At 67.0% G+C, this 57,386-nt stretch carries 52 protein-coding genes and 1 pseudogene (2 of these 53 running past the window's edge); 36 read left to right on the forward strand and 17 right to left on the reverse strand.

Annotated features, from left to right (window positions below; all coding sequences use genetic code 11):
* A protein-coding gene (locus P8R42_26085) for a VWA domain-containing protein (protein ID MDG2308061.1) crosses the window boundary here: on the forward strand, positions 1 to 227 show its final stretch. The gene continues 964 nt to the left of window position 1, outside the view; only the last 227 of its 1,191 coding nucleotides appear in the window; the start codon falls outside the window, past its left edge; the stop codon is at positions 225 to 227.
* Here the strand turns inward: P8R42_26085 and P8R42_26090 are convergent.
* The gene (locus P8R42_26090; GenBank protein MDG2308062.1) at positions 224 to 889 is read right to left on the reverse strand and encodes a helix-turn-helix transcriptional regulator; all 666 of its coding nucleotides are present in this window, start codon (positions 887 to 889) and stop codon (positions 224 to 226) included. The genes P8R42_26085 and P8R42_26090 overlap by 4 nt on opposite strands.
* A gap of 119 nt (positions 890 to 1,008) precedes the next feature.
* Between P8R42_26090 and P8R42_26095 the strand changes: the two genes are divergently transcribed.
* Positions 1,009 to 1,194, forward strand: a complete 186-nt coding sequence (locus P8R42_26095) for a hypothetical protein (GenBank protein ID MDG2308063.1) — start codon at positions 1,009 to 1,011, stop codon at positions 1,192 to 1,194.
* 1 nt (position 1,195) lies between these two features.
* Here the strand turns inward: P8R42_26095 and P8R42_26100 are convergent, their stop codons facing one another.
* The 4 genes from P8R42_26100 to P8R42_26115 form a co-directional block, all read right to left on the reverse strand.
* Positions 1,196 to 1,999, reverse strand: a complete 804-nt coding sequence (locus tag P8R42_26100; GenBank protein ID MDG2308064.1) for an enoyl-CoA hydratase/isomerase family protein — start codon at positions 1,997 to 1,999, stop codon at positions 1,196 to 1,198.
* Positions 2,000 to 2,052: 53 nt separating this feature from the next.
* Positions 2,053 to 2,688: a hypothetical protein gene (locus P8R42_26105; protein ID MDG2308065.1), complete on the reverse strand. Its 636-nt coding sequence runs from the start codon at positions 2,686 to 2,688 to the stop codon at positions 2,053 to 2,055.
* Complete coding sequence (locus tag P8R42_26110; protein ID MDG2308066.1) at positions 2,670 to 4,400, reverse strand: hypothetical protein; 1,731 nt, start codon at positions 4,398 to 4,400, stop codon at positions 2,670 to 2,672. The genes P8R42_26105 and P8R42_26110 overlap by 19 nt, the downstream gene beginning before the upstream one ends.
* Before the next feature lie 67 nt (positions 4,401 to 4,467).
* Positions 4,468 to 5,913 (reverse strand): amidase, encoded by a 1,446-nt coding sequence (locus P8R42_26115; GenBank protein ID MDG2308067.1) that lies wholly within the window; start codon positions 5,911 to 5,913, stop codon positions 4,468 to 4,470.
* Positions 5,914 to 6,127: 214 nt separating this feature from the next.
* Here P8R42_26115 and P8R42_26120 point away from each other — a divergent pair, with 214 nt between their 5' ends.
* From P8R42_26120 to P8R42_26145, 6 genes and pseudogenes are all read left to right on the forward strand, one after another.
* Positions 6,128 to 7,471, forward strand: coding sequence for a hypothetical protein (locus P8R42_26120; GenBank protein ID MDG2308068.1), 1,344 nt, complete (start codon positions 6,128 to 6,130; stop codon positions 7,469 to 7,471).
* A complete protein-coding gene (locus tag P8R42_26125; GenBank protein MDG2308069.1) occupies positions 7,468 to 8,484 on the forward strand; it encodes a MoxR family ATPase in 1,017 nt (338 codons plus the stop codon). Before P8R42_26120 ends, P8R42_26125 begins: the two co-directional genes overlap by 4 nt.
* Entirely contained in the window at positions 8,472 to 9,431 is a 960-nt protein-coding gene (locus P8R42_26130; GenBank protein MDG2308070.1) for a DUF58 domain-containing protein, read from the forward strand. The genes P8R42_26125 and P8R42_26130 overlap by 13 nt, the downstream gene beginning before the upstream one ends.
* 31 nt (positions 9,432 to 9,462) lie before the next feature.
* Positions 9,463 to 11,469: a BatA and WFA domain-containing protein gene (locus tag P8R42_26135; protein MDG2308071.1), complete on the forward strand. Its 2,007-nt coding sequence runs from the start codon at positions 9,463 to 9,465 to the stop codon at positions 11,467 to 11,469.
* Positions 11,469 to 14,126, forward strand: coding sequence for a VWA domain-containing protein (locus P8R42_26140; GenBank protein MDG2308072.1), 2,658 nt, complete (start codon positions 11,469 to 11,471; stop codon positions 14,124 to 14,126). The genes P8R42_26135 and P8R42_26140 overlap by 1 nt, the downstream gene beginning before the upstream one ends.
* A 96-nt stretch (positions 14,127 to 14,222) precedes the next feature.
* Positions 14,223 to 14,447 (forward strand): annotated as a pseudogene (locus P8R42_26145) (ferredoxin family protein).
* Between the two features lie 177 nt (positions 14,448 to 14,624).
* Here the strand turns inward: P8R42_26145 and P8R42_26150 are convergent.
* Positions 14,625 to 17,660 carry a hypothetical protein gene (locus P8R42_26150; protein ID MDG2308073.1) on the reverse strand — a complete coding sequence of 1,012 codons (3,036 nt, stop codon included), beginning with the start codon at positions 17,658 to 17,660 and terminating at the stop codon, positions 14,625 to 14,627.
* Positions 17,661 to 17,849: 189 nt separating this feature from the next.
* On the opposite strand from P8R42_26150, the gene P8R42_26155 reads away from it, so the two are divergent.
* A complete protein-coding gene (locus tag P8R42_26155; GenBank protein MDG2308074.1) occupies positions 17,850 to 18,389 on the forward strand; it encodes a hypothetical protein in 540 nt (179 codons plus the stop codon).
* A 45-nt stretch (positions 18,390 to 18,434) separates the two neighbouring features.
* Here P8R42_26155 and P8R42_26160 read toward each other — a convergent pair whose 3' ends face one another.
* Both P8R42_26160 and P8R42_26165 read right to left on the reverse strand, forming a co-directional pair.
* The gene (locus tag P8R42_26160; protein ID MDG2308075.1) at positions 18,435 to 19,265 is read right to left on the reverse strand and encodes a CbbQ/NirQ/NorQ/GpvN family protein; all 831 of its coding nucleotides are present in this window, start codon (positions 19,263 to 19,265) and stop codon (positions 18,435 to 18,437) included.
* Between the two features lie 25 nt (positions 19,266 to 19,290).
* Positions 19,291 to 19,857, reverse strand: a complete 567-nt coding sequence (locus P8R42_26165; protein ID MDG2308076.1) for a YqgE/AlgH family protein — start codon at positions 19,855 to 19,857, stop codon at positions 19,291 to 19,293.
* Positions 19,858 to 19,922: 65 nt separating this feature from the next.
* Between P8R42_26165 and P8R42_26170 the strand changes: the two genes are divergently transcribed.
* A complete protein-coding gene (locus P8R42_26170; GenBank protein ID MDG2308077.1) occupies positions 19,923 to 21,116 on the forward strand; it encodes an MFS transporter in 1,194 nt (397 codons plus the stop codon).
* A 24-nt stretch (positions 21,117 to 21,140) separates the two neighbouring features.
* Complete coding sequence (locus tag P8R42_26175; protein ID MDG2308078.1) at positions 21,141 to 22,238, forward strand: SGNH/GDSL hydrolase family protein; 1,098 nt, start codon at positions 21,141 to 21,143, stop codon at positions 22,236 to 22,238.
* A 200-nt stretch (positions 22,239 to 22,438) separates the two neighbouring features.
* On the opposite strand, the gene P8R42_26180 is transcribed toward P8R42_26175, so the two are convergent.
* Both P8R42_26180 and P8R42_26185 read right to left on the reverse strand, forming a co-directional pair.
* Entirely contained in the window at positions 22,439 to 22,846 is a 408-nt protein-coding gene (locus P8R42_26180; GenBank protein MDG2308079.1) for an OB-fold domain-containing protein, read from the reverse strand.
* Positions 22,847 to 24,019 (reverse strand): thiolase family protein, encoded by a 1,173-nt coding sequence (locus P8R42_26185; GenBank protein ID MDG2308080.1) that lies wholly within the window; start codon positions 24,017 to 24,019, stop codon positions 22,847 to 22,849.
* A 267-nt stretch (positions 24,020 to 24,286) separates the two neighbouring features.
* Between P8R42_26185 and P8R42_26190 the strand changes: the two genes are divergently transcribed.
* From P8R42_26190 to P8R42_26215, 6 genes are all read left to right on the forward strand, one after another.
* Complete coding sequence (locus tag P8R42_26190; protein MDG2308081.1) at positions 24,287 to 24,895, forward strand: RNA polymerase sigma factor; 609 nt, start codon at positions 24,287 to 24,289, stop codon at positions 24,893 to 24,895.
* On the forward strand, positions 24,892 to 25,389 hold the full coding sequence (locus P8R42_26195) for a hypothetical protein (GenBank protein ID MDG2308082.1): 498 nt from the start codon (positions 24,892 to 24,894) through the stop codon (positions 25,387 to 25,389). Before P8R42_26190 ends, P8R42_26195 begins: the two co-directional genes overlap by 4 nt.
* 40 nt (positions 25,390 to 25,429) lie before the next feature.
* Complete coding sequence (locus P8R42_26200; GenBank protein ID MDG2308083.1) at positions 25,430 to 25,963, forward strand: periplasmic heavy metal sensor; 534 nt, start codon at positions 25,430 to 25,432, stop codon at positions 25,961 to 25,963.
* 68 nt (positions 25,964 to 26,031) lie between these two features.
* Positions 26,032 to 27,993 (forward strand): PQQ-binding-like beta-propeller repeat protein, encoded by a 1,962-nt coding sequence (locus P8R42_26205; GenBank protein ID MDG2308084.1) that lies wholly within the window; start codon positions 26,032 to 26,034, stop codon positions 27,991 to 27,993.
* A gap of 17 nt (positions 27,994 to 28,010) precedes the next feature.
* Positions 28,011 to 28,874, forward strand: a complete 864-nt coding sequence (locus P8R42_26210; protein MDG2308085.1) for a rhomboid family intramembrane serine protease — start codon at positions 28,011 to 28,013, stop codon at positions 28,872 to 28,874.
* A gap of 41 nt (positions 28,875 to 28,915) precedes the next feature.
* Positions 28,916 to 30,931 carry a YfhO family protein gene (locus tag P8R42_26215; protein MDG2308086.1) on the forward strand — a complete coding sequence of 672 codons (2,016 nt, stop codon included), beginning with the start codon at positions 28,916 to 28,918 and terminating at the stop codon, positions 30,929 to 30,931.
* On the opposite strand, the gene P8R42_26220 is transcribed toward P8R42_26215, so the two are convergent.
* Positions 30,913 to 32,223, reverse strand: a complete 1,311-nt coding sequence (locus P8R42_26220; protein MDG2308087.1) for a D-alanyl-D-alanine carboxypeptidase — start codon at positions 32,221 to 32,223, stop codon at positions 30,913 to 30,915. The two genes, P8R42_26215 and P8R42_26220, sit on opposite strands and share 19 nt — an antisense overlap.
* A gap of 146 nt (positions 32,224 to 32,369) precedes the next feature.
* On the opposite strand from P8R42_26220, the gene P8R42_26225 reads away from it, so the two are divergent.
* Both P8R42_26225 and P8R42_26230 read left to right on the forward strand, forming a co-directional pair.
* Entirely contained in the window at positions 32,370 to 33,455 is a 1,086-nt protein-coding gene (locus P8R42_26225; GenBank protein ID MDG2308088.1) for a L,D-transpeptidase family protein, read from the forward strand.
* A complete protein-coding gene (locus tag P8R42_26230; protein ID MDG2308089.1) occupies positions 33,409 to 33,603 on the forward strand; it encodes a YjbQ family protein in 195 nt (64 codons plus the stop codon). Before P8R42_26225 ends, P8R42_26230 begins: the two co-directional genes overlap by 47 nt.
* Before the next feature lie 87 nt (positions 33,604 to 33,690).
* On the opposite strand, the gene P8R42_26235 is transcribed toward P8R42_26230, so the two are convergent.
* Positions 33,691 to 34,068 (reverse strand): hypothetical protein, encoded by a 378-nt coding sequence (locus P8R42_26235; GenBank protein ID MDG2308090.1) that lies wholly within the window; start codon positions 34,066 to 34,068, stop codon positions 33,691 to 33,693.
* Between the two features lie 371 nt (positions 34,069 to 34,439).
* On the opposite strand from P8R42_26235, the gene P8R42_26240 reads away from it, so the two are divergent.
* Positions 34,440 to 34,814, forward strand: a complete 375-nt coding sequence (locus P8R42_26240) for a hypothetical protein (protein ID MDG2308091.1) — start codon at positions 34,440 to 34,442, stop codon at positions 34,812 to 34,814.
* Positions 34,815 to 34,826: 12 nt separating this feature from the next.
* On the opposite strand, the gene P8R42_26245 is transcribed toward P8R42_26240, so the two are convergent.
* The gene (locus P8R42_26245; protein MDG2308092.1) at positions 34,827 to 36,215 is read right to left on the reverse strand and encodes a glutamate--cysteine ligase; all 1,389 of its coding nucleotides are present in this window, start codon (positions 36,213 to 36,215) and stop codon (positions 34,827 to 34,829) included.
* A 93-nt stretch (positions 36,216 to 36,308) separates the two neighbouring features.
* Positions 36,309 to 36,863, reverse strand: a complete 555-nt coding sequence (locus P8R42_26250) for a L,D-transpeptidase (protein MDG2308093.1) — start codon at positions 36,861 to 36,863, stop codon at positions 36,309 to 36,311.
* A 137-nt stretch (positions 36,864 to 37,000) separates the two neighbouring features.
* Here P8R42_26250 and P8R42_26255 point away from each other — a divergent pair, with 137 nt between their 5' ends.
* The 4 genes from P8R42_26255 (at position 37,001) to glmS (ending at position 41,806) form a co-directional block, all read left to right on the forward strand.
* On the forward strand, positions 37,001 to 37,480 hold the full coding sequence (locus P8R42_26255; GenBank protein MDG2308094.1) for a flavin reductase family protein: 480 nt from the start codon (positions 37,001 to 37,003) through the stop codon (positions 37,478 to 37,480).
* The gene (locus tag P8R42_26260; protein MDG2308095.1) at positions 37,477 to 38,460 is read left to right on the forward strand and encodes a BMP family protein; all 984 of its coding nucleotides are present in this window, start codon (positions 37,477 to 37,479) and stop codon (positions 38,458 to 38,460) included. Before P8R42_26255 ends, P8R42_26260 begins: the two co-directional genes overlap by 4 nt.
* A complete protein-coding gene (glmU, locus tag P8R42_26265; protein ID MDG2308096.1) occupies positions 38,457 to 39,863 on the forward strand; it encodes a bifunctional UDP-N-acetylglucosamine diphosphorylase/glucosamine-1-phosphate N-acetyltransferase GlmU in 1,407 nt (468 codons plus the stop codon). Before P8R42_26260 ends, glmU begins: the two co-directional genes overlap by 4 nt.
* 113 nt (positions 39,864 to 39,976) lie before the next feature.
* The gene (gene glmS, locus P8R42_26270; protein ID MDG2308097.1) at positions 39,977 to 41,806 is read left to right on the forward strand and encodes a glutamine--fructose-6-phosphate transaminase (isomerizing); all 1,830 of its coding nucleotides are present in this window, start codon (positions 39,977 to 39,979) and stop codon (positions 41,804 to 41,806) included.
* Positions 41,807 to 41,821: 15 nt separating this feature from the next.
* Here the strand turns inward: glmS and P8R42_26275 are convergent, their stop codons facing one another.
* Positions 41,822 to 43,030 (reverse strand): CoA transferase, encoded by a 1,209-nt coding sequence (locus tag P8R42_26275; GenBank protein ID MDG2308098.1) that lies wholly within the window; start codon positions 43,028 to 43,030, stop codon positions 41,822 to 41,824.
* A gap of 91 nt (positions 43,031 to 43,121) precedes the next feature.
* Between P8R42_26275 and ribB the strand changes: the two genes are divergently transcribed.
* Positions 43,122 to 44,303: a 3,4-dihydroxy-2-butanone-4-phosphate synthase gene (gene ribB / locus P8R42_26280; GenBank protein ID MDG2308099.1), complete on the forward strand. Its 1,182-nt coding sequence runs from the start codon at positions 43,122 to 43,124 to the stop codon at positions 44,301 to 44,303.
* A gap of 266 nt (positions 44,304 to 44,569) precedes the next feature.
* Here the strand turns inward: ribB and P8R42_26285 are convergent, their stop codons facing one another.
* Positions 44,570 to 45,151, reverse strand: coding sequence for an acyloxyacyl hydrolase (locus tag P8R42_26285; protein MDG2308100.1), 582 nt, complete (start codon positions 45,149 to 45,151; stop codon positions 44,570 to 44,572).
* 138 nt (positions 45,152 to 45,289) lie between these two features.
* Between P8R42_26285 and P8R42_26290 the strand changes: the two genes are divergently transcribed.
* Complete coding sequence (locus tag P8R42_26290) at positions 45,290 to 47,020, forward strand: cytochrome c biogenesis protein CcdA (GenBank protein ID MDG2308101.1); 1,731 nt, start codon at positions 45,290 to 45,292, stop codon at positions 47,018 to 47,020.
* A 123-nt stretch (positions 47,021 to 47,143) separates the two neighbouring features.
* On the opposite strand, the gene P8R42_26295 is transcribed toward P8R42_26290, so the two are convergent.
* The gene (locus P8R42_26295; protein MDG2308102.1) at positions 47,144 to 48,046 is read right to left on the reverse strand and encodes a GNAT family N-acetyltransferase; all 903 of its coding nucleotides are present in this window, start codon (positions 48,044 to 48,046) and stop codon (positions 47,144 to 47,146) included.
* Between the two features lie 118 nt (positions 48,047 to 48,164).
* Between P8R42_26295 and P8R42_26300 the strand changes: the two genes are divergently transcribed.
* The 10 genes from P8R42_26300 to rsmG all read left to right on the forward strand — a co-directional run.
* The gene (locus P8R42_26300; GenBank protein ID MDG2308103.1) at positions 48,165 to 49,778 is read left to right on the forward strand and encodes a hypothetical protein; all 1,614 of its coding nucleotides are present in this window, start codon (positions 48,165 to 48,167) and stop codon (positions 49,776 to 49,778) included.
* 32 nt (positions 49,779 to 49,810) lie between these two features.
* Complete coding sequence (locus P8R42_26305) at positions 49,811 to 50,806, forward strand: NAD(P)-dependent glycerol-3-phosphate dehydrogenase (protein ID MDG2308104.1); 996 nt, start codon at positions 49,811 to 49,813, stop codon at positions 50,804 to 50,806.
* 74 nt (positions 50,807 to 50,880) lie between these two features.
* On the forward strand, positions 50,881 to 51,333 hold the full coding sequence (locus tag P8R42_26310; GenBank protein MDG2308105.1) for a hypothetical protein: 453 nt from the start codon (positions 50,881 to 50,883) through the stop codon (positions 51,331 to 51,333).
* A gap of 114 nt (positions 51,334 to 51,447) precedes the next feature.
* On the forward strand, positions 51,448 to 51,606 hold the full coding sequence (gene rpmH / locus P8R42_26315) for a 50S ribosomal protein L34 (GenBank protein ID MDG2308106.1): 159 nt from the start codon (positions 51,448 to 51,450) through the stop codon (positions 51,604 to 51,606).
* Positions 51,607 to 51,623: 17 nt separating this feature from the next.
* Positions 51,624 to 51,998, forward strand: coding sequence for a ribonuclease P protein component (rnpA, locus tag P8R42_26320; GenBank protein MDG2308107.1), 375 nt, complete (start codon positions 51,624 to 51,626; stop codon positions 51,996 to 51,998).
* Positions 51,995 to 52,270, forward strand: coding sequence for a membrane protein insertion efficiency factor YidD (gene yidD, locus P8R42_26325; protein MDG2308108.1), 276 nt, complete (start codon positions 51,995 to 51,997; stop codon positions 52,268 to 52,270). Before rnpA ends, yidD begins: the two co-directional genes overlap by 4 nt.
* Positions 52,270 to 53,937, forward strand: a complete 1,668-nt coding sequence (gene yidC, locus P8R42_26330; GenBank protein ID MDG2308109.1) for a membrane protein insertase YidC — start codon at positions 52,270 to 52,272, stop codon at positions 53,935 to 53,937. Before yidD ends, yidC begins: the two co-directional genes overlap by 1 nt.
* 92 nt (positions 53,938 to 54,029) lie before the next feature.
* Positions 54,030 to 55,421 carry a tRNA uridine-5-carboxymethylaminomethyl(34) synthesis GTPase MnmE gene (gene mnmE / locus P8R42_26335; protein MDG2308110.1) on the forward strand — a complete coding sequence of 464 codons (1,392 nt, stop codon included), beginning with the start codon at positions 54,030 to 54,032 and terminating at the stop codon, positions 55,419 to 55,421.
* Positions 55,421 to 57,286 (forward strand): tRNA uridine-5-carboxymethylaminomethyl(34) synthesis enzyme MnmG, encoded by a 1,866-nt coding sequence (mnmG, locus tag P8R42_26340; GenBank protein ID MDG2308111.1) that lies wholly within the window; start codon positions 55,421 to 55,423, stop codon positions 57,284 to 57,286. Before mnmE ends, mnmG begins: the two co-directional genes overlap by 1 nt.
* Before the next feature lie 3 nt (positions 57,287 to 57,289).
* Positions 57,290 to 57,386 carry the start of a 16S rRNA (guanine(527)-N(7))-methyltransferase RsmG gene (gene rsmG, locus P8R42_26345; protein MDG2308112.1) on the forward strand. Its footprint extends 560 nt past the window's final position, so the window shows 97 of its 657 coding nt (coding positions 1–97); it begins with the start codon at positions 57,290 to 57,292; its stop codon lies off the right edge, out of view.

Genomic DNA, 57,386 nt, shown 5'->3' on the forward strand with positions numbered 1-57,386 from the left:
CCTTCGGCAACATCGACCCGCGCAACACCACACCGACGCCGGGCATCCAGTGGCTCAACAAGATCAACCACCACTTCGACCGCAGCGCCTGGATCAATCCCGAAGAGTCGAAGTACTGGGACAACTACCACACGACGCGAACCGTCCAGAAGATCTTCCCGATGTTCCACCTGAGCGTCGACGGCCTGGCCGAGGCGGTTAAGGCGCTGGTCGGCGCGCGCACCTAGTCTCCTGAGTCCTTCTCCTGTTTCTCGGCATCGACGGCGTAGTGCAGCGCCAGCGCGAACGCCGAGCGCGTGAGTTCGAGAACCCGCTGGAACCCCTCGTCCGACAGGGTCCGGGCGCGGTCGTCGCCGCGCAAGATGTTCACGAACTCTCGTTCCCGCTCGAACTGCAGCGGGACCTTCGTCGCACCGACGCCCTCGAACCGTCGCCAGAGATCCGGCGTGTAGGTCCGCGTGTACCGAATGAGAAACGGGGCGGGATCGTGCCGGGCGAGGATGGACGACAACCGGAGCACCAAGTCGAAGGAGAGCGCCGCGGTTCCGTTCTCGACGGCTTCCAGGAGCGTCTTGTCCTCCAGGTCGATCGCCGCCGACAGCTCCTCGATTGTAAGGCCGGCCAGTTCCCGAAGCTCTCGTAGGGAGTGGCCCGCCTCCTCGGCCAGACGGGCGCTGCCCGGCTGCGAGAAGAACGCGGCGCTCGCACTCGCGGACGCCGTTCCCGCGTCTACCGCGAGCTGGCGGATCCTCTCTCCGATGTCGCCGGCGAGCTCTTCGGCGATAACGCGCACCCACCCAGCGAGCGAGCGATCCTCCTCTCGCGAAACCTGGGCCTCCTCCGGATTCGCCGGAAGGTCGGTCGAACTTCTCTGCGCGTCGTCGCCCATGATCTCGTCCGCTGCACAAGGACTCTAACCCACGCAAGGCGTTGGCAGAAATCGCCGCCCAAATGTCATTGGCGCCGCCCGGGCCCAAGGTTAGGTTCGAACTCGAAAGGGGCGCACACATGCAAGTCCCATTTCTCGCGTACGAAGGACTCACCTGCCTGGACCTCATCGGGCCGTACGAAGTGTTCAACTCCACCCCCGGCGGAATCGAGTACGACCCGCAGCCCCCGTTCGACGCGGGCTCGCCGGACAAGGCGGGGCCCAAGCTCCAGGAGCTGGCGATGCAGGCGCTCTCCGGCGGCTGAGCTACTTCTTCGTGAAGTCTGGGCGGCGCTTCTCGCGGAGCGCCGCCGTGCCTTCCGCCGCATCCGGGCCGAAGAAGCCGAGCATCTCGAAACCGAGGCTCGCATCAAAGGCCGGGGCGGCCTGCTGCATCCACAAGTTGAGCGCGCGCTTCGTCCACCGGGCGGCCTCCTGCGGGCCGGTCGCGATCTTCGTAGCGACCTTCATCGCTTCGTCGCTCAGCTCGGCAAGCGGAACCGCCTTGCTGACGAGGCCGATCCGGTCGGCGGTCTCCCCGTCGACGAAATCCGACGTGAGTAGATAGTACTTGGCCTTCGCGAGGCCACACATGAGCGGCCAGCAGATCACGGCGTGATCTCCCGCGCCGACACCGAGCCGGAGATGCCCGTCGGTGAAGCGCGCCTCGTTTGCCATGAGGCTGATGTCGGCCATGAGGCCAACGGCGAGTCCGGCCCCAACCGCGACGCCGTTGATCGCGGAGATAATGATCTTCTGACAGCGCAGCATCCGGTACACGACATCGCCCGCCTCGCGCATGACCTCCTTCAGCGCGCCGTAGTCTCCTCGGAAGCTCTCGATCCACTCGAGATCGCCACCCGCCGAGAACGCTTCGCCCGCGCCTGTGATGACGACCACCCGCGTATCGTCGTCGTCGTCGATGTCGTCCCACACCCGGCTCAGGCCCCGGTGGAGGCGCGCGTCGGTCGCGTTCATCGCCTCGGGCCGATCGATCGTGACCCAGAGAATTCCATGGTCCCGCCGCTCGAAACGAAGGCCGGGGTACTCCAAAAAATACGCGTCAGACATGCGGATCCTGTAGACGCCCAACCGGCGCATTCCAAACCGCCGGGCCGGCGTGCTTACGAGTCGCCGAGGGCCCGGGAGAGCGCCAACCGGGCCGCGGGGTCGAGCTCGGGATCCTCGAGATCCTTGCGCAGAGCGGCGCGGGCGGCGGGACTGAGCCCCGGTTTGTGATGCGCCAATTCGGCCAGGTCGAGGGCGGCGAGGAGGCGAAGCTTCCGGTGGGGGAGTCGCAGGCCTCCGCGGAGTTGCAGACCGAGATCGCCGTCGGGTTCCGCCTCGTGCGTCGCCTTCCAGAGTGCGCTCACGTAGGCCAGTGTCGCGGCATCCGGCTCGCTCGGCGCCAAGACCAAGCCTTCCCCGGCGAGTTGGATCGCCTGCCATCGGTCGTTCTCGCGCGTGAGCACGACGATCGCCTTCTGACCGCCGGCGTAGCGCATCGGCGACAGCGCATTGCCAAGCGCGAACTCCTCTGGGGGGACGACCCCCCCGAGCGACCGGATGCGTCGCATCTGCGTCCGGGACGCCGGCGCATCCTCGGTCGCGGCCGTGACCTCGACCAGGACCACACCTTCGGACCGAGCGAGAAGATCCACGAGACTCCCACCAACCGCCCGAAGATGTGCACCCGCCGCTGCAGCACCGAGGAACACTGCACAGCAGACCCCCGCGCGGATCAGCGCAAGGCGTCGCACGCCGCGATCCCGTCGGTGGCGCCAGCGCCGGCAAGAAGCTCGACGGCGGTACACGTCACGTACGCACTGATCTCGACTCCCACCGACAACGTCTCGTGGTAGTGGTCGGGCACGCGACGACGCGGGTAGTCCGGGTCGTACGGCTGGTCCCGACACGGGTCCTCCGCCTCATCGAAGATGACCGCCGGGTAGTAGTCGTACTGCGGCACGATATACCCGATCTCGTCCGGGGACACTCCGATCACCATGCGGTACGGCGCCGTCATCGCGTCGCGGATCGAAGGCTCCGACGGCAGGCCCGTGTCGGCCTCGGGGCAGTCCGTCCGGCGGTGGCTCTCGACGCCGAGGTAGAGCTCGGGGAACACCTCGCCGGGGACGGTCACCATCTGGACCTGGGGGTCTCCGGCTCCGTTGCGAAGCGTGACCGCGTACTGCTCCGCCGGGCCGCAGAGGCCGTCGGCCCCTGGGCACAGAGCCGGGTCGTAGACGTCCGGATCCAGATCGAGGATGCCGAGCTCGCGGCCGAGCTCGAAGGTCATGTTCGACGCGGCGAACCGATACGTCGCGCCGACGATATCGATCTCCGCCACGTCGATGCTCTCGGCCGTGCCCAACTCCCGCGCGACGACCCCCCCCACGAGGCGACCGATCCGCTCGGTACGAGCGAACCCGAGATCGCTGCGATCGTCGAACTCGTTGCTGCCGTCGGGATTGCGGGCGGTCGCTCCACCGACACAGGTGTCGCCCACGATCTCGGTCGCACCCATGTCGGCAGTGACGTAAACCGCCGTTCCGCCGAGGGCGCCTTCTACTTCGTCGCGCAGGTAGTGCACAAAATCGGAGCTGACTTGCTCGTTGTCAGATTCGAGCGACTCAGGGTGCGTCGACCAATTGATGAAGGTCGCGATCACGTCCCCGCCCGGTGCTTCGAACGCCAAGGCGCGGATCTCGTCGTCGAAGATGAACGGCGGCCGACAGCCGGTGCGCACCTGCATCCCGACGAGGTCTGGGCTTCGCTCCGGATCGGTCGCCATCACCCGGACCCGGCCGACGTCCGTGAGCGACGCGACGGCTGCCGTGATCCCGCGCGCGACCTGCCTGTCGACGAAGCTCATGTACATCGGGAACTTCCCGTCGACCACGGTATCCGGGCCCCAGAGCCCCAGCGCATCGGGCCCCTCGTGGTTGTGGGTGCTGGAGTAGATGAAGTGCGTCACCCCGTGATCGGCGCCGAGCATCGCCTCGGCGTGAGCGAAGCCGTAGTAGCTGCCGAACTTGAGCTCGCCGATCAGGTCGACCGACACGAACGCAACGCGGGTCGCGCCGTCATCGAGAACGAGGACCCGCGCCCACAGATCGTCGTGACAGCCCTTCGCGACACGGTCGGCACCGAAGCCCGCCATGTAGATGCCGTCGTACTTCCCGGCCGAACCCGAATCGAGGGCTTCATTCCCGGGGTGATCGTCGAAGCTCTCGCCGGCGTCGAACCGACCGTTGCCGTTCGCATCGTCGTAGATCTCGCCCCACACGCCCGTACCGGTGACGGGCCCGGTCCAATCGGCGTTGTCGCCACACGGCGTGATCGGGATCGCCGCCACGCCCACGCGCAGGGACGAGGGCGAGGCAACGCTCGCAACCTCTGTGTCGGAACAACCGATCACGAGCAGCAGAACACCGGCCAGAACCAGGGGGATGACTCGTTGACACGCCATCCTCACGGATTAGACCCAGCGAGGACGTGGAAGCAAGGCGCACGTGCCACGTCGGGCCACGACTCCCTCAGGCACACACCGGCGGCAGCCGGTCTCTCCAGGGCTGCGCTTCCTCGAGCTGCGCGGCGACGCGGATCAGCACGTCCTCGCGCCCGAGCGCACCCACCAGCTGAACCCCCACCGGCAACCCGTCGCTCGTCCAGTGCAGCGGCAGGGACACCGCCGGCTGACCGGTGAGATTGAACGCCGGCGTATAGGGTAGCAAAGATAGAATTCGAGCCATCCCCTCCATGGGATTTTCGAGATCCGCACCACCGAGCCAGCCGATCTTCGGTGGCGGTATGGCGATCGTCGGCGTCACGAGGACATCGAAGTCGTTCCACCACTGCCCCGCCTCGCGAGTGTACATGCCGAGCCACTTCATGTGATTGACGTAGTCTCCCGCGGTCTGGGCTCGGCCGCCCTCCGCGAGGGCCCAGGTGATAGGCTCGACATCCTCTTCCCGGATCTCGGCGCCGGCGGCCGTGCCCCATTCGTTCAAAGCGGAGGCGACCCACGCGCCCACGATACCGCTGAACCCGCCCGCCTGTTCCGCGGACCGATCCAGCACCGCGGGATGCGACGCCTCCACGTGATGCCCCAGCTGCTCCAGGAGCTTCCCCGCACCGGCCACGGCCTGCACGCACTCCGAGTGCACCTCGGCGATCCCACCGGGGAAGTCAGACCACACGCCGATCCGCAGGCGGCCCGGCGACGCCCCGACCTCCTCTCCGAAGGGTCGCAGCTGCGGCGGCGCCGCGTAGGGATCGCCCGGCATCGGCCCGGCGACGCAATCGAGAATCTGGGCGGTGTCGCGGACGCTCACGCTGACGACGTGGTTCGCGACGAGCCCACTCCAGTACTCGCCGTACTGAGGTCCGACCGACACTCTGCCCCGCGACGGCTTGAGGCCGACCAGCCCGCACTCGCTGGCCGGGATACGAATGGATCCACCGCCGTCCGCAGCGTGAGCCGCGGGGACCAGGCGCGCCGCAACGGCGGCGCCGGATCCCCCACTCGAGCCCCCGGTGGAGTGCTCCGTGTTCCACGGGTTGCGCGCCGGGCCATATGCCTCGGGCTCCGTCGTCACCGTGAGCCCGAGCTCGGGCGTATTCGTCTTTCCGACAGGGACGAACCCGGCCGTCAGAATCTTGTCGACGTAGTACGCGTTCTGCGGGGCCACGTAGTTGCGCTCCTTGAGGAAACGCATCCCCGCGTGGAAAGGCGCCCCCGCGAGCGGCGCGTCGAGATCCTTCAGGAGGAAGGGCACGCCGCGAAACGGCCCGTCCGGAAGCTCCCCCCGGGCCGCGTCACGAGCACTGTCGAAGAGGCTGTGGATGACCGCGTTGAGGGCAGGATTCAGCTCCTCGATCCGGCCGATGGCCGCCTCGACGAGCTCCATAGGGGAAGCATGGCCGCGGCGGACGAGCTCCGCCTGCGCCACCGCGTCGAGGTGGGAAAATTGGTCGGCCATCGGATTCCTCGCTTTCGGGGACAAGAAGACGTCTGGATGGCTATATCGCAGCCTCCCGACGTCAGGTCCATCGGTCCGATGGGGGCTGCGCTCGGACCGTTCGGGCCATCGGAAGCAAGCGATCGAAGACTGTTGTTGACCGGCCGAAACAGCTTCCGTAGCTTCACTTTTACCGGGTCATCGTTCGCTCCGCCCACCGGGCCACCGAATCATCTTGGAACCTCTTTCGAATCTGGACCGCGTCGCGGGCAGGCTGAACCGCCTCGCCCTGCAGCGCGCGATCTACCGAACGCTGGGGCTCGCTCTCCTGTCGGCAGCTCTCCTTGCGCCCGCCGCACTCTGGCTCTCCGGCAGCACCTTCCTCGCCGTGTTCGCCGGCCTCGTCGCCCTTTGCCTGGGCGTCGCGACCGGTTCGTTCTGGACTCTCCGGTCCCACTGGGCGAAGCGCGCGGAAGCGGCCAGGTGGGTGGAGCACGAGGTCGATCTCGACGAGCGCCTTCTCACCCTCGTGAGTGCACCTGACGAGCTACGGAAAACACCGCTGTGGGCCGAGCTCGAAACGGACAACGCCCAGCATCTCGACGATTGGCAGAACGAGAAGCTCAACATCCCCGCCGTCCCGGCGAACGTGATCCTGCTGGCGGTCGGTCTGATCGTGGCGATCCTCGCGCTGGCGCCGGGAGGTGGCGACGCCGACTTGCCTCCACCGCCGCCCAGCTTCCTCGCGGACGCCGAGGAGCCCCCGCTTCGCTCGGGCGCGGTTCCGGTGCCGGGCACCGCCAAGGCCGCTGGCGAACTCTCCGGGGACGGGGTGACCGAAGAAGGCGACGCGCCCGGCATGGCCGCGAGCAACCTCACGGCGGTGAAGGCCCAACTCGGTGAGCGGTTCGCCAAGTCCTTCGTCGCTTCGCAGCTGGGCGGCGGTGGCCAGAAGGAAGAATCGGACGGCGAAGAAGCCACGGGGATGCGCGGCGACCTCCCGGAGTCCGACATGGGCGACTCGAACAACAACGAGGGCGGCATGACGCCGCCCGAAGGTCTCGGTCACATCGTTCAGGACGACGCCGACGACGGCGGACAGACCGTTCGCCGCTTCGAAGCCGAGGGCGGCGGAGGCACGACCGGCTCCTCCCAGGGCGGCGTTCGCAAGGGCGAGGCCCCCGAGCAGGGTGAGGCGAGCGGCTCTCCCTCCGAGAGCGACGGCGAAGAGAGCGAACGAGACCCCGACGCCCCCGTGATGGTGTCCGAGGACGACACCAAGATGGTCCCGGGCTCCGGCGGCTCCGGGCCAGGCGACATGCCGGGCACCGGTCCGCTCCTCGCGGGCTCCCCCCTCGACCTCAGTGGCGGTCGGCGCGTCGCGCGCTTCTCGCTCGCGCTCGGTGCCATGTCCGACACCGATCCGAACGGCGAGGGCGGAACCATCGACAGCGACGTATACAGCCACATCGCCGAAGGCGAGCGGGGCGAGCAGGAATCCGACGCCGGCGTTCGGCATGAATCCATCCCTCCCGAGTACGAGACCGTGATCAAACGCGTTTTTGAAAGGAACACATGACCGCACAAGCAGCCGACACCGGAGAGCTCCCGACCCCCGCCGAATTCGCGAAGGCCTTCGAGGCGGTCGAGAAAGAGATCGGCAAGATCATCGTCGGCCACACCGAAGCGCTTCGCCAGATCCTCGTCGCCTTCTTCGGCGGCGGGCACGTCCTGATCGAAGGTGTCCCCGGCATCGGCAAGACGTTGATCGTTCGCTGCCTGGGCGAGGCACTGGGCCTCAGCTTCTCGCGCGTGCAGTTCACGATCGACCTGATGCCCGCAGACGTCACGGGAACCCGGATCCTCGAGGAGTCCGCCGGCGGCGGGCGCACCATGAACTTCGTGAAGGGACCCTTGTTCGCGAACGTGATGCTCGCCGACGAGATCAACCGCGCCACGCCGAAGACCCAGTCGGCGCTGCTCGAGGCAATGGCCGAGTTGCAGGTCACCGTCGCGGGCACCACCCACCCGCTACCCTCACCGTTCTTCGTCCTCGCCACGCTGAACCCGATCGAGATGGAGGGCACCTATCCGTTGCCCGAGGCCCAGCTCGATCGCTTCCTGTTCAAGGTCCCCCTCGCGTACCCCAGCGTCGAAGAAATCCGGGAGATCGTCCGGGAGACCACCGGCGCCGTCGAGGAGAAGATCGAGCCGGTGTTCGACGTCGAACCCGACAAGCGGGTGAACCAGCTCCGCCGGCTCGTGCGCCAGGTCATCGTCGCACCGGAGGTCGAGAACTACGTCGCCCACCTCGTCCGCGAGACGGTCCCCGAAGTGACCGAGGACGATCGCGTGAAGCGCTACGTGAGCTTCGGCTCCTCGCCCCGAGGGGCGCAGTCACTCGTTCTCGGCGCCAAGGTGATGGCTCTGCTCGCCGGTCGGGTGAACGTCGCGTTCGCCGACGTCGAGTCGGTCGCGCCGGTCGCTCTGTCCCACCGCATGGTTCTGAACTTCGCCGCGGAGGCCGAGGGCATAACTCCTCGTTCCATCATCGAGCACCTGCTCGAGTTCGGGAAGAAGTGGCAGCGCTGAGTCCTCCTGGCACCGCGACGGGCGAGAGGCTCGTCGATCAGGTGCTCGCACCCGGAACGATGAACGCGCTCACCCGTGTTCGACTGCGGGTGTCGCATGCGAGTGGGGAGCGCCCGGGGCATACCCGCGTACGCAATCGCAGTGACGCGACCGGCAGCGAGTTGGACCGCCACGTCCCGTACTCGCCCGGCGACGATCTCCGGCGGATCGACTGGGCGACCTACGCCCGCCTCGGGGAGCTTCTCACGCGGAAGTTCGTGGCGGAGCGAGAAGTCCCTGTCTGGATCCTGATCGATACGAGTCCGTCGATGGGACCGGCCGGCGCCTCGACCAAGATCGACATGGCCGCCGCCGTCGCGGGCATGCTCTCGGTGGTCTCCCTCTCCGGGGGCGATCGACTCTACGTCGGAGCCCTTCCCGGACGTGCGGGTCGTCGCCAGGGGGGCCTCGAAACCCTCGGACCGCTTCGCGGGGGCCACGGCCTGAACCAGATTCGGGGGTTCCTCGAGACACTCGAGCCGTCCGACAGCGAAATCGACTTTGCCCCGGCCCTCGAGCAGGCGTTGCGCCACATCCACCACGGATTGGTCGTGCTGATCTCGGACTTTCTCGTTCCACCCGATCACATCACGCCCGCGCTCGACGTGATCCGCTCGCAGAAGTGTGAAGGCAAGATCGTCCAGGTCCTGTCTCGAGAGGATCTCGATCCGTCCTGGCTCCGCGGCCAGGACAAGATCATCGATCGCGAAACCGGCGAGGAGTACACGATCGAGCCCTCGGTCCAGACCTGGAAACGATACGAGGATGCCCTCGGGACACACCTCGAGGATCTGAAGCGCGCGGCTCTCGAGCGTGGAATGTCCACCGTCGTCACGCTGAGCGACACCGGGTTGGAGCGCTTCCTGCGTGAAGAGCTCCCCCGCCTCGGACTCCAGTTGGTGCGCTAGTGCATCGCCGTCGACTTAGGGTGAACTAGGCATGGGCTTCGAGAACCCCGCATGGCTGCTCGGTGTCGGCCTGATCGCACCGCTCGTCTGGTTGTACCTGCGGGTGCGGCCGAAGCCGCCGGCCATGGTGTCGAGTCTGCGGATCTGGCGACACGTGCCGTCGCCTGCGGCGCCACCGCGACGGCGGCCGAAGCTGCCTCCGGTGTTCTTTCTCCAGGCGCTCCTCATCGTCGTGAGTTCAGTCGCGCTCGCGAGTCCCTATCGGAAGGAGCCGCGACCGCCCGGTCCGCCGCGCGACGCGGTCCTCGTCGCGGACGTGTCCGCGAGCATGCAGAGCCGGCACGAGGGCTCCACCCGCTTCGAAGCTGCGATCGACAGCGCGCAGGCGCGGGCGGTCGAGCTTTCGGGCGAGGGCAGACGCATCACCGTCGTCCGCGCGGGCCCGCAGCCCGAGGCGCTGGGGTCCGGCCTCGACGGCGCCGCGGCGCGCGCGAAGCTCGAGGAGCTCGAACCCCTCGACACCTCGGCCAATCTGACAGCGGCCATCGAACTCGCAGCAACACTCGCCGGGCCCGACGGGTCGATCGACGTCTTCTCAGACACGGCCGCGAGCGGGATCGTGATGAGCCGCGACGCCCGCGCCATCGCGGACATCCACACCTTCGGTGCGAGCGGCGAAAACGTCGCGGTGACCGACGTCCGCGTTCAGACTAACCCGTTCGACGAAGAGAGCGCGGCGCGGCTCCTGGTCACCGTCCGGAACTATTCGACCGCAGCGCGAGAGGTCGGACTCGAAATTCTTCCCTTGGGAGACATCGAGAAGCCGGTCGCGGACGAGACCGACGCAACCGACGCCGAAAAAGCCGCCGGATCCGACGAAGCGGAGGCGCCCGCGGACGGCGGGGAAGCCGCCGAAACCGAGATCGGGCCTCAGCTCGTTCACACTCTCACCCTCGAGCCGCGCGGCCAGGAGATCGTGAGCGTCGACGGGGTCCGCTGGGCCGGCGCTTTCGAGGCTCGTCTTTCGGCCGACGACGATCTCGCACTCGACGACGTCGTGTTCGGCTACATCCCGCGCGGCCGATCGGTCGACATCCTCCTGGTCAGTGACGACACCAAGCTCGCGACGCGCCTGGTCTGGCTCGCCGAGCGCGCCGGATCATTCGCGGTCCGTACGACCACACCGCAGAACTACGATCCGCAGGACGTGGGCGAGATCACCGTGTTCGATCGGTTCGTCCCCGAGCTGCCGCCCCCATCGAACGTCGCCTACCTCGCTCCGTCGAGCGGCAACGCCGACGTCACGGTCGTCGAGCAGACCGGCGCGACGAAGGTTGCCGAGCGCCGCGAGCACTCGCTGCTTCGTGGCGTCACGACGACAGAAGGGTTGCTCGGCAAAAAGCCCGTCGGCCTCGCGCCCGGAGCGCTCCGCCCCGTGCTCCTTGGCCGTAGCGACGGCCGCGAGATCGCCCTCATCCAGGCCGGCGAAATCGGCGGACGCCAGATCGTCACGACCGCGTTCCGAATCGACCCCGCTAAACTCACGCGGGCGGACGATCTCCCGAGCCTCATCTTCACGCTGAACCTGCTCTCGTTCCTCTCCCCCGAGTCGATCGAGGCGCCGCTGCTCCGGACCACGGGCGAGCGACTCCGGGCAGGCTCCCGGCTGGCCGCTCCCATCGAGAAGGTCGAGGGTCCCGACGGCTCGCACCGGCTCGGCGCCGGCGCCGACCTGACTCTTGAGCGGGCCGGCGTCTACGAAGCTTCGAGCCGAACCGGAACCCGCCCAATGTACGTCAGCTTCATCGACGCCACGGAATCCGACATCCACAGGGAGCCCGACGCCACCGCAGCCGATGAGCCCACGACCGACTCGCCGACAAAGACGACGGCGGCCGACGGCGATGAGGCGAACTGGACCGAGATTCCCTACCTGCGCGAAGTCCTCCTGGTCGTCGCACTTCTTCTTCTCGCGGAGTGGCTCTTCGTAGCCGCCGTGGCACCGGGGCGAGCCCGCTCCGCCGGAACGAAAGCCTGATGCTCGAGCCCTGGCTACAACTCGGTGACGCGGCGCTGGCGTTTGCCTCTCCGAAGTACCTCCCGTTCGCGCTCGGCGCGATCGTCATCCTCGCCCTGGCCGTCGTGACGCATCTGCGACGCCGCAACGCGTATCGCGACGGGAGCCTGGCGAGCACGGACACCGCCCGACTGTGGATCGCCACGACCCTCCGGACGCTCTCGTACCTCGCCGTTGTCGCGGCGATCTCCGGCGCGACGCTGGTGGAGACCGAGCGAGAGGATCGCCTCGAGGTGGTGGCTCTCGTCGACGGGTCGGAGAGCATCCCCGCCACCGAGAACGCGTGGATCCAGGCTTGGCTCGCTGAACTCGCGGGCGGCATGCGCCAGGACGACGCTCTTTCCATCCTGCGATTCGGCAGTGCCCCCGTGCTGGAAGCCGGTCCCGGAGCGCCCTCGCGCGAGCCCCAGGCCGCGGTGGACGTCGAGCGGGGCGGGACCAACCTGATGGCCGCGATCGAGTCCGGCGCCAACTTCGCGACGCGCAGTGGCGGAAATGGTGTGGTCGTTCTGCTGACCGATGGAAACGAGACCGCCGGCGACGCCTCGGCGGCCGCCGAAAGCGCGCGGCGCCACGGAGTCCGCGTCCATCCGATCGTCCCACCCCGCTCGCAGGCTCCGCTCGGCATCGAGCACATCGGGGCTCCGAAGATGGTCCGCTCCGGCCAGGAGATCGACATGGCCGTGGCGATCACGAACCGGTCGCAGAACACGCACGAGGCCGACCTCGTCGTGCGCCACTTCGACAAGGAGCTCGGTCGGGTACCGCTGCGTGTCGGCCCGGGACGCTCCGTCGTCGACGCCGTGGTTCGCGCCGGGCCGCCGGGACACTACGGCATCTCGATAGACCTCGAAGGCGCGGGCAACGTGACGTCGCTGCAAGGTACGCGAACAGCCTCGCTGACGGTCCTTGGCCCCCCGCGGATCCTCCTCGTCTCCCCGTCGTCGGCGCTGACGCCGTTGCTGGAGAACGCGGGCTTCCTCGTAGAGCGACGGCCCGATCTACGGGACGTGGACGCGGCCGACCTCGCCCCGTTCCACGCCGTGGTCCTCGGCGACGTCGCAAGCGTGGACCTTCCGCAGGCGGGCCAGGTGGCGCTTGAACGCTACGTGCGCGATCTCGGAGGCGGGCTCATCCTGGCTGCCGCGAGCGGGCTCGTCGCGGACGAGAACCTTAAGGACACCCCGCTCGCGCGGCTCCTTCCAGTGAAGATCGAGAAGCAGGAGCCCCGCAAGCGGGTGCGCCAGCCTTTCGCCCTGTTCCTCATCATCGATCGCTCGTCGAGCATGACCTACGGGCTGCAGCTGAGCGAGCTCCAACCGACCCGAATCACCTACGCGCGCGACGCGGCGCTGACGCTGATCGATCAGCTCGAGGACCGCGACTGGGTCGGCGCCGCGGCGTTCGACACCGAGACCTCGCTGCTATCGGCCGTCGAGCCCCTCTCGAAGAATCGCGAGCAGCTCACCGACATGATCGCCCGGCTCGTGCCGAGCGGGGGCACCGATTTCAAGGAGGCTCTCGAGATCGCGACCCGCCAGCTCCTCGCGCAGAGCCTCCGCACAAAGCACATCATCCTGCTCACGGACGGCGCGAGCATCCGCCCGAAGGCCGAACACGACGCGCTGATCGAAGGGCTCGCCAAGTCGGACGTCACGGTCACGTCGATCCGGATCGGCGACGACAAGGACAGCTACGACCTCATCCGGAACATCGCTGAGGCGACCGGCGGGCACTTCTATCACGTGAAGGACTCGACCTCGCTTCCCGATCTCATGATCAGCGATACGCGGCGCCGCGCCGGCCGTGAAGACGACGGCCCGAAGGACGTAGCGTTCCGCCCGCGCATCCGCACAGGCGACGCCGAAGCTCTGGGCGGTCTCGTCACCAAGGACATGCCGCTGCTGCGGACATTCGCGAAGGTGCCGCTGAAAGACGGAGCGCAAGAGTGGATCGGCGCGGATCACGGCGAGAAGCCGGCCCCCATTCTCGCCGGTTGGCAGAACGGGCTCGGCCGCGTCGCCGTCTTCACCGCCAACCCGACGCGGGAGTGGCAGAGCTGGGGGGGCGTCCGTCGCTTCTGGTCCCAACTCATCCGGTGGGCCGCGCGCCCCGAGAGCGCCGAGGAGCTCAGGCTCGCGGTTCAGAATCAGCGCGGCCGGACCGTTCTGGAGATCGACACGTTCGACCGGGAAGAGGGAACCTCGCTCCTCGTCCGACTGTTCGGCCGGGACGGCGGAACCCACGAACTCCGGCCGACTCCGCTGCGACCGCGCCACTACGAGGTCGAGCTTCCTGCCGTCGAGACCATCGAGCCCCGGGTCGAGATCGCGATCGAGCGCAACGGCGAAGTCGTCTTCACCCGCGACGAGTGGCTGCCTCAGGCATCGGCAGCCGCCCAGGCCCGCCGCGAGGACCCCGAGGCGGAGGCCAACATGGCCCTGCTAAAGCAGATCGCCGAGGTCACCGGCGGCTCGGTCAACGCCCCGATCGACAAAATTCTGAAACGGGCCCCAGCCGACCGACAGATCACCTTCCCGCTGGCCTACTGGCTCGCCCTCGGCGCGTTCGGACTGGCCCTTATTGACATCGGAGTTCGGCACACTCGGTTCGAATGACCGCGCCGCCCGGTGCTTTGCATCGGGGAACGTGCTCGTTATACCTCCGATCGGCGGGCCGAATCCGGGGCCGCAGCACCACAATCAGGAGGAATCATGGCGTACATCATCACGAGGCTCTGCCGCGACTGTGTGGACACCGGCTGCGTCGCGGTTTGCCCCGTCGACTGCATTTACGAGCACACCGGCTCCGACAAGGAAACGTTCCCCAACCAGCTCTACATCCACCCGGATGAGTGCATCGACTGCGGTGCGTGCGAGCCCGAGTGCCCGTGGCAAGCCATCTTCGAAGAGGTCGCCGTGCCCGAAGTCTTCAAGGAAGACACACCCTTGAACTACAAGATGATGGACAACGCGGACGACTTCGCGGTGAAGACGCACGACAAGACCGAGCACCCGAGCTCGGACCAGATCGACGAGAACAAGAAGAAGTGGGGCCTCACTTCCTGATTCTGAACTCGGCCGGGTGATCGGTTCTGCGAACCCACCCGGCCGGCTTCACCCCCCTCGAGTCGCCTCCGAGTAGATCTTGGGCAGCTCGAGCGGAAGAGCGCCGATCTCGTCGATGACGAGGTAGCGCTTCTCTTCACACATCTCGCGCAGGTAATCGTTGCCGGCGCGATCGACTGTGATGCAGAAGGTCGAGATGCCGCTCTTCTGCGCCTCGCGCAGAGCCATCGCGGTGTCCTTCAGGCCGTAGACGTTCGAGCGACGATCGTCCCCGTAGTCGAAGTCCTGGGGGAACCCGTCCGAGAGCAGGATGAGATGCTTCGACCGCGCGACGATCGGTCGGAAGTACGTGAGCGCCTGGCGTAGGGCCGCTCCCATCCGCGTCGAACGCTGCGGCTCGATGCCACCGATCCGACTGCGCACCCCCATGGTCAGTGACTCGTCGAAAGACTTCACCGAGAAGAGCTCGACCTGCCGCCTGCCGTGGCCGGAGAACCCGTAGATCGCGTACAGATCGCCGATCTCCTCGAGCGCCTGGGACATGATGACGAGCGCTTCCTTCTGGATGTCGATGATTCGGCGCCGCTTCGGCTGGGGCGGGTGGATGGCGAAATCGAAATCGTCCTCGTCGGTGGGCTCGGCGGGAGGCGGCGGCTCGGTCTCCTCATCGGTCGACGCGGACATGTCGAGCAGGAACAGCGTCGCGACGTCGCGCTCCTCTCGCTTGCGGGCCGTGTAGAGCTTCGACGACGTGTCGTGTCGCGCCCGGAGGTCCGCGCGGGCTGTCACGACGGCGTTCAGGTCGAAGTCCTCCCCGTCGAGAAGGCCCCGCAGGACGCGGTAGCCCTCCGGCTTCACCCGCTGGAACTGACGGCGGACCTCGGGCAGCAGCTCCCGATGCTCGGATAGCGCGGCCGTGAAGAACGAACCGCTGTCCCCATCGACCTCCACGTCGTGCACGTGGCACCAGCCCACGCGGTAATCCTCGATCCGGTGATCCCACTCATCGTGAAGGTGCACGCCCTTGGCTTCCCGGGTTGGGCGTTGGACCGCGAACATCCGATCTGCGGATTCTCCGCTCCGATCAGCCTTGTCTCCATCCATGCCCGAACCGGTGAGACCTGCGACGAACAGGCCGGTGGGATCGATCGCCCCCTCGGACCGCTGCACGGTCAGGTCCGGGTTCTGCTCGAGGTAGGCCTTGAGGAGCTCGGGATCGAGCGGGACACTCGGCGAGGTTTCGTCCGACCGCTGGCCCTTGCCGTCGCGCGGTTCCTGCACGATCTCGGTCGGATCACCCGCGTCGCCGGGGGCGGCGGCCGTGTCGTCGTCCTCGAGGTCCAAGAGGTAGGCAAGGGCCGGATCCTCGGCCAGGAACTCCTCGAGCCCATAGACCTTCACGAGCTCTCCCTCGGAGAGCATCCGGCTGAACAGGGTGGTGCAACGGGCCGTGTCGTAGACCGTCGCTTCGCCCTCGTGGGCCGCGCGGGCGAACGTGCAGACTTCCGCACCCTTCACGTCGCCGAGGTTCACGCGCTCGACCGGTCCGCCCAAGGCCAAGTAGAGCATCGCCGCCGAGGGACCGTCCTCGGGTTGAATCTCGTCGGTCGGGAACACTCGCTTCCGGAGCTCCACGACATCGGCCGCCAGACCCGGGTAGCGCTCCGCCAGACGGGGCATGATCCGCGCCGCTTCGAGGTGCATGAAGAGCCCCGCGGCGGCCTCGGGCGATTCGAACCGACGGAAGAACTCGTCGAGCCCGCCCTCGTCCTCGGTCTCCACCCATTGCCGGATGTCGAAGTCGAAGGTCCCCTCGTATTTCCAGAGGGTGGCGAGCGTCGCCTGCAACTTCATGAGGGTGAAGTTCTCTTCCCAGATCGGGAACACGTTCACGCGCTCGCTCACGGGGACCGTCGCTCCGTCGGTCGCGATGGGAGCGAAGAGCCCGCGCGCCTCGACCGGCACCACCGGCAGCCGACCGCCCTCCAGCAACTGGAGGTAGCCTCGGAGCGTCGTGTCGATGTCCTCCAGTACGACCGCGGCATCGTGTCGGGTAAGGAACGCTCGGGCGCCGCGGGTCTCGAGGCCGAAGAAGGCCTCGGCGGCGACAGGCTGGATCTCGGCGAGAGCCAGACCCTCACGCACGAACGCTTCCAGATCGTGTCCGTACCCGACCGCGTCGCCGACACGCAGCACCGCCCGCAAGAAGCGCGGCGCCGCCGCCCGCGCCGGACCCGCGATCTCGTTGGCCAGATCCAGAACCATCCACCGAGCGGGTTGATCCAGACGACGCAGGACCGGCCCCACGACCTCGAGCGCGTCCAGGAGTTGCGTCGAGTCGCCGGCGAGCGAGCGAGCGAGGGTGACGACCGCGGAGCGGCTGTGGCGCGGCGTTCCCTCGAGGGCGGCAGGCGCCGCCTCGAACACCTTCCGTCCGCCGATCCGGTCCGCGGCCGAAGCGCGCGTTGCGAGATCCACCGCATCCGCCAGTTCCTCGTCGGAGAGGCCGGGCGCCGCGGGGAGCATGTCGAAGTGCCCCCCCGTTCGTCGGGATCCGAAGACCGCGGCCTCGCAGTACCGGGCCCAGGACTCGATCACGTCGCCGCCCCGGGTTGAGATCGCGGCGCCGGCAGCGGTAGCGAACCGCGGCACGAGGGGATCGGTCCGATGGCGCTCCGCGAGCCCGGCCACCGCAGTCGCGCATCCCGGGAGGCGAGCGGCGGCAGGCCGGTCCGCGAGCCCTTCGAGGGAAGCGACCCCGAACGCCTGTGCGGCGCGGACCGAGTGCGCCCCGATTTCCTCGATCCCGGTGCACCAGTCCCGGATGCTGGTCGGATCCAGCCCCTCGATCGCAGCGACAGGCAGAGCGACCAGGGCGAGCCCAGCATCGCGACCGGCGCCCTCGAGCTCGACGACACGCCCCAGTGACTCCGCGTAGGCCAGGGTCCGGTCGGCGCCCATCGATGCGCCGAAGTCCGCCGCGAGATCCCGGATCCGTCCCGCAAAGCCGGGGCTCCGTGCTTCGAGCGCTTCCGCGAGACGGAGCAGCGCCGAAGCCGGCGCACTGTCGTCCGCGTGGCTCATCCCACCTCGATTTCGCATTCCCCCGCGAAAACCGCCAGGAAGCACACCGAACGTCGAGGGCCGAGCTACCGGGTCCGCCCCAGGGAATGCGGCCGAAGAGCCTAGCCGGTTCCCGCTAAAGTTCCCGCCCTCACCACCCGATGTTCTCAGCAGGTCGGAGTGGGTCCGGCCGAATGTGGGAGGATAGCCATGCTTATCAGATCCAGTGTTCTCGCTCTCGTTGCGGCCCTGTCCCTGTCCGTCTCTGTTGATTCCGTTCAGGCACAGGAAATTCCGCAGCCGTTATTCGGAAACTGCTGTTCGTGCAGTGCTGCGATCAAGTTTCGTCCGGCTCTCGATCTGCTCAAGATCGGCGCCCGCGTCCTCCCTACGCCGACTGCGGTCATCGATCCGGTGGCCACGGGCATGACAATCGATCTGAGCAACGCCGACGGCGGTCTTCTCTCGACTACGATTCCGCCGGGCGCGTTCGTCGCAAAGAACGGCGGCCAGAAGTTCATCTACAAGAACAAGGCGGCTCGGCTGACGGGCGGCGTTGTGAGCGCCGTTGTCCAGGAACGGAACGACCAGCACGGTGGCTGGTTGATTAGCGTGAAGGCCTACGGAGACCTCTCCGGCGCCACCCTGGCGGAGATGTCGACCGACGTCGCCATCGGCACGTCATCGTTCTTCGACACCAGCGATTGGGATCAGCGATCCAAGGGTTGGCGTAAGAAGTTCCAGCAGTAGAAGCGACTGCGCTGCCTCCCTACCCGGTCGGGGCGCCGCAACGCTTCACTCTGCGAACAGCGCGGAAACCAGCTCCGACACCTGCCGGAGCATCTCGGGGTCGTCAGTGAGCGAGTTCGTCACCGCGACGGTGCAGGCCCGTCTGGGCGCGAGCCCCTTGGCGATCAGCTGGCCGGCGTACACGAGGAGCCGCGTACTCACGCCCTCGCCCAGGCCCGAGCCTCGCAAGTGCCGCACCTTCTCGCCCAGGGTCGCGAGACTGAGCGCGGTATCGGCATCGATACCCGTCTCGTGGCGGACGATCTCTGCCTCGCGGTCGCGCGGCGGGTAGTCGAAGTCGAGGCTGACGAAGCGCTGCCGCGTCGAGTGCTTCAAGTCCTTCAGGACGCTCTGGTAGCCCGGGTTGTAGGAGATCACGAGCAGGAAGCCGGGATCCGCCTCGACGATCTCACCGCGCTTGTCGATCGGCAGGATCCGCCGATGATCGGTGAGCGGATGGATGAGGACGATCGTGTCCTTCCGCGCCTCGACGACTTCGTCGAGGTAGCAGATCGACCCGGCGCGCACGGATTGCGTCAGCGGACCGTCGATCCATACCGTCTCGTCGCCTTGGATGAGGTACCGGCCGACGAGATCAGACCCGGTCAGATCTTCGTGGCAGGCGACGGTGATGAGAGACGGCGCGCCGCCCGGCCGCGGCTCGTCGCCCATGAGACGATGCGCCATGTACTCGACGAAGCGCGTCTTCCCGCAACCCGTCGGACCCTTGAGGAGAACCGGCAACCGGCACTCGTAGGCAGCGGTGAAGATCTCGATCTCGTCGTGGATCGAAAGATAGTAGGGCGCGCTAGAGGGCGCTTCGGCGGTAGTCGTCATGTGCGCTTTCGCTCGGACCGAGAGTTCAGTGGATGCCCGGCCCGGGCGAGATGGCACTCGGCTCGACGCCGAGGGAGCGAATCGCGCTCTCCCACACCTTCTCGGATGGCGTGTGGAAGATCAGATCCATGCTGACCGGTACGGTGAGCCAGGCCGACGCGGCCAGCTCGGTATCGAGTTGCCCCGGTCCCCATCCCGCGTAGCCCAAGAGCAGCCGTGCGCGATCGGGTTCGCAGTGGCGGGGGTCGCCGCCGAGCACGCTCGTGAGATGCGACTGGGAACTCGACATGAAGATTCCGTCGCACACGTTCAACGTCTCGCCTTCCGCCGGCTCGTCGCGACACAGGAGCCAGCCGCGCTCCTGATTGACGGGGCCCCCCTCCCAGACCGTGAGGGGGAGGTCGCCGACATCTTCGGACTCGAGCTCGAGGAGTTCGCTGGCGGGGATCTCGAGGGGACGGTTCACGATGAAGCCCAGGGCTCCGTCGTCGCCGTGGCGGCACAGGAGAACGACCGAACGATGAAAGTTCGGATCTTCGAGCTGTGGCATGGCCAGCAGCAAGCCTGGGGTGAGTCCGTCTGCGGTCGGCATTCCTCGTGCTCCCCGGTCAAGCGTATCCTGGCAGTAGGCCAGGAACAATGGTTTCAAATTGATGCGTGTCGCAGATCCCATCCCATGAGCGTGCCAATCTCTGGGTCGTCTGCGCAGCGCAGTTTCTATGCCTCGCGGGCATGACCGCCATCCTCCCGCTGCTCCCGCTCTACCTCGAGCAGATCGGGGTCGAGGGGCAGGACAACGTCCGCTACTGGACCGGCGCTCTGAGTGCCGCACCCTTCGTGATCGCGATCTTTGCTACGCCGATGTGGGGCGCCCTCGCCGACCGCATCGGGCACAAACCGATGGTCGTGCGCTCGGTAATTGGCATCGCGATCGTGAGCGCGGGCATGGGCTTCGCCACGGCGCCGATCGAACTGCTCGCATGGCGAGGCCTCCAGGGAGCCGTGAGCGGCGTGTTCCCCGCCGCGGTGGGCCTTCTCACGACGCTCACCCCGGAGGCGCGAATGGGTCGCTCCCTGGCGATCCTGCAGGCGACTCGGTCAGGCGGGGTGCTCTCCGGTCCCCTCATCGGGGGCGTGCTGGCCGACGTCGTCGGGATCCGACCGTTGTTCCTCGGCGTGGGAGCGATCGCGATCGTCACCGCCGGCGTCTGCATGCTCGTCCTCGAAGAACGGAGCGAGGCACCGCAGCCGCAGAACGCGCTCGGAACACCGCGGTGGCGCGACCTCATGGGCCAGCGCTCGGTGCTGGGGATGCTGGCGGTGGTTCTGATCTACCAGGTCGCCGTCATGTCCTCGTGGCCGACGATGGCTCTCTTCGTCGAACAGCTCGGCATCGAGAAGGACGCCGTCGCTACGATGACCGGCGTCGTGATCTTCGCGCAGGGTCTTCCGGCGATGCTCTTGGCGACGAGCTGGGTCCGCCTCGTTCCCCGGTTCGGCCTCGCGCGGGTCCTCGGAACGGCCGTCATTCTGTCCGGCGTGCTGAACTTCGCAGTGGGGCTCGCGCCGGGCATCGTGAGCGTCCTGGTCCTGCGCGCCCTCACCGGCGCGGCGATGGCCGGCTTCATCCCGCTCTCGTTCCAATGGTTGAACGGCTACGCGCCCGAAAACGCGCGTGGACGAATGGCCGGGATCAGCTCGACGTCCATGATGCTGGGCAACGTCATCGGTTCGTTCCTCGGAAGCTGGCTGTCGGTGGAGATCGGGCTGGGGGCCACGTTCTGGGTGCCCGGAATCGTCCTCACGATCACAGGCGTCACTTTCGCTATCGCATCGCGCTCGCGGCGCTGAGCCAGATTCCATAGGCTCTGTCGGATGACCCGATGTGCGCGCGCCCTCTCCATCATGGTCACCGCAATCGTCGTCGGGTTCGTCGGACTGGAGATCAACCTCCGTGTGTTCGGGGGACCCATCCAGATCTTCAACCCCCTGAACGGCTTCCACGACGGCGACTCGGTCCTGGGGTGGCGCGGCAAGAAGAACATCGCGCGGCGCTTCCACACCCCGGAGTTCGACGTGCTGGTCCGTCAGGATGCGGACGGCTTCCGCGCCCCCGAGCCTCCACGCCCCGATGGCGCGCCGGCAAACCTTCTGGTCCTGGGCGACTCCCTCGCGTGGGGTTGGGGCGTGGAACAAGGCGAGATCTTCACCGACCATCTCCAGCGTGCCCTCGCCCCCGACGTCGCCGTCTACAACCGAGCCGTGAACGGATTTTCGACCGGGCAGGAATACCTCCTGCTGCAGCAGGAACTCGACGAGCGGGACTACGCCGGCGTCCTCCTCATCGTGAGTCGCACAGACATCGGGGACAACGCGGATGACAAGAAACACCGGCCGGCCTTCGACCTAACCAGAGGCGAGCTCACGGACCGCAACCAACCACCGCCCGGCGCGCTGAAGAACCCCGTCGAGCGCTTGATCGACGACCACAGCTACGCGGTCAACTTCATCTCGTGGCAGTTCGCGGCTTTGAAGCGGTGGAAGCAGACATTCGAGAAACCGCGCGAGGAGATTCCTCGCCACGTGCCCGAACCCCACGAAGTCCCGACGCCACCGGTGGACGACGAGAGCCCCGGGGCCCGCGCGATGCCGGGGTACGGCGTCTCCGAGCGCTTGCTTCTGGAGATCGTTCGAACGTGTCGTGAGCGCGGCGTTCCGCTGCACCTCGCCTACTCCACCACGTACCTGCAACAACGACACACTCCGGTCGACGCCGGCTTCCGCGATCTCGTCGAGGAGATCGCCGCGCGCGAGGATACGAGCTTCGTCGACCTGAGCGACGCGCTCGAGGCGTTGTACACAGACGGCGTGCCGGCACTCATTCCGCGCGACGGGCACTGGAGCGCTGCGGGTCATCGCGCCGTGGCCGATGTGTTTCTCGCGAGCGGCGTGCTCTCCCCGCGGTCCCCGTGAAAAGGATGACCCAGGTGCGGGGGATTGCTTCGGGCCTACTCACATAAGTAGGTGGGTGCCGCTTGTTCGCGTCGGGCTTCCCGCAGCACCCGCGGGCTTGTCCTCTAACGACCAGAGGTAGCTCCCTATTCAACAGATGTAGGCAGAACGCTGACCCGCACCCGGGTCGACGCGAGCCTACCACCGTTGCCGCGCCGATCCTATGCCCTTCTCGGCCGAAACTGGGGCAAACAAACGTCCGTTCCGCGCGGCTCGAAAACGACCTCCACCGGAAGACCGACGCGCAGTTCTTCCTTCGGGCAATCGAGAATGTTCGTCATCATGCGAGGCCCTTCTTCGAGCCGGGTGACGACGACGGCGTACGGCACCTCGCCCGCGTATGCCGGGTGATACACCTGGTGCATCCAGAAGAAGCTGTACACTTCACCGCGGCCGGACACCGGCGTCCATTCGCTCTCGGTCCAAAGGCATTTCGCACAGAGGCCCCGCGCGGGGAACCGGAGTGTGCCGCACGACACACACCGCTGGACTTCGAGTCGGCCCTCCTTGGCGGCAGCGAAGAACGGTTCGAGTTCCGGAGGTACGGTTGGAATGATCGGTTCGGACATCTACGAAGCGCTCCTTCCGAAGATCATCGTCGAGTGCGTCGACAGGATGCCGCCGTTCCCGCTGACCAGTGCCAAGTCGTGCTTCGGAACCTGGCGCTCGCCCCCGTCGCCGCGGATTTGAATGACCGCCTCGGAAATCGGCGTCATCCCCCACATGTAGAACGAGGAGAGCTGACCGCCGCCGGTGTTCACGGGGAGTTCACCCTCGGGTCCGATGCGGCCGTTCTCGACGAAGGCACCGCCCTCACCCTTTTTGCAGAAGCCGTAGTCCTCGAGAGTCACCAGGACCGTGAACGTGTAGCAGTCGTAGAGTTCACAGAAGTCGATGTCGGAGAGGCCGACATCGGCCATGTCGAGTGCCGCCTTCCCGGCCAGGACGGCACCGGACGAGAGGGTCTCGAGGGGATCACCACCCGGGTGCCCCTGCGCAATGCCCCGCACGTGCACCGGGGGTCGCTTCAGGTCCTTCGCGCGGTCGGCGCTGGTGACGATCACCGCGACCCCACCGTTCGACACGAGACAGCAGTCGAGAAGGTGGAACGGCTCGGCCACCCAGCGAGACGCGTGGTAGTCCTCGATCGTCAGGGGCCTGCCACAGAACTGCGCGGACGGATTCCCCTGCGCGAAGGCGCGCTCGCTCACGGCGATCGCACCGAGCTGATCCTGCGTGGTCCCGTACTCGTGCATGTGGCGCTGGGCGACCAGCGCGTAGCGACCGTTCACGCCGAACATGCCGTACGCCGCCTCCAGGCCGCCGGAATGAGCGTACGCGCTCGCCGTTCCGCCGCTCTTCTTGCCCGACTGCGATTTCGGCGCCTTCAGAGGAGCGTCCGAGAAGACGCACGCGACGGTCGACGCCATCCCCGCCTCGATCGCGAGCGCGGCCTGCATGATCATGGCGCCGGCGCTGGCACCGCCCAGGCTGATCGATGCGCTGAGGCTCAGGTTCGAGAGTCCCATCGCCTGCTGGACGGCGAACGAGCCCATCGAACCGGAGAGGCCCCAGCTGAGGCCCGGGTTCACGAGGAGCCCGTCGAGGTCCACCGGTTCGAGACCCGCGTCGTCGAGGGCGAGCCGAATCGCGTCGACGGCGAATCCAACAGCGCTTTTGCCGTAGACCTTGCCCTGGTCGGTGACACCGAGCCCGGCGATGGCCGTGTGAGTCGGGAGCATGGTTCGAACTGTTAGGGGTGGACCCCGAAACCGACAAGGTGCGGGAATCTGGGATTTCTGCATCCCGCCGCGACGGGTCTTGGCGCGCCGGCGGTGGAAGCAGGGCGAACGGAACACCGATCATGACGCCCCCACCCTCATTCCCCCTCACACCTGGTCGGCCGCCAGAGGGCGGCCGGTAGGTAGGCGACCCGTTTGGTTGCCTGGAAACCTCTGGCGCTGGATCCCCCCTCCCGCGCCTGGGCACGGCACGTCCATGCGAGTGGTTTGCGTGGGCGCGCCGTCGCCTCCAAGGATGCCGCGGTGGCGGAGCAGCGCGATAGCAACGAGCAGCTCATGGTCCGTGTCGGTCGGGGAGACCGCGACGCGTGCCGGCTTCTCGTGGAGCGCCACCTCGGCCGAATCCACGCGTTCACCACCCGCGTTCTCGGGAATCGCAGCGAGGGCGAAGACGTCGCGCAGGAGGTGTTCCTGCGACTGTGGAAGCACGCTTCGCGCTGGCAACCGACCGGCGCCAAGCTCACGACCTGGCTCCACCGCATCGCACTCAATCTATGCTTGAACCTTAAGGAGCGCCGGCGTGAAATCCCGAGCGAGCACGTCCCCGATGCCGCCGATCCCGGCCCCGGGCCGGCGGAGGCCGTCCGCCGCAAAGAAATGGAGCGGCACGTGAACGATGCACTCGCCGAACTTCCGACGAACCAGCGCGCCGCAATCACTCTGTGCCACTACCAGGGCATGCGTCAGGCGGCGGCCGCGGAGATCCTGGGCTTGAGCGTCGAGGCCCTGGAGTCTCTCCTCGCGCGCGGGCGCCGTGGCATGCGCTCCCGCCTGGCGGGCGTGGCGAAAGAGCTTCTCGAAGGAGGGACTCCGTGAACGACCGACTGGAAAGACTACACGAAGTCCTGGCCGCCTACGGCGCCTCCGAGGACTGCTGGCCGGTCGAAGATCGCGCAGCGCTGCTCACCCTGCTCGAAGAGTCCGAGCCCGCGAGAGCCTTGCGGGACGAAGCGGCAGACCTGGATTCGCTACTCGACCTCGGCGGTGCGATCGACGCGCCGACCCGAGCACTCAAAGACCGCATCCTCGATGCCGCGCCGGGCGGGCCGGCTCCCAAGCGGACCTGGCGCTGGGCACCTCTGGTTCCCATTGCGGCCGCAGCCGCCCTGGCACTGTGGATCGCAGCGGAGCCACGCGCTCCACAGGTGGCCGAGGCCCCCATCGAAATCGCCATAGCCGATCTCGGAATCTACACCACACCAACAGACGTCCTTCTCGCAACCGACGGATTCGATCCGCTCGCGAGTGTACCTGCATACGACTGCGAGGGGTCCGGGCTCGGTTGCCCGGAGCTGGACCTCGACGCCTGAGAACGACGACCGATGCAGGGGGTTCAAGGAGAATGAAGACATGAGAACCAAATTCTGGCTCGCGCTCACCGTGACCGTACTTCTCGTTCCGATGACCGCGGATGCCCAACCTTACGGCGGCCGCTCGGGCGGCATGGGAAGGAGCGGTGGCGGCATGCGCGGCCAGCCGACCTTCATGGCCGAGCTGTACCCGCCCGAAATCATCATGCGGAATCAGTCCGAACTCGGCCTGAGTGACTCGCAGAAGACGGGCATCATGGCCGCCACGCGGGAAACGCGAGACGCGCTCGACCCAATCCAATGGGAGCTTCAGGAAAAACAACAAAGCCTTACGGCCCTCGTCTCCGCGCCCACGATCGACGAGGCGGCCCTCCTCGCGCAGGCCGAAGAGGTGATGGGCCTCGAGATGCAATTGAAGAAGCAGCACCTCCTCCTGCTGGTGAGGATCAAGAACCAGCTGACCCCCGAGCAACAGCAAAAGGCGAAGAGTCTGCGCGGGAGCGGGCGACGAGGCAGCTCCGGTGGTGGGCACGGCGGGCGGCCCCGCGGTGGTCCGCCGGGCGGGCGACCCTGATCAACCGGTCAGCATGGACGTCGCAAAGGACCTTGCCTCTGACGAGAGATTCCATCACCCAATGGTGAATGCCCCTCCTCCAAATCGCGAGCGCGGCTTTCGGCCTGGCCTTGGCCATCGTCGTGTCGGGCTGCTCCGACACGACGCTTGGGACGGACGCACAAGACGAGGCGACGCTGCAGCCGACCTCGACCGCGGAGTGGCGGACTTACGGCGGCAGTCTCGCGCGCACGTTCTTCCAGCCGGGTGACACGGGGATCACCGCCGAGAACGCCTCGCGTCTCGTGCCACTGTGGACGTTCACGACGGGCGCGGTCGTCACCGCATCCCCCATCGTCGCGAACGTCGAGCTTCCGGGCGAGGGCTCGGTCCAGACGGTCTTCACACCGTCGTGGGACGGCCACCTCTACGCACTGCGCGGAGCGGACGGCAGCCTCGTGTGGTCCTACGAGTTCAAGCCGCACGCGGGCGGCAGCTACCCGCAAGCGGGTTCCGCTTCCGTCGACGAGATCGACGGTCGGCTCACCGTGTTCATCGCGAGCGGGATGACCCTGTACGCCCTCGACGCGGCGACCGGTGAGTTCCTCTGGGAGTTCGACGCGGGAACGGGGTGTACGGACTGCGACTTCCTCACCGAGCGCAACGAAGTGATCTCCTCGCCGGGCGTGTTCGAGGGCGTGGTCTACTTCGGGATGGACGTGAACGACTTCGGAGACGGGAAGGGCGGCTTCTACGCGGTCGACGCCCGTGACGGGACGCTGGTCTGGTACTTCGACGTCGTGACGGGCTCGTCCTGTCGCCCCAACCCCGGCGACCAGATCCATCGCTTCGACGGCTACCACTCGGCTGAGGAGCTCGGCCTCGCGGACGACTTCTTCGCGACGCGCGAAGGCTGCAACCACGACCGCAGCGGCGTGCGCTGCGGAAGCGTCTGGTCCTCGGGGGCGATCGATCCCAAGCGCCGGCTGATCTACTCGGCGTCAAGCAACTGCGACACCGACGACGACCCCGAAACCCGCGAGCCCCCGCCCCCGATGCCCCCTTACGACGAGGCTCTCTTCGCTCTCCACCTGGACACGGGCGAGGCCGCCTGGGTTTGGCGTCCCCGCGAGGTCGACAACGACGATCTCGCCTTCGGCGCCGTCCCAAACCTCTTCGAGATCGAAGCCGGTGGCGCGGCGCGAGAGGTCGTCGGGATCGGCGGCAAGGACGGCGTGTACTACACGCTCGACCGCGACGGGGTGAACGAGATCACCGACCGCATCGAGCCCTACTGGCAGACCAAGGTCGTCCCGGGCGGCGATATCGGCGGAATCATCGCGAGCGCGGCCGTCGGGGGTGGACATGTGCACTTCAGCACGGCCATCGGCACCGATCTGTCGCAGATGCAGACCCCCGCCGCGTGGAGTCTCGACGCGACGACCGGCGGCGTGCGCTGGGCGAACGAGGACGCCCTGCCGAGCTTCGCGCCGACCAGTGCGATTCCCGGCGTGGTGTTCATGGGCTCGATCGGCGGCACCATCTTTGTCTACGACGCCGAGACCGGCGAGATCCTGAATCGCCTGAGTGTCGGCGGGCCGGCCTCTTCTCCGTCCACCGTCGTCGATGGGCGCGTCTTTGTGGGCGCGGGAACCGGAGCGCGCGGCGGCTCGCCCGCCGCGATCGCCTTCCAGACGTCCCTGCTACCGAGTCCGATCTCGGCGTTCTGCGTCGCCGGGACCGAGGGCTGCCCGGAGAACGGCACCTGCGACGACGGCAACGAGTGCACCGCCGACGTCCGCACGAGTGACGGCCTCTGCGTGAACGACCGGATCGACAACGGCACGGCGTGTACCGTGGGTGCCTTCGAAGGCAGCTGCATCGACGGCGTCTGCCTCCTGAATCAGGCGCTCTGCGACGATCAGAACCAGTGCACGGACGACCAGACGACCCGAGGCGGATGCCGGTTCGAACCGGTCCCCGACGATACGCCCTGCGTCGTCCGCGACGATGCAGGAACGTGCTCCCGCGGTGTGTGCGTTTCCCTCTAAGCGGGTAGAACCATCCAATGGACGAGGATCTCGACGATGGCCTCGTCGCCGTACTGCACGGCGTGCCCGAGAGCCGCCTCCTAGAGGTCCTGGCCCTTCTGGGCTCCGAGGGGATCGAGGCCGACTACCGTGCCCGCGACGGCGCGATCCTGGTTGCGCCGCTGGACGAGAACGCGGCCCGCCGCACGCTCGTCGACGTCGACCTCTCGCCGCCTGAACCCGAGCCCGACAAGGACAGGGAACCGACCGTGGTCTGGTCCCGGCGCGGGACGAACGCTCTGTTCGCGGTCGTCCTCGTCTGCGCGGCGGTGTTCTGGAGCACTCACCTCTCGGGCGAGGCGGTGACCCGCGCCCGGATGCTCGCCCACGGCGCGATCTCCTGGAGCCTGGTCGAGAGCGGCGAGCTCTGGCGGCTCCTCGCAGCCGTGTTCATCCACTTCGACGGCGCCCACATCCTCACGAACATGCTGACGCTAGCCCTGATCGGGCCGCCCCTCTCCCACCATCTCGGTGCGGGCCGCTTCCTCATCGTCTTTGTGGTGTCCGGGGTCGCGGGCAACGTGCTGAGCCACTTCATGGTACCGACCGTCGGCCTCAAGGCGGGCGCCTCCGGCGCGGTCGCCGGGGTCCTCGGGGCCCTCGCGGGGCAGACGCTTCGACCCGAATTCCGGGGCCCGTTCCGCCGCTGGCAGGTCTTGGGGGCCCTGGGCGCCGTCTACGCGCTCCTGGTCGGCGCGGGGCCAGGGAAAGACAACGCGGCCCACGCGGGTGGACTCCTCGCAGGGCTCCTCCTGGGGCGACTCCTGACGCCTCTGGAAGCACGCTCGGAAAAGCCGCCCCCTGAGGGCGACGATCCGGTCCTCACGGGCCCCCCGGGCTGAACCTTTCAGGACTCCGGGCCTCCGGCCGATGAACCCTCGTGGTGTCGGCGAGGGGAGAGGGGCGGACCAGGGTAGCGACGATCGCTGCGCTCGGCGCGGTGGTGGCTGTGGTCGCGTGGTTCCAAGCACCGTTCCTGCTCGACCGGGAGATCGTCGTCGAGCGTGACGCGCTCTCCTCCATCCTGCCGATCCGCGCCTTCCTCGCGCACGCGCTCCAGCAGGGCTCGTGGCCGATGTGGAATCCCGCGCCCGTCCTCGGCAAGCCGTTTCTTCCAGAATGGCAGACGGGGCTGTTCTACCCCCCGAGCCTGTTCCTGCTGGTCCCTCCGTTCTCGCGCGGGTTCAATCTGTTCTTTTCGTTCCACTACGTTTGGACGGCCGTGGGCGCCTTCCTGCTCCTCCGCGCGCTCGGCACGACCCGTCCGGCAGCGTGGCTCGGAGCTCTGGTCTGGACGCTCGGCGGTCCACTGGTTTCGCTCGGACATCTCTTGAACCACCTGATGGCGGTGTCGTGGTTGCCGTGGGTTTTGTGGGGATGGGCGCGCAGCGGCGACCTCCGGGCTCGAATCGTCACGTCGAGCGTCTTGCTCGCGATCGCGCTTCTGACGGGAAGCCCGGAGATGGCGCTGCTCATCGCAGGTCTCCTCCTAGTCCTCGCGCGCGATGTCCGGGCCCTCTGGGTACCGCCGATCGCAGCGATGCTCGCAGCCATGCAGCTCGTGCCTGTCTGGCTCTACCTGGAAACGACGCATCGAGGTGCCCACGGCCTCTCGACCGAGAACGTTCTCGCCTTCTCCACGCCGATCTGGCGACTGGCCGAACTCGTCTACCCGGGTGATCCCGGCCCAGGCGCGTTCTTGCCATCACTCTACGTCGGTCCGATTCCGGTCCTGCTCGCGCTGGTCGGGCTACTGTTCGTGCCGACGCTCACTCGCTTGCTGGCGACCCTGGTCGCGTTGGTACTCCTCGGAATCGCGTTCGGTTCCAACGCGGCGATCCTGCCGTTCCTGCACGAGCACGTCTCCGGCATCGATCTCCTTCGCTATCCCGAGAAGCTCCTCGTCGGCGTGCACGCCTTGCTCGCGCTCGGCGCGGCCTGGGGACTGTCCGGAATCGCGTCCCGGTGGCCCGGACGGATCGGGGTCGCCGCGGCGGCGGCTCTCGCCCTTGTGGCGGTGGCAGACCTCGCCCGCGTGAACCGAAACGTCCTGTTCACGATGACGCCGCAGGCCCTGTTCGCTCCGCCCGACGCCGCGCGCGCCATGGGCGCTGCCACGGCCCCGACCGAGATGGTCCGCTACTACGCAAACTCCCGCGGCGCGCCGACCCCGGAGACGCTCGCCGAGGCGACGGAGATCGACCGCGAGCTTCTGTACGCGGCAACCGGCGAGCTGTATGGGCTCGCGAACGTCAACACGCCCGCGTCCCTCAATCTGATTGAACACGAGCGTCTCAACCGAACACTCGAGAGCCTCCCGCAAGAGAAGGCTCTCGAGACGCTGCACGCTCTCGGCACTCGGTGGATCACGAGCTTCACTGAACTCCGGGGCGATCGGGTTCGTCCCATCTCCATCGGGGTGGACCGAGCCAAGCTCTACTCGCTCGGAAGCGACGCTCCCCGCGCCTTCGTCGCGCAACAGGTCGGCGTCGCCCTCGGCCCGGAGGCGGCGCTCGATCGATTCGCAAGGTCCGAAGTACCGCTCGGGATGGCCGTGGTCGAGGGCATCGGCGTCCACGACATTGCGTACCGTCCTCCGGACCGGTGGGAGGTCCAGTGGGTCGAAGCCGGGAACGACCGTCTCACCTTGGATGTCGCGGTCGACGCTCCCGGACTCCTCGTGGTGAACGACAGCTTCCTCGAGGGCTGGCGTGCGTCCGTCGACGGCGCGCCCGCGGCGCTCGAACGGGTGAACGGCCTGGTCCGGGGCGTATGGCTCGCCGCGGGCGAACATCGGGTGACGATGCGATACCGGCCGCCGGGCCTGGCGATCGGATGCGCACTCAGCCTCGCGACGCTCGTCGGCCTGTTGCTCGTCTCCTACCGCGGCGGAAAGTAGCGCACGCCGCGAGCACAGCCCGATCCGGTGCACCCGCGCCGGACGTTGCCCTCGGGCCGGAACGACCGGACGTAGGCGGGCGGCTCCGTACTGCGATGAAGCGCGGCGACTCTCTGCGGAGACGGCGGGCGCGCCGTGAGTGCGGCCGAACGGGCGCGCGGCTGCGATCCCGTGAGCGCGGCCGAGCGCGGCCGGGTTGAGGCCGCGAGCGCGGCGGAACGCGGCCGCGGCGGAGGCTCGAGCGCCGCCGAGCGTGGCCGGTTAGACCTGGCACCGTATGCCGACGCGGGCTTGGACACACTGGCCGTCACGGTCGGTTTCGCGACGGTCTTCGGCGCGGCCTTGGCGACCACCTTCGGGGCCAGCTTGGGCGCAGGCTTCGGTGCAGCTTTCGCGACGAACTTGGGTGCGGGCTTCGGTGCGTCCTTGGAAACGACCTTCGGCTTGGCCGCAGGCTTCGGCGCAGATTTGCTCTTCGCGCTGGCGACCTGCACGCGTGGCCACTCGGCCTTGCCGTCGCCCTTGTGAGCCCACTGGACGAGCTTCTTGCTGTCGCCCCAGAGGTCCTTTGCGCCGAGCACGACGATGATGGCCTCGCGGCCCTCGTACGTGGCCGCGCCGGCAAAGCAGCGCCCAGCCGCGCGCGTGTAGCCCGTCTTGCCGATCACCGAAGCGAAGTAGCCCTTCAGCAGCCTGTTCTTGTTGTGGAGGGAGACGGTCTTCACCTTCGACCCCCGCACCCGGATCTTACGCGTCTGGGTGCCCGCAACGCGTCGAAAGCCCGGCACGTCGAGTGCCGCCCGCAGGATCTTTCCGAGATCCCGGGCGGTCGTGAGGTGTTGGGAATGGCTCAAGCCGGACGGGTTGCGGAACGTCGTCTTCTTGGCGCCGGCCTTTCGCGCCCGCGCCTCCATCAACTTCGCGAACTTCTCGACACTGCCGCCTAGCCCCTCGGCGACGACAACCGCGCCATCGTTGGCCGACTTCAGCATCAGGGAATACGTCAGGTCGCGCAGGGTGACCTTCTGGCCGGACCGGAGATGGAGCTTCGACGGAACCTGCTTCTGGGCCCGCTTGCTGACCTTGAAGGACTCGTCGAGCCGACCGCTCTCGAGCGCGAGCACCGTGGTGACGATCTTCGTGGTGCTGGCCGGGGCGCGTTTCTGGTCCGGATTCTTCGACCACAGGACCTCTCCGGTCTTCGCATCCATCACCAGCGCCGCCCGCGCGGTGACCTTGGGCCCCGCCGCTTGCGCCGTCGTGATCCCGAGGACCACTCCTAGAGCCGCCACCGAGAGGACAACGCCCCTGGACCGGCGCTCCGCCGCTTTCCACACCTCCGTCACCACAACCCCCCTTAAGTTTTATACGACATTTGGAGGCGAGGAAAGTCGGCCGGCTTGTCTACCGAAAGTGGCGCCGATAGAACGGGAGCGCGGTGTGGCGGTGTAGGACACGGACGATCCTGCTGGGCCTGAGTCTCTTTCTCCTCTGCGCGTCGAGTTCGGCGGCGCGCGAATGGGTCGAAGAGGACTTCGGTCAGCTCCCCGTTGCCGTCTATAGTTTCGTGCCCCCCGGTGAGGCGCGTCCTGGCGAGGCACGGACGGTGATCGGCGAGCTCTCGCGCCACGAGCCCACGACGGGCGACACGTTCTACGACGTCGGCCGCTACTACGGCCTGGGGCACAACGAGATGGTCGGGGCGAACCCGGACGTCGACGAGTGGATTCCCGCCCAGGGCGACGAGGACATCGTTCTGCCGACCCGGTGGATCCTGCCCTGCTGCCGGTACGAGGGCCTCGTCATCAACATCCCCGAGATGCGGCTGTACTACTATCCACCGCACAAGAAGGGGGAGCCCCGCACGGTGATCACCCACGCTGTCGGCCTCGGCCGAACGCAGTGGCGGACGCCGCAGGGGGACTTCCGCATCACCGAGAAGACCGTCGACCCCACCTGGGTGATCCCCGAGTCGATCCGAAAAGAACGGATCGAGGAGAAGGGGCTGCACGACAAGATGATCAAGGGCGGCACCCCCGAGAACCCGCTCGGCCGCTACCGCATGCGGCTCTCGATCCCGCTCTACGCGATCCACGGCACCAACATTCCGTGGGGCGTGGGCATGTCCGTGAGTCACGGGTGCATCCGCATGTACCCCGAGGACATCGACCGGCTCTATCCGAAGACGCGGGTCGGGACGACCGGCGAGTTCGTCTACGAGACGGTGAAGGTCGGAGAGATGGGCGGCCGCATCTACGTCGAGGCCCACGAGGACATTTACGGCGAACAACCGGGGCGTTGGCGCCATGCGGTGTCCGTGCTCGAGGAGCGGGGTGTGCTGAACCTCGTCGACGAACAGAAGCTCCACACCGCCGTCACCGAAATGCGTGGGATCCCGATCGACGTCTCGCGGGACGACCTGGATCTCATCGATCCGCGGCCGGGAGCCTTCCGGCCCTTGGCCAGCAACGAGATCGATGCCGACGATTCATATCCGCACCCAAAACCCGTCGCAGGTAGTTGATGTCACCCACCAGGTCGCCGACCTGGTGGCAGACGGGGAGATCGAGGGCGGGCTCTGCCACGTCTTCGTACCGCATGCGACCGCCGCCATCATGCTCGTCGAACTCGATGGGCCACGGGATCGAACGATCCGCGTGACGCTGACTTAGAAGGCGCCTTGGGTCCCAAACGCAACGCGCCGGTCGCTCTTCCAGAGAGCGACCGGCGCGTCGAACATCATCGATTGGCAGACATGATCAGTGCGCGATGACCCCCTCCTGGGTCGGGCTCGGCGGCACCACAGCAGGTGCTTCTGCCGGCGCTTCCGCAGCTGTCACCGCCCTGTCATCGCGCCAGCGATGCAGCCCCTGGCGAATGTAGTCGGGATTCATGTCGACGATCTGGCAGATGTTCTCGAACGAGAACAGCCAGCGCGTATCCGGGGACATGATCCACTCATACGATTCGGCGAAGAGCTGCTTTCCGCGCAGATCATTCGTGTGCGCGTACTTTTGAAAACAATCGATGGCGTCCTCCAGCACCGCGAGCATCAAACGCCGCTCACGGTCGAAGCCCGCCTCCTTACGAAAGAACGAGAAGAACTGACCAGGCAGGAGAACGTCCGGTTCAAACAAACCACCCGACCTGTCCTGGATTGCGGCCCCACGAGTTCGCATCTTACCCCCTTGCAGTGAACTCCAAATCAGCACTCGAAGCAGGCACGTACACCCCCTGTTTACGGCTCCCCCGAGGTCGCGAAAGCTAACGCGGTCTTACTGGCGCGACAAAATGATTTCTCCTGATTTATAACATGATCTAAACTAATTCAAGATTCCAAAGGCCCTGATGGCGTTGGGATCGCCGGGTTCGTGCGCTATACGCGGCGGAAGGTGCGCCTTGGGGCGCCGGCGAGACGCTTAAAACCAAGAGAAGAGGCATTCCAATGGTCGATACCCCAGCACCGTCAAATCAAACTTCAACGAACGCAGGCAGCACGACCGGCGCGATGATCGGCTGGGGACTCATTGGCGTCGCCACCCTCGGTTTCATCTGGTTCGTCGTCACGCAGATCGGCGCCGGCTGGGAAGGCCGTGAGACCGAAGCTCGGGAGATCGTCCAGAACTACAAGAGCCCTGAGATGCAGTACACGCTGAAGGACCAGCTGATCGAGTTCGGCAACAAGGCTCGGGAGAAGGGTCGCTTCATCGGCACATTCGCGTGGAGCACCACGCAGGACGAAGGCCCCATGTATCGCGTCTCGCTCGTCTGGAAGGACGACAGCGCTACCAAGAAGGCCACCTGGCTCGTCAATCTTCAGGACGGCTCGATCGACCCCGAAGGCGACGAAGCCAAGCAGTTCATGAAGCCCCCCGAGGTCTGAGGCGGGGCCGGGCTATTCCGCCGGGTTTCGGTAGGCGGAAGAGTCCATCAACCAACGGACGTCGTCGGCTTCGGCGTTGCGCTCCCAGTCGGCAAGGAAGCCCTCGGCGATCGTGATGCCGGTGTCCACGCGATCCCGAACCGAGTCCAGGTAGATCTCTTCGGTGTCGCCCGCTGCGTTCTTGCGGCCCTGACGGCGAAGCCCCTCGGACGCGATGGCGACGAGCTCGCGGGCGAGGTCCCCGACCTTGTGATGTCCCGCCAAGGCGCGGAAGCCCTCGCGGTAGGTCCGGTGAAGGGTCTCGACCCGGTCCTCGAACGACCAGCCCTTCACCAGGTCCCAGGCGCCCTCCATGCAGTCGTCCTCGTAAAGGATCCCCTTGGAGAGGGCGGAGAGCGCCAGCATCGATTCGGGCGGCTGGCTATCGGCCATCCGCAGCTCGATGTACGTCTTGAGCCGCGTCTCCGGAAAGAGCGTGGAGAGGTGGAGGGCGAAGTCGCCCACTGTCGCGTGCAGGTCGCCCACGCCTTCCTTCCAGAACTGCCGGAACGGCACCCCGGTTAGGTCGTGGTAGTCACGCCCGCGCTTCACGAAGTACATCGGTGCGTCCAGGGCCCAATCGCAGTAGTCCTCAAAGCCCGCCTGCGGCGAAAAGAGGAAGGGCAGCATGCCGCATCGCGAAGCGTCCGTGTCCGTCCAAATCTGACCACGGAAGGACAGGAACCCGCTCGGGCGGCCGTCGCAGACCGGCGAGTTCGCGAAGATCGCGTTCATCACGGGCGCGAGCGCCGTCGAGATCCGCATCTTCTTCATGGCGTCCTGCTCGCTGTGGTAGTCGAGATTCACCTGGACGGTCGCCGTCTGCTTCATCATGCGCTGGCCGTAGCTCCCGACCTTCTGCATGTACGGCGCCATGATCCGGTAGCGCCTTTTCGGAACCCACTCGATCTCGTCCAACTTAGAGAAGGGCTGGATGCCGAGGCCGAGGAACGCGACTCCCAGGGGCTCGGCCACGACGGTGATCTCGTTCACGTGCTCGTCCAGCTCGGCCTGGGCCTCGTGGAGCGTCTCGCACTCTCGGCCGGACAGCTCGATCTGCCCGCCCGGCTCGAGGGTGATCTCGCCGCCTGGGCGCGAGAGACCGATCACCCGGCCCGCTTCTTCCTGTGGCTCCCAACCGAAGCGATCCGCCAGGTCGCGGAGAATCCGCTCGACGCCGCGGTCCCCGCTAAACGGGATGGCCGCGCCGGTCTCCCGATCGACGGCGACCTTCTCGTACTCGGTGCCGATCCGGAAATCTTCGCGGGGCCGTGCGCCCCTCTCAAAGTGCTCGATGAGCTGATCGAGGCTCTCGATCGGCGCAGCGTCGGGACCGCTCAGGTCGGCGATGTAATCACTCATGGGGACGGTTCGGGCCCAAGTCCCCGGAACCGGCGAACCTCGACTCCCGGAACCGTAGAGGCCACCTCGGCCGGTCGCAAATAAGGCCGATGCTCAGTCCTCGATGAGGACGAGCGTGCCCCGGGGGACGGTGGAGTAGATGTCGCGGACGTCTGCATCGAGCAGGGAGATGCAACCGTAGGTCCAATCCACTCCGCCCTCGTTCAGGATCGGCTCGTCGCTGCCGTGGATCCCGATCTGACTCCCGGGCCCGTTGGTCACCAGCCCCTTCGCGGCGGCTGCGCGGTGCACCTCGAGATCCCGCACGTTTGGATAGTCCAGCAGGATGAACCTCGACCACCGCGGATGCCGTCGCCGCCCGGCCATGCGGTAGAGCCCGAGCGGCGTCTTGCGGTCGCCCTCGTAGAGCTTGTCCCCGGCATTCCGGCCAAAGGACACGTGGTGATACGTCCGCACCCGCGCGCCGCGGCGGTAGACGGATACCGTGCGGCAGGTCCGCTTCACGAGAACGAACCAATCCTCCCCCCGGGCCCATTCGAGCGGCGCCCGCTCATCCGAGACGAGTGCCGGCTCGGGCACCGGCGTGGCGGACTTCACCGGCAAGTGGCACGCCGACACCAAGAAGAGAGCGACCGCTCCCAGGGCCACACCGACCCTCCATCCACCCCAAACCTCCGCCACGAAGACCGTTATCGGGCGCGGCAACGCGCGTTGCAACGGCATTGGACAAGCGTTCCGTCGCAGTTAAAGAGACCCCGTTCCAGCGAACCAGGGGAGACAGCGAGATGGCAGTCGATCAGCAAGAATTCCGCGGCGTCATGGGGCACTTCGCAACCGGAGTGACCGTGATCACCACCCACGACGGCAACGGCCAGATCTTCGGGCTGACGGCCAACGCAGTGAGCTCGGTCTCGCTGAACCCGCCGCTTCTACTGTGCTGCGTCGACAAGAAGGCCGAGAGCTACGGCGCCTTCGGCGCCTCGAAGGTCTTCGTCGTGAACATCCTGTCGAACGATCAGGAAGTTCTGTCGCGGAAGTTCTCAAAGTCTGGCGGCGACAAGTTCGAGGGCATCGGCTACAAGGTCGGCAAGACCGGGGCACCCGTCCTGAACGACGTTCTGGCGCACCTCGAGTGCGCGGTCCGATACGACTTCGACGCCGGCGACCACACGATCTACGTCGGCGAGCCCGTCGACATCGCCATGGACCAGGAGACCGACCCGCTCCTGTACTTCCGCGGAGGGTACCGGAACCTGCGCGCATGAAGCAGCCCCAACAAACCGGGCTCCTTACCCTACTCGGCGCACTGGCCCTCTTCGCGCTGAGCTGCGCCGAGGCCCCCAGCGGAGGCGGCAACGCTTTCAAGGTCGGCCTTCTCACCCCCGGCCCCGTCAGCGACGGCGGCTGGAACGCCGGCGCGTACGAGGCCCTGCAAGAGATCCACAAGCAGCTGGGCGCCGAGATCAGCAACCAGCAGGTCGCGACCCCGGCCGACTTCGAGCAGGGATTCCGCGGGTACGCCCAGCAGGGCTACGCGTTGGTCTTCGGGCACGGCTTCGAGTTCCAAGACCCGGCGATGCGCGCCGCGAAGGACTTCCCAGACACCGACTTCGTCGTAAGCTCGGGCAGCGTCTCGGCGAAGAACGTCGCATCCCTCCAGTTCGATCTCGACCAGGCGACCTATCTGGCCGGGATGCTCGCCGCGTCCTTGTCCAAGACCGGGCGGGCCGGATGCGTCGGGGGGATCGAGCTTCCGGTCATCAAGAAGACCTTCGATGGGTTCATCGCCGGTGCGAAGAGCGTCAATCCAGATTTCGTGGTTTCGACCGCCTATACCGGAAACTTCGAAGACGTCGCGGCCGCTCGGGCCGCCGCGAGCGCGATGATCGCGCAGGGCGCCGATTTCCTGCTGCACAACGCGGACGCCGCCGGTCTCGGGGTGTTCCAGGCCGCGAAGGATCACGGGGTCCTGGCGTTCGGATCGAACGGTGACCAGAGCAGCGCCGCCCCCGATACCGTCCTCGCGAGCGCCGTGATTTCGATCCCCGCCGCGTTCCTCCAAATGGCTCGCGAGGCCAAGGAGAAGCGCTTCGAGGGGCGCGTCGCCCAAGAGGGGCTCGACGGTGGCGTGATCCAGTTGGTGTACAATCCGCGCCTCGAAGACCGGGTTCCGCCGGAGGTAAAGGCCAAGGTGGCCGAGGCCGAAGAGAGGATCCGCGAGGGGAAACTGCAGGTAAAGCCATGAGCGAACCGCGAGATCTAGCCATCGTCATCCTCGCCGCCGGAAAGGGCACGCGGATGAAATCCGCGCACGCGAAGGTCCTTCACCCGCTCGGCGGCCGGGCCCTCGTGCGGCACGTGCTCGACACGTGCAGACCGCTCGGCGCCGGGCGCACAGTCGTGGTCGTGGGCCACCAGGCTGAGACCGTCGAGAAGGCCTGTGACGGCTACGGCGCGAAGTTCGCATTGCAGACTGAGCAGCGCGGTACGGGCCACGCGGTTCTGATCGCGCGAGACGCCGCCTTGGGCGCTTTTCGGGGCGACGTGGTCGTTCTCTACGGAGACGTGCCGCTCCTCACCGAGGGCACGATCCGACGACTGCTGGCGAAGCACCGCTCGACCGGGTCCGCCGTGAGCCTGCTCACGTCGGTGCTGGAGAACCCGTTCGGCTACGGCCGAATCATCCGCGACGACAGCGGTGCGCTCGTCCGGATCATCGAAGAAAAGGACGCAACGCCCGAGGAACGGCTGATCCAGGAGTCGAATCCGGGCATCTACTGCATCCAGTCCGAGTTCCTGTTCCAAGCGCTCGACCGTCTGAAGCCCAACAACGCTCAGGGCGAACTCTACCTCACCGACGTCATCGGACTCGCGGTGGACGACGGGAAGCCGGTCGCGACGGAACCGGTCGACGGCGACGAAGTCGTCGGGATCAACTCCCGCGCCGACCTCGCGGGTCTCGAAGGCGTGCTGCGCCAGATCACCGTCCGCCGCCATCTCGACGCCGGCGTGTCCTTCCTCGACCCGACCACGGTCTGGATCGAGGCCGATGTGACGATTGGGCCGGACACCGTGATCGGGCCCATGGTGCAGCTCCGCGGCCAGACGAAGATCGGCCGCGACTGCACGGTCGACGGAAACGCCTTCCTCGTCGACGCGGAAATCGACGACGAGGTCCACCTCCGCTCCAACGTCGTGCTCTCCGAGTGCAAAGTCGCCAAGCGCTCCGTCGTCGGGCCGTTCTCGCACCTGCGGCCCGGGGCCGACCTGGGGCAGGACGTCCACGTCGGGAACTTCGTCGAAGTGAAGAAGTCCGTCGTGGGCAACGGCACCAAGGCCAATCACCTCGCCTACATTGGGGACGCCACCATCGGGACCGAGACGAACATCGGCGCCGGCACAATCACCTGCAATTACGACGGGTTCGTAAAGCACCCGACGATCATCGGCGACCGGGTCCAGATCGGCAGCGACAGCCAATTGGTCGCCCCGGTGACGATCGCAGATGACGCCTACGTGGCTACCGGTACGACCGTCCGCCACGACGTCGAGGCGGGCGCGCTGGCCTTCAATCCCAAGCCAGATCAACGCCGGGCCGGGTGGGTCGCACCCTTCCGGGAGCGGAAAAAGCGCGAGAAGAACGGCTGAATCCCCGACGGACCCGTTCGCCTCCCGCTAAAGAACCGCATTGCCCCGGACGATTTATCCACGATACAGTTGCGGATTCGCTGCCAGGCAGGCGGCGTGCGGAGTCGAATCATATGTGCGGAATCATGGGTTACATCGGTGAGCAGGAAGCGAGCCGGATTCTGGTCGGCGGCCTACGCCTGCTCGAGTATCGCGGCTATGACTCCGCGGGCGTCGCGACCCTGGTAGACGGGAACATCGAGGTCCGTCGGTCCGTCGGAAAGCTCGTGAACCTCGAAGGTCTGCTCGCCGAGACGCCCCTCACCGGCAACATCGGGATCGGCCACACCCGCTGGGCGACCCACGGGCCGCCATCCGAAGAGAACGCCCACCCTCACCGCGCCGGGCAGGTCGTCGTGATCCACAACGGGATCATCGAGAACTACCTCGAGCTGAAGGAGGACCTCGTCAAAAAGGGCCGCACCTTCCAGTCCGAGACGGACACCGAGGTCATCTCCCAGCTCATCGACGAGCACATGACCCAGGGGATGGACTTCACGACCGCGGCCCGGACCGCCGTAAAGCAGCTCGAAGGCTCGTTTGCGATCGTCACGTTCTGCCAAGGTGACAAGAACCGCCTGCTGACGTTCAAGACCGCGACGCCCATCGTGATCGGCCTGGGAGAGGGCGAGAACTTCGTCGCGTCCGACGTGCCCGCAATCCTCGAGCACACCCGCAACGTCCTCTTCCTCGAGGACGGCGACATGGCCGAGGTCACCCGCGAAGGCGTGACCGTCACCACGTTCGACGGCGAACCCGTAAAGAGGGAGCCCAAGCGCATCACCTGGGACCCGATCACAGCGCAGAAGGGCGGCTACAAGCACTTCTTGCTCAAGGAGATCAACGAGCAGCCGCAAGCTCTCATCGACACGATGCTCGGCCGCATTCGCCAAGAGGAGGGCACCGTTTCCCTTCCGGAGCTCGACGAACTCGGAAGCGACTGGTCCAAGATCGACCGAATCTATCTCACGGCCTGCGGTACCGCGTGGCACTCGTGCCTGGTGGGCAAGTTCCTCTTGGAGGAGATGGCCCGCATCCCGGTCGACGTCGACTACGCGAGTGAGCTTCGATACCGAAAGCCGATCCTCGGCCCACGTTCCCTGCTGATAGCGGTCTCCCAGTCGGGCGAAACGGCGGACACGCTCGCCGCCGTCGAAGAAGCCGCGGCGTCGGGCTCCAAGGTACTGTCGATCTGCAACGTGGTCGACGCGTCGATTCCGAGGAAGGCCGACGCCGTCGTCTACACGCACGCCGGACCGGAAATCTCGGTCGCCAGCACCAAGGCGTTCACCACGCAGCTCACTTCGCTCTACCTCCTGTCGCTCCACGTCGGCCGCCAGCTCGGTCGGTTCGACGAAGGGAAAGGGCGCGCGCTCGTGCACGATCTCGTGAAGCTCCCGAGCCTCATCGAAGAGACCCTCACGCGCGGCAAACAAATCGAGAAGATCGCCAAGAAGTACGGCCACGCGAGCGACTTCCTGTTCCTCGGCCGCGGCATCAACTACCCGATCGCGCTCGAGGGCGCGCTCAAGTTGAAGGAGATTTCCTACATCCACGCCGAGGGGTATCCCGCCGGCGAGATGAAGCACGGCCCCATTGCGCTCATCGACGAGCAGCTTCCGGTCGTGGTGCTCCTGCCCCGTGACGAGATGTACTCCAAGACGCTGTCGAACCTCAAAGAGGTAGAGGCCCGCGGCGGGCGGATCATTGCGATCACCGACTCTCCGAGCCCGGAGCTCGAGGAGATCGCCTGGGAGGTCGTGACGATCCCCGAGGTGAACCACCTCCTCACGCCGATTCTATTGTCGATCCCGCTGCAGCTGCTCGCGTACTACGTCGCGATGTACCGCGGCACCGACGTCGACCAGCCGCGCAATCTCGCAAAGAGCGTCACGGTCGAGTAGCCCGGCGGCGCGAGGTCACGGGATCGTCCCGTCCTCCTTCATGCCACCGATCTTCTCCCAGTCGTAGCCGAGTTCGAGGAGGACCTCCTCGGTGTTCTGGCCGACCTCGGGCGCGGTGCGTCCGGGGGCTCCCGGGGTGCCGAGAAAGTCGACCGGTGTGGCGAGTTGCTCCGGCTCACCGGCCGCGCCATCGAACGGCACGACGCCCCCGCTCGCGCGAACCTGCGGATCGTCCGCGACCTCGTTCGCCGTCTGCACGGGGGCCCACCAGACGTTCTCACGCTCGAAGATATCCGCCCATTCGTCACGGGTCTTCGTGGCGAAGATCTCGTCGAGGAGCCCGACGAGCCATCGTCCGTTCGTCCGCCGGGTGACGATGTTCATCGTACGCTCGTCGGCGACAAGATCCGGGCGCTCGATCGCGCGGCAGACGTCGGGCCAGTGGCGATCGGCCTCGAGACAAATCAGCCAGAACCAGCGCCCGCAGGAGGCGCGATAGCCATTGGAGATCGGATTCGGCGCGGCTTCCCGCGGGCTGGGCGGCGCTACGTCTGCGCCGAAACGAAGCTTCGTCGCGACGTCCCAGCCAACGACGTACATCCCTGTCCGCAGAAGCGACGTGGCGACGTGCTGGCCCTCGCCCGTGCGCCCGCGCGCGACCAGGGCGGCGCAGATGGCCGAAGACGCCGAGATCGCCGTCGTATGATCGCCCATGCCCCCCCGCTGCATCGGCGGGGTGCCGCCGGGCAGCGTGAGCATCCCGGCAACGCCTGCCCGGGACCAGAACGCGCCGATGTCGTAGGCCGCCCGATCCCGATCGGGCCCCTCGATGCCGTAACCGGTGACCGAACAGTACACGAGCTTGTGGTTGCGGCCCGACAGCGTCGCGTAGTCCAGGCCCATTCGCTCGAGCGCACCGGGGCGCAGATTGGAGAGGAACACATCCGCGCCATCGCAGAGCTCCCGCGCGATCTCCCGGCCTTCCTCCCGCTTTAAATCCAGCGCGATGGAGCGCTTCCCCCGATTGTCGAGCTCGAACGGGGGATTGAAGGGAAGGTCGATCCCCACGGCGGTGACGAAGACCCCGCGCATGGGGTCGCCGCCTTTGGGCGGCTCGATCTTCACGACGTCGGCCCCCCAGTCCGCCAGAATGCCGCCCGTCGCCGGCCCGGCGACCCAGAATCCCAGTTCTACGACTTTAATGCCCTCGAGTGGCCCTGCCATGGCGGATTGGTCCGGCAACTCGGGCCACAACGCAAGCCGCTGGGAGGCGGGTTGCGCCGCCGAGAGCCCCGGCGCTACGTTTTCCTTCGAAATGTCCAGTATTTCCCCAAACGACGGCAGCCCCCAGGAAACCGAGTCCGGCTCGATCGCCACGATCGAAGAGGCGATCGCCGAGTACCGCGCCGGCCGGATGGTCATCGTGCTCGACGACGAGGATCGAGAGAACGAGGGCGATCTCTGCATGGCCGCGGAGAAGGTCACGCCCGAGGCGATCAACTTCATGGCGAAGGAGGGCCGCGGGCTGATCTGCCTGCCGGTCACCGGCCAAAAGCTCGCGGAGCTCGGCCTGCCGATGATGGTGTCCGAGAATACGGCGCCGCTGGGCACCGCCTTCACGGTCTCGATCGACGCCCGGCACGGCGTCGGCGCCGGCATTTCGGCGGCCGACCGCTCACAAACGATCCTCACGGCCATCCGCGACGGCGCCCTTCCGTCCGACATCCGCACGCCCGGGCACATCTTCCCGCTGCGCGCCCGCGATGGCGGGGTCCTGGTGAGGACCGGCCAGACCGAGGCCGCCGTCGACCTCGCCCGCCTAGCCGGCCTCAAGCCGGCCGGGGTGATCTGCGAGATCATGAAGACCGACGGCACGATGGCCCGCCTCCCCGATCTCAAGATCTTCGCGAAGAAACACAACCTGAAGCTCGTCACGATCGCTGACCTGATCGGTTACCGGCTGAAGAACGACTCCCTGGTCCACCGGATCGCGGAGGCGCCGCTTCCAACCGCATTCGGTGGGGAGTTCAAGGCCTGCGTCTACCGAAGCGACGTCGACGGCGGCGAGCACCTGGCCCTCGTGAAGGGCGACGTCACCCCCGAGAAGCCGACCCTCGTGCGGGCCCACGCCGAGTACCTGCCGGGAGACGTCTTCGCCTCGGTGAAGCGCAACACGGGGGACCTCCTGCACCGCTCGATGAAGATGATCGCGGACGAGGGGTGCGGCGTCGTGCTCTACCTGAAAAGGGACCCCGGCTCGGAAATGTTCGCTCCGCGGGGCGACGCCTCGACCAAAGAAGACGGCACCGACAAGGCCCGGCCGAGCACCATGTCGTCGGAGCGACTCAGCGAGTTCCGCGAGTACGGGATCGGCGCTCAGATCCTGCGCGACGTCGGCGTCGGGAAGATTCGGCTGCTCAGCAACTTCCGCCGTCGCCTGGTGAATCTGCCCGGCTACGCGCTGGAGATCGTCGAGACCGTCCCGCTGGACGTCTAGCCGGGCGAGGACACCGCGTCCTCGACGAGTGCCGCGAAAAACGGCTGAGGTCAGGCCGAATCTGCCGCTAGAGGCCGGATCGACCGTGAGCACCGAGGCCTACTTCGCACGCGTCAGGGGTTCACTAGAGGCCAAAGTCCCGTCGCACTGCACACTTAGTTTCTTGCATCGAGCAGACCTTAGCTTCCCTTAGCTTCGGCCTCGGAAATCGCGAGCTTCTTCAGGTGGGACCCCGGCCCACGAGCCTGAGGATTAAGCCGTGCCGGTCAGCGCTTCGGGAACGACTCGAGACCGATCAAGAAAAAATTCGTGTTGAGCCCCGCATTGGGGCCCTTGATCCCGGCGTTCGAAATGTGGCGGATGCGCCACGAGAGGGTCAGCGCGACCTGGTCGCTCAAAAACGTGTGGAGCCCCACGCCGACAAAGGAGGCGAACTCGAACGGCCCGGCCAGGTTGTGGCCCTGGAGGCCCGTGTACATCGCACCAACTCCGCCGATGCCGTATGGAACAAATCGCTGCCCCGCATCGTAGTCCAACTTAAGAACGAGGGGAGCGATTCCAGCCTCAAAGGCGTCCCCCGGGGCGTCGAACACCCCGGCGATCCAGCCCTCCACGACCCATTTCAGGTTGAGGTCGTACTCGTGAAGGGGCTCGTCCACGGCGTCCGGCAGGAGCCAGGCGGCCCGACCGAACAGGGGCACCAGGAAGATGTCATCGTCCGATGGCCCGTAGCCCGAGAGCAGACCCCACTCCTGGACACCGGTCCGGTCCTCCCCGAGGGCCGGCAGCGCCCCGACCGAGGTCGCGGCAATCAAGATCGAGAGAAAGAGCCCAGAGATTCGTCGCATGCTAGCCTCGCCAGAAAGATGAACATTCCCGAATTAACCCGAGACCCCAGGACCTGCAACCGCCCTGGCAACCGCCCTGGCAACCGCCCTGGCATCAGCCCTGGCGTCAGCGCAGGGGCCGGCTCGGCAACCGCGCTCGTGGTCTCCCTTGCCGTTCTACTCGCCGCCAGCGCGGCGCACGCGGGCCCTCCGGTCGTGAAGCTCGGCGGCCACATCGAAACCTCCGAGGCAGGGTCCGTGTCGGTTCGGGCGATCGTCGAGATCGCGTCGGGCTACCACATCAACGCGCACGTCCCCGACGAGCCGTTCCTAATCCCGACCGTCCTGACGCTGGGCGCAGACGGAATCGAGTTCGCGAAGCCCACCTACCCCGAGCCGGACTCGCAGGAATTCGAGTTCGCCCCCGACAAGCCGATGCTCGTGTACGACGGAACGATCGAGATCCTCGCCGGCGCGAGCCCGAAGCCCGACGGCCCCGTCCACGCCAAGCTCCGCTACCAGGCCTGCAACCACGAGCGATGCCTCCCGCCGACGACCGTCGAGGCCTTCCTCGGGAAGCGCAGCGCCGCCGCCGCCGGCGGGACCACGGCCCGTCTCGCCGGAACCGGTACGGACGACTCCTGGCTGTTCAGCTGGCTTCAGGGCGCGAGCCTGCCCGCCGCACTCGGCATGACGCTCCTGTTGGGCCTCACGCTGAACCTGACCCCGTGCGTCTACCCGCTGATCTCCGTCACTCTGGGCTTCTTCGGGACCCAGGCGAACGACGGCAAGAAACCCTGGCCCCTCGCGATCACCTACGTAATGGGCATCACCCTGAGCTTCGCCGCGTTGGGCGTGACGGCCTCGCTAGCCGGAGGCCTCTTCGGCGCTCCGCTCCAGCACCCGGCCGTCCTGGTGAGCCTGGCCCTCCTGCTGGGGACACTCTCGATGTCGAGCTTCGGGTTCTTCGAGCTCCGCGCCCCCAGCGCTCTCATGACCCGTTTCGGGGGCGCCTCCACCGGGCTCGGTGGGGCGTTCCTCATGGGGCTCACAATGGGGATCGTCGCGGCACCGTGCATCGGGCCGGTGGTGCTCGGGCTACTGGTCTACGTGGGGTCCGAGCGCGACGTCTGGAAGGGTTTCCTGCTGTTCTCGTCGATGGGGCTCGGTATGGGGTTGCCCTATGTTTTTCTGGCGTCGGCGGCCGGATCGCTCGACAAGCTGCCCCGCTCGGGTGAATGGCTCTCCTGGATGAACCGTCTCTTCGGCGTGCTGCTCCTGGGTATGGCTGTCTACTTCGTGTCGCCTCTTATCGGCCACGACTTCATGCAGATCTTCTTCCCTCTCTTCGTCGCCGCGGCGGCGGTCTACCTCGGCTTCCTGGAACCGTCCGGACGCAGCCTCCGTGGGTTCACGATGGGCCGGCGCCTCGCGGGCTGCGCGGCGCTCGTGTTCGCCGCCTGGATCGGGCTCTCGTCCGCGCAAGCCGGCCCGGGAATCCAGTGGCAGCCCCTCACGCCCAAGGCGCTCGGTCGGGCCCTCACGGCGCGACAGCCGGCTATCGTGGAATTCTCGGCCGAATGGTGCCTGCCGTGCGTCGAGATGGAGCACTCGACCTTCACCGACCCGAACGTGCTTCGGGATGCGCGCCGCTTCTCGATGCTGCAGGCCGACGTCACGGAATCGAGCGACGAGAACGACCACCTCCTGGAGGAATTCGGCGTTCTCGGCGTCCCCACGATCATCTTCTACGACAGCGCCGGCCACGAGGTGGACCGGGTCGTCGGCTACGTCGACGCCCAGGAGTTCCGCACGCTCATGCGACAGGTCGGGGGCGCGTCCGCCCCGGCACCCAAACCGCTGCCGCCGAAGATCGCCGAACCCGCCTGAACCGCTCTAGGAGCCTGACCCAAGATGGGTCGCGGCGATCATCGCGGCGCGGTCGCGAGCCGCAGGCGACCCACGAAGCGAGCGCGGATGGGTCGGCGTGAGCCATCTTGGGTCAGGCTCCTCCTAGCCCGACTCGGGAAACAGGGTCGGGATGTAGTAACCGCGAAACGGCTCGAAGTCGCCGCGGACCATGTAGGTGCACAGCGAGTGGACCTCGAAGCCGGCCTCGTACATCGCCGACAACAGGTCGTGATGCGAAGCCGGTATCAGGAGCCGCGTATCGGTTCGCAGAGGCAGGTCGCGGGTCGCGGCCTGGATGAGATCGAGCATCGTATCGAGATCGCGGGTGACCGCAGGTCCCAGCACGGCGACACCACCGCGGACGAGCCGCGCCAGACTGCCCTCGATCCCCGGCTCCCCGGCGATCAGGATGTCCCCCATCCGCAGGAAGAGGTCATGATCCTTCGGGCGATCGACCCCGACGACCTCGCGCTCCAGGGCGACGATCGACCCGATCTCGGCCGGCGTCGCGCGACGCGTGGACGCTCGGCGGCCGACATCGGGCCGCGACCGGAAGCTCCCTCGAACGAGGGTCTCCCGAGCCACGAAGTCCACCCGTCCGTAGAGGCAAAACGAGGTCTCGTTGAAGGCGTCCTGGATCAAGCGCAAAGAACGAACGCCCGCGTCGTCGGCGCGCGCACAGATCTCACGCATCAGCGTCAAGCCACAACCGGCCGACTGATGCGCGGGATCGATCGTGATCGGGCCTGCGCCCCCGGTCTCTCCCCGAACGTGCAGGAAGCCACTCCCGACGACACGGTCGCCGAGCACGACCACGAGGCAGTGCTCCGGGTCGAGCGAGCGATACGTCTCGGCGATGACCGCTCCCACCGCCTGGTCGGCGACGACGGGACCGAAGCCTCGTCGGCGGTACATTTCGTTGAACGCGCTGCGGAAGATCGTCGCGACGCGGGGCAAGTCTGCCGACTCCATCGGCCGGACGCCCGCCTCAGATCCGTATGACACCCGCCGCTCCGCCTGGCTCGCCCCGCACGAGTCTCCTATAGCACTTCTCGCCTGTAGCTCTGCTCGGGGGTGTGCCCTGCTCAGCAACTTCTATTTCCATGACGCGCGGCTGGACCTGGTGCCTACGGAGCACCTCGCGTCCGACGGCATCGACGGCGACTTCGCCCGTGGCCTCGCAGCTCGGCCGAGCTGGTCCGAGGCGCACGTCAAGATGCTGGAACAGGGCGTCGCGCTGTATTGGACCCGCTACGACGAGCTCTCCGCGCGGGCGCCCTACCTGAGCCCGCCGCGCCTCCGGAGCCTCGGAATCGTGCTCGACGGAGCGGCGATCCGGCCGTACGCCCAGATCCTGAACGAGAGCGTCTGCAAACTGTATCTGGACGACCTGAACCCGGATCGCGGGCATCCCGAGTTCGTCGCGTACGCGCTGGCGCTGGAAGAACGGGCGGCCGAGACCGGCGAGCTGCTGCGCGCCGCCGTGCACCTCGCTCCGTGGTGGTTCGAGCGATCAGACGAGGAGTGCGCGGCGTTCGCTCACGCCGCGGACGGCTCGCAGCGGCCGGATGCGCTGCTCTACCGAGCCATCGCGGGCGCGCTCCCGTGGCTTCGTGAGGTCCGTCACAAGACCCTGCGGCCCGCGCGCAAAGGGGCGCCCTACCGGGAGATCCCCGGCACCGGGCTGCTGATTCCGCGCGCCTACGAGAGCGCCCCGGACGCGCTGATCGGCCAGGTCCAAGCCGCCGCGACGGACACGCTGCGGGCCTTCCACGCGCAGCACCGCCCACCGGCCGACGCGGCTCTCGACGGACTCGAGAAGTGGCTCCGAGACGAGCGCCCCGACCTGCTGGTGACGGACGAGAAGCGGGTCATCGTATGGGAGTCCGACCGCGCCGCGGACACGGGGGCGCTCCGGCGACGACTCGAACGGGCCGGCCCGGAAGTCGTCTCCCACCTGCGCGGCGACCTCGAGTGCATCGCCGAACACAGCCGACGTTTCACCGCCTCGGTCCGAACCCCGAACGAGCTGCCGCGGCCGGACGCCGACGCGGCGCTGGGTGGCTACACCTTTCTGCACCACGAGCGCGGTTTAATTGCGTACAATCTGGACGAGCCTGGGATCGAGCGCCTGCTCAGCCCCGGAATCCCTTACGCGCGCGCGATGCTCGGGGCCCGCACCCTTCACGAGTGGGCCCACCTCGCGGTCGACGCGGGCTGGGTGCCGCGGTCCGTGGACTCGGCCGGATGGCTCGCCCTGCGCAACCGGCTCGTCGCCCGGCTCACACAGACAATCGACGAACTCCCAAAGCCCGTGCGGCGGATCGTGGCACCCGACCTCGCGGAGCTCGGGCAGTACCGGCCCCCCGCGGAGAGCCTTGCCGACATCTTCGAGCGACGCCTCCCCGACTTCCAGGCGAACCTCCTCGCCACCCGGCACCAGAGCGACGTCGAGCGTGAGGCGTACGTCCGTCAGAACATCCGGCCGCTACGAAGCGAGTTCCCTGCGGCCCAGGTTCTGAGGATGCTCGTTCGATACGTGTACGAGCTGCAGTACCTAGGCTTCAGTCAGATGGAAGACCCGCGAACGTACTTCTACGAGATGACGTGGTTCGAGGCGGACTTCTTCGACACGGGCATCCTCGACGAGTCCGCACTCGATGAGTTGTCCGCCGCCGCCGCCGCTCTGTGCCTTGCGCACCAGGTCGACGACAGCCGCTTCGTACGCACCACTTGATTCCACCCGCAGCTACATAGATCAATCGTCCCATGGGCATGACCGTTTTAGGAGCTGGTTCTTGGGGCACCGCACTCGCAATCCAGCTCTGCCGCGCCGGACATTCCGTGATGCTCTGGGGGCGAGACCCCGAACACGCGAGAGAGATGGCCGAGACGCGGGAGAACCGACGCTACCTCTCCGGCTTCCATTTGCCGCCGCCTCTCGCGCCTACCGCCGATCTCGCGCAAGCCGTCCGCTCCGCGAACGAGCTGCTCGTCGTGGCCATTCCCTCGCATGGAGTTCGCGAGGCGATGGAGGCCGCGCGGGCACACATTCACGCGGAGGCGGTTATCTGCAGCGCCGCCAAGGGGATCGAAGAGGGCACTTCCAAGCGGATGAGCGAGGTCATCGCCGAGGCGTCGGGATGCGGCGACCGGGTCTCGGTCCTGACGGGCCCGAGTTTCGCACGCGAGGTCGCCGCGGAGAGGCCCACCGCGGTGATGGCGGCCGCTGCCAACGAGGAGACCTCGCAGTTCGTGCAGCACGCGTTCGCCTCTCCGATGTTCCGGGTCTACGCCTCCGAAGACCCGGTCGGAGCCGAGGTCGGTGCGGCCGTGAAGAACGTCATCGCGATCGCAGCCGGGGTGAGTGACGGGCTGGGTCTCGGTCACAACACCCGGGCCGCGATCATCACGCGCGGACTCGCCGAGGTGAACCGCCTTGCGATCAAGCTCGGCGCGGACCCCCTGACCGTCACCGGACTCGCCGGCATGGGCGACCTCGTCCTGACGTGCACGGGCGAGCTGTCGCGGAATCGCTCTGTCGGCATCAAGCTCGGCCAGGGCGAAAAGCTGAGCGAGATCCTCGAGAGCATGAGCCAGGTCGCCGAGGGCGTTCGGAACACGATCGCCGTGGACGAACTCGCGAAATCCGCCGGGGTCGAGATGCCCATCACGACGCAGATGCGCTGCCTACTCTTCGAGGACAAAGCCCCGCGTGAGGCGATGGTCGCGCTCATGACCAGGCAGCTGAAGCACGAGTTCTAGCTGGGCCGGGGCCGGGGCTTCCGACCGCCCCACGCCCGATGGATTCCCTCCCCGCCGTCCGTTACCAAGCCCGGATGGCGAACAAGGGAACCTGTAAGGCCGACTCCTGCGAAAAAGACGTCGAGGGGAAGGGCTACTGCAAACAGCACTACCGCCTCTGGAAGCGCGGCGACATGCCGAAGGGGCGCTACGACACCTGTGTGGCAGAGGGCTGCCACAAAAAGGTGTCGAAGAGCATGCGCTGCGAGGAGCACCAGAAGATCAAGCCCGTCGAGCCCGCGGCCAAGCCGGCGACGCCAGCTCCCGCAGTAGAGGCACCGGCAGTAGAAGCACCAGCCGCAGAGGCACCGGCCGCAGAGGCACCAGCCGCAGAAGCACCGGCCGCAGAGGCACCCGCCGCAGAAGCACCCGCCGCCGCAGAGCCGGCACCGGCGGCAAAGACCGAGGCTGCTCCCGCAGCGGAAGCGGCTCCGGCCGAACCCGAAGGGGAAGACAAGGACAAGCCCGAGGCGCCCGCCGGGGGCTGAGCAACTCACCCTCGGGGTACCCGTTGACACCACGGGAGCCGAATGGTTTTCTCCAGGGTCGCCCTCTCTCGACCGAGAGAGGCGCAATTCAACTTCTAGTGACAGGCGAGCGAGATGAAACGGACGTATCAGCCCAGTAATCGGCGCAGGAAGCGCACCCACGGCTTCCGCGCGCGTATGGCCACCGCCGCAGGCCGGCAGGTGATCAAGCGCCGCCGACGCAAAGGCCGCAAGCGCCTCAGCGCCAGCATCCCGCCCAAGCAGCCCGGCTAAGCCGGTCGAGGCGGGACTTGGGGGACACAACCACGAGCTCCCGCGCTCAAACGCTCCCGAAGGCGGCCCGTGTGCGCAAGCGCACGGACTACCTCTCGATACAGAACGGCGGAAAGCGGCTGTCTACGCGCCACTTTCTGGTGGTTTATCGGCCCGGGCGCAACACCGATGCCCGTCTGGGGATCACCGTGACAAAGAAGATCGGCTGCGCCGTGATTCGAAACCGCGTGAAACGAGCCGTGCGGGAAACCTTCCGGCAGGCCCGACGGGACCTTCCTGCGGTCGATCTCGTCGTGATTGTACGAAAAGGTGCGGGGGCCCTGCGGATGCCGGAAGTCGCGGCCGAACTCGCGCCCGCGCTGAACCGGCTCCCCGGCGAGGCGACATCGTGACGAACGCCGTCGTAGACCTCCTGCGAGCCTTCCTGCGGGCCTATCAGCTTCTCTTGTCGCCCTGGGTCGGGCCCGCCTGCCGCTTCGCTCCGAGCTGCTCCGAGTACGCTCGCGAGGCCCTTCTGCTCCACGGACCCCTGCGCGGCACCCTGCTCTCCGCTCGCCGTCTCGGAAAATGCCATCCCTGGCATGCCGGCGGCGTCGATCTCGTTCCACCCGTCGAATCCCCGCGTGCGGACGCGGACATCGTCAAAGCCCGGAGTCACGCCTGATGGATCGCCGCACTCTGCTCTTCGTCGCCATCTCGGTGTCGATCATCGTCCTTTACCAGGAGTTCGTCCTGAAGCGGTACGCGCCGACGCCGACCCCGGTGGACGCACCCATCACCGCCACCGACGGACCGGCGGAATCGCCGAGCGGAGCCGCTCCGGCGGCTCAGGTGGCGGCCCAGGCTCCCGCCGTCGGAACGGATGACGTCGCCCCACTCCTGCCCGAGACGGTCACCAAGCCGATCGAGGGCCAGCGAATCCGGGTCGAGACGGACCTCTACATCGCCACGTTCACGACCGTCGGCGGACGCCTCGAAGACTTCCTACTCAAGAAATACCGGGAGACGAACGCTCCCGACAGTCCGCCGTTGTCTCTCGTCCTACCGGCGCCCGAGATCGAGTTGCCACTCGGGATCGAACTTCGCGGCGCCCGTGCATGGCGCGATTCCAATCAGGTCTACCAAGCGGATCGGAGATCTCTGTCCCTCGCGGGAAGCGACACCGGCACACTCACGCTGCGAACCACGTTCGACGGTCAGCCGATCGTAAAGCGCTTCACCTTCCGCGGGGACACCTACCCGATCGACATGGTCGTGGAGACGCCCCCCTCCGACGTGCTGCCGCCGGAAGTCACGCAAGCCACCCCGGACGGCAAGGCCGCCGCGGTTGCACTGCTCCTCACCCGAGCCCGCAAGAAGAACGAAGACGGTACGACGTTCGAGGGCCCGGCGGCCTTGGTCAACGACGAGATCGTTCAAACAGCGTTTGATGACCTCGAAGGTCCTGAGGTGATCGACGGGGCGGTCGAGTGGGCCGGCTTCGAGGATCACTACTTCCTAGTCGCGGCGGCTCCCGAGAGGGCCGTGGGCATTCGCATGCTCCCCAAGGGCAACGCCGTCGAAGAGAAGATTCTCACACCGCGCGCGGCGACCGGTCCGACGAACCTCGCCTTCACACTGTACCTCGGCCCAAAGGACCGCCCCACCCTCGAAGCAGCCGGCCACGGCTTCGCCAAGGGGCTGCAGTTCGGCTGGTTCGCACCCATCGCGCTCATTCTGCTCCAGGTGCTGGAGTACTCGCACGGGTTCACTGGGAACTGGGGCGTCGACATCATTCTGCTGACGCTTCTCGTCAAGATCTTATTTTGGCCCCTGACTCGGAAGAGCTTCGCGTCGATGCGGGACATGCAGAAGGTGCAGCCTGAGATGGCGCGCATCCGCGAGAAGTACAAGGACGATTCGCAGAAGATGAACACGGAAGTCATGGAGCTGTACAAGCGCCATGGCGTGAATCCACTGGGGGGCTGCCTGCCGATGGTGCTGCAGATCCCGGTCTTCATCGGGCTCTACCAGCTCCTTCAGAACACCATCCAGCTCCGCCACGCGCCGTTCGCCTTTTGGATCACCGATCTGGCAGCCCCGGAAAGGCTACAGATTCTTGGATACGGCATCCCGGTCCTCACGCTGCTCCTCGGCGCCTCCATGTTCCTGCAGCAAAAGCTCTCGCCGCAGGCGGGGGATCCCAACCAGCAGAAGATCATGATGTTCATGCCGGTCGTCTTTACATTTATGTTCATCGGATTCCCCGCGGGCCTCACGATCTACTGGCTGGTGAACAACCTCCTGACGATCGGCCAGCAGTGGTGGATGCTTCGCGCTGCGCCGACCTGATCCACCCGTAAAGCGTAAAATTAAAAATCGTCGCTCGCCCTCCAGGTGGCAGCGCGACTCCGTCCGGAAGCTAGTAAGAAGGCCTGAAACCGATGGCGGCCTATGTCGAAGACACGATCGCGGCCATCGCGACCGCGCCGGGACCCGGCGCGATCTCGATCCTGCGAGTGAGTGGGCGAGAGGCTCGTGCGGTGGCCGCGCGAATCCTGAGGGCGGGGGCAGGCCGCGCAGTCCCCCTTGAGTTGGCGGATTCCCACCGTGCCCGCACAGCCCGACTGGTCCGCGCTCCAGACGGTGATCCGATCGATGACGTTCTGGTCGTCCCGATGTTGGAGCCACGCAGCTACACGGGCGAGGACACAATCGAGATCCACTGCCACGGCGGTCGCGTGATCGCCGATCTCGCGCTCCGCGCCGCCCTGACCGCGGGCGCGCGAAGTGCCCGGCCGGGGGAGTTCACCGAGCGGGCATTCCTCAATGGCCGGCTAGACCTGTGTCAGGCGGAGGCCGTCGCAGACATGATCGCGGCGAACAGCGAAGCCGGCCTCGAGGCCGCCCGACGCCAGCTCGACGGAGAACTCTCGCGGAAGGTGGCCAGCGAGCGGGACCGCATTCTTGATACCCGCGCCCTGGTCGAGGCGCATCTGGACTTCCCCGAGGACGACCTGCCCCCCGGAGTCGAGGCGGAGCTTCAGGCGGACATCCAGGGGGTCCAGGGCGAACTCCGCGCCCTGGCAGAGACCTTTGCCCGCGGCCGGCTGGTCCGGGACGGTCTTCGCGTGGTGCTGATCGGGAAACCGAACGTAGGCAAGTCGTCCCTCCTGAACGCACTCCTCGGGCGCGACCGGGCACTCGTGAGCGCCGAGCCCGGCACGACCCGGGACTACCTCGAGGAGCCGCTGGCGATCGGCCCCCTGCAGGTTCTCCTCTGCGACACTGCCGGGATCCGGGAAGCCGAAGGCGACGTGGAACGAGCTGGTGTCGAACGGAGCGCCGAGCGCTTGGCCGAGGCCGATGTGGTCGTTCTCGTGCTGGATGGATCCCGTGCCCTGGAGCCGGCCGACCAGGCGCTTTACGGGCGGATCGGTACGACGCCCGTGGTCGCCGTGAGGAACAAATCGGACCTGACGCCCGTGTGGGAACGTCCGGACGGCGGGTGGGGAGGGCTCTCCTTCCTTTCCGTATCCGCTACGACGGGCGAAGGTGTGGCCGAGCTGACAGCGGCCGTAGAGCGAGCCGCGCCGGAAATGGAGGGCCGCCAGGATGGGGTCCTGGTTACCAACGCCCGACACTACGAGCGACTGGAGCGGGCGACCACCGCCTTGGAGGAGGCCGCCGATCTTCTGCGCGGGGAGGAGGGGGAGCTCGATCTGGTGGCGGCGGCGCTTCAACTCGCCTGCAGCGCCCTCGACGACCTCGTGGGCCGAACGGACAACGAGGATGTGCTAGACCGCGTGTTCAGCAGGTTCTGTCTGGGGAAGTGATGCACGACACAGATGTCATCGTCATTGGGGCCGGCCATGCCGGAATCGAGGCTGCTCTCGCAAGCGCCCGAATGGGCGCGCACACGCTCCTCCTGACCCAGAACCTCGACCACATCGGGCAAATGTCCTGCAACCCGGCGATCGGCGGGGTGGGCAAGGGCCACCTGGTTCGTGAGATCGACGCGCTGGGCGGCGAGATGGGCCGCGCGATCGACGCCACTGGGATCCAGTTCCGGACGCTCAACACCCGCAAAGGCCCCGCGGTCCGCGCCACTCGAGCTCAAGCCGACAAGGCCGAGTACCGCCGCTACATGAAGAATGCGGTCGAGAACGTGCCGGGCCTCGGCGTCCGGCAAGGTTCCATCGAGCGCCTCCTGATCGAAGGAGAGCGAGTGGTGGGGGCCGAGACCGAGCTAGGCGAACGGTTCCTCGCAGCCGCTGTCATCGTCACCACGGGGACCTTCCTTCGGGGCCTGATTCACGTGGGAGATCGCAACCGGGCGGGCGGGCGGGCCGGCGATTCAGCGGCGATGGGCCTCAGCCCGCAGCTCGAAGAGCTGGGCTTCCAGGTGGGCCGGCTCAAGACGGGCACGTGCCCACGGCTGGATGGGCGGACGATCGACTGGGACGGCCTCGAAGTACAACCGGGCGACGAGCCTGCACCCGCCTTCTCCTTCCGGACCCGTGCTATCGAGCAGACTCAGATCCCCTGCCACATCACGTGGACGACAAAGGCCACACACGACATCATCCGCCGAGGCCTGGATCGGTCCCCCATCTTCAGCGGCCGGATCAAGAGCCGAGGGCCGCGGTACTGCCCCTCGATCGAGGACAAGATCGTGCGCTTCGCGGACCGCGATCGCCACCAGATCTTCCTCGAGCCCGAAGGCCGCGACACGGTCGAGGTCTACCCCAACGGGCTTTCGACGGCGCTGCCCCTGGACGTGCAGCTGGAGATGGTGCGGACGATCCCAGGGCTCGAACGCGCGGAGATCATGCGGCCCGGCTATGCGATCGAGTACGACTTCGTGGACCCGCTGGAGCTCCGACCAAACCTTGAAACCAAGCGGATCAAGGGGCTGTTTCTCGCCGGCCAGATCAATGGCACCACCGGATATGAAGAGGCGGCCGCGCAGGGACTGATGGCAGGAATCAACGCGGCACGGGCCAGGGAGGAGAAGCCGGCCGTGATCCTGAAGCGCTCCGAGAGCTACATTGGCGTGCTCGTGGATGACCTCGTGACCAAGGGAGTGGGGGGCGAGCCGTACCGCATGTTCACCTCCCGGGCCGAACATCGGCTCCTGCTGCGGGAGGACAACGCGGACACCCGACTATCTTCGCTGGGCAACGAGATCGGCCTCCTGCCGGACGCCGAGATGTTTCACGTGAAACATCGGCACGACGCCGCCGCTGAACTCCTTCGGGCTCTGGCCGCCCACAAGGTTCCTGCGAGCACCCACACCAACGCGCTCCTGGAGGCCAGGAGCACCACCCCACTGCGGCAAGGAACCAACGCGCTGGAACTCCTCCGCCGGCCCCAGATCGACTGGCAAGCGCTGTCGAGTCTTGGTGTGCCGACACCAGCCGACGGGCGAGTCGCAGAGTCGGTCCGCCTGAACATCCGCTACGAGGGCTACGTCGCGCAGCAGACGAGGCTGGTCGCCCGGTCGGCCAAGCTGGAGGAAACGGCGATACCCGAGCACCTGGACTTCGCGGGGATCCACGGCCTGTCGACCGAGATCCGGGAGAAGCTCGCGAGCGTGCGTCCGGCGACACTGGGGCAGGCAGCCCGGATCCCCGGAGTGACGCCGGCGGCAATCACCATCCTCGGCGTACATCTCCGCCGGAAGTCCGGCGCCGCCTGAACCGTGCCCCTTTCGCCGGAGGAGCGGCGGGCCCTCGAGGCCGGGGCCCGCGAGCTAAGCGTCGAACTCGACGAGGGGCAGGTCGCGGGCATCGGGCAGT

Source organism: Candidatus Binatia bacterium (assembly GCA_029243485.1).
Lineage (GTDB): Bacteria > Desulfobacterota > Binatia > UBA12015 > UBA12015 > VGTG01.

What these genes read in the sequence shown, in the direction of transcription:
- P8R42_26090 (MDG2308062.1), bottom strand. Translation starts at nt 889, where the DNA reads ATGGGCGACGACGCGCAGAGAAGTTCGACCGACCTTCCGGCGAATCCG.
- P8R42_26095 (MDG2308063.1), top strand. Translation starts at nt 1,009, where the DNA reads ATGCAAGTCCCATTTCTCGCGTACGAAGGACTCACCTGCCTGGACCTC.
- P8R42_26100 (MDG2308064.1), bottom strand. Translation starts at nt 1,999, where the DNA reads ATGTCTGACGCGTATTTTTTGGAGTACCCCGGCCTTCGTTTCGAGCGG.
- P8R42_26110 (MDG2308066.1), bottom strand. Translation starts at nt 4,400, where the DNA reads ATGGCGTGTCAACGAGTCATCCCCCTGGTTCTGGCCGGTGTTCTGCTG.
- P8R42_26115 (MDG2308067.1), bottom strand. Translation starts at nt 5,913, where the DNA reads ATGGCCGACCAATTTTCCCACCTCGACGCGGTGGCGCAGGCGGAGCTC.
- P8R42_26125 (MDG2308069.1), top strand. Translation starts at nt 7,468, where the DNA reads ATGACCGCACAAGCAGCCGACACCGGAGAGCTCCCGACCCCCGCCGAA.
- P8R42_26135 (MDG2308071.1), top strand. Translation starts at nt 9,463, where the DNA reads ATGGGCTTCGAGAACCCCGCATGGCTGCTCGGTGTCGGCCTGATCGCA.
- P8R42_26140 (MDG2308072.1), top strand. Translation starts at nt 11,469, where the DNA reads ATGCTCGAGCCCTGGCTACAACTCGGTGACGCGGCGCTGGCGTTTGCC.
- P8R42_26150 (MDG2308073.1), bottom strand. Translation starts at nt 17,660, where the DNA reads ATGAGCCACGCGGACGACAGTGCGCCGGCTTCGGCGCTGCTCCGTCTC.
- P8R42_26155 (MDG2308074.1), top strand. Translation starts at nt 17,850, where the DNA reads ATGCTTATCAGATCCAGTGTTCTCGCTCTCGTTGCGGCCCTGTCCCTG.
- P8R42_26160 (MDG2308075.1), bottom strand. Translation starts at nt 19,265, where the DNA reads ATGACGACTACCGCCGAAGCGCCCTCTAGCGCGCCCTACTATCTTTCG.
- P8R42_26165 (MDG2308076.1), bottom strand. Translation starts at nt 19,857, where the DNA reads ATGCCGACCGCAGACGGACTCACCCCAGGCTTGCTGCTGGCCATGCCA.
- P8R42_26175 (MDG2308078.1), top strand. Translation starts at nt 21,141, where the DNA reads ATGACCCGATGTGCGCGCGCCCTCTCCATCATGGTCACCGCAATCGTC.
- P8R42_26180 (MDG2308079.1), bottom strand. Translation starts at nt 22,846, where the DNA reads ATGTCCGAACCGATCATTCCAACCGTACCTCCGGAACTCGAACCGTTC.
- P8R42_26185 (MDG2308080.1), bottom strand. Translation starts at nt 24,019, where the DNA reads ATGCTCCCGACTCACACGGCCATCGCCGGGCTCGGTGTCACCGACCAG.
- P8R42_26200 (MDG2308083.1), top strand. Translation starts at nt 25,430, where the DNA reads ATGAGAACCAAATTCTGGCTCGCGCTCACCGTGACCGTACTTCTCGTT.
- P8R42_26205 (MDG2308084.1), top strand. Translation starts at nt 26,032, where the DNA reads ATGCCCCTCCTCCAAATCGCGAGCGCGGCTTTCGGCCTGGCCTTGGCC.
- P8R42_26210 (MDG2308085.1), top strand. Translation starts at nt 28,011, where the DNA reads ATGGACGAGGATCTCGACGATGGCCTCGTCGCCGTACTGCACGGCGTG.
- P8R42_26230 (MDG2308089.1), top strand. Translation starts at nt 33,409, where the DNA reads ATGCCGACGATTCATATCCGCACCCAAAACCCGTCGCAGGTAGTTGAT.
- P8R42_26240 (MDG2308091.1), top strand. Translation starts at nt 34,440, where the DNA reads ATGATCGGCTGGGGACTCATTGGCGTCGCCACCCTCGGTTTCATCTGG.
- P8R42_26245 (MDG2308092.1), bottom strand. Translation starts at nt 36,215, where the DNA reads ATGAGTGATTACATCGCCGACCTGAGCGGTCCCGACGCTGCGCCGATC.
- P8R42_26255 (MDG2308094.1), top strand. Translation starts at nt 37,001, where the DNA reads ATGGCAGTCGATCAGCAAGAATTCCGCGGCGTCATGGGGCACTTCGCA.
- P8R42_26260 (MDG2308095.1), top strand. Translation starts at nt 37,477, where the DNA reads ATGAAGCAGCCCCAACAAACCGGGCTCCTTACCCTACTCGGCGCACTG.
- glmU (MDG2308096.1), top strand. Translation starts at nt 38,457, where the DNA reads ATGAGCGAACCGCGAGATCTAGCCATCGTCATCCTCGCCGCCGGAAAG.
- glmS (MDG2308097.1), top strand. Translation starts at nt 39,977, where the DNA reads ATGTGCGGAATCATGGGTTACATCGGTGAGCAGGAAGCGAGCCGGATT.
- P8R42_26275 (MDG2308098.1), bottom strand. Translation starts at nt 43,030, where the DNA reads ATGGCAGGGCCACTCGAGGGCATTAAAGTCGTAGAACTGGGATTCTGG.
- ribB (MDG2308099.1), top strand. Translation starts at nt 43,122, where the DNA reads ATGTCCAGTATTTCCCCAAACGACGGCAGCCCCCAGGAAACCGAGTCC.
- P8R42_26285 (MDG2308100.1), bottom strand. Translation starts at nt 45,151, where the DNA reads ATGCGACGAATCTCTGGGCTCTTTCTCTCGATCTTGATTGCCGCGACC.
- P8R42_26305 (MDG2308104.1), top strand. Translation starts at nt 49,811, where the DNA reads ATGGGCATGACCGTTTTAGGAGCTGGTTCTTGGGGCACCGCACTCGCA.
- P8R42_26310 (MDG2308105.1), top strand. Translation starts at nt 50,881, where the DNA reads ATGGCGAACAAGGGAACCTGTAAGGCCGACTCCTGCGAAAAAGACGTC.
- rpmH (MDG2308106.1), top strand. Translation starts at nt 51,448, where the DNA reads ATGAAACGGACGTATCAGCCCAGTAATCGGCGCAGGAAGCGCACCCAC.
- yidC (MDG2308109.1), top strand. Translation starts at nt 52,270, where the DNA reads ATGGATCGCCGCACTCTGCTCTTCGTCGCCATCTCGGTGTCGATCATC.
- mnmE (MDG2308110.1), top strand. Translation starts at nt 54,030, where the DNA reads ATGGCGGCCTATGTCGAAGACACGATCGCGGCCATCGCGACCGCGCCG.
- mnmG (MDG2308111.1), top strand. Translation starts at nt 55,421, where the DNA reads ATGCACGACACAGATGTCATCGTCATTGGGGCCGGCCATGCCGGAATC.